50 protein-coding genes and 4 pseudogenes (2 of these 54 only partly in view) are annotated in these 56,527 nt (G+C 71.2%); 19 read left to right on the top strand and 35 right to left on the bottom strand.

What is annotated here, in order from left to right; genetic code table 11:
- Together CRP52_RS32080 and CRP52_RS32075 are read left to right on the top strand one after the other, a co-directional pair.
- Positions 1 to 2,379, top strand: the 3' portion of a protein-coding gene (locus CRP52_RS32080; protein WP_097239592.1) for a poly(A) polymerase. Its footprint begins 567 nt before the window's first position; only the last 2,379 of its 2,946 coding nucleotides appear in the window; the start codon falls outside the window, past its left edge; the stop codon is at positions 2,377 to 2,379.
- A 204-nt stretch (positions 2,380 to 2,583) separates the two neighbouring features.
- A complete protein-coding gene (locus CRP52_RS32075; protein ID WP_097239591.1) occupies positions 2,584 to 3,990 on the top strand; it encodes a pyridoxal phosphate-dependent decarboxylase family protein in 1,407 nt (468 codons plus the stop codon).
- Between the two features lie 90 nt (positions 3,991 to 4,080).
- Here the strand turns inward: CRP52_RS32075 and CRP52_RS32070 are convergent, their stop codons facing one another.
- Positions 4,081 to 4,584, bottom strand: coding sequence for a DinB family protein (locus tag CRP52_RS32070; RefSeq protein ID WP_097239590.1), 504 nt, complete (start codon positions 4,582 to 4,584; stop codon positions 4,081 to 4,083).
- Between the two features lie 123 nt (positions 4,585 to 4,707).
- Here CRP52_RS32070 and CRP52_RS32065 point away from each other — a divergent pair, with 123 nt between their 5' ends.
- Positions 4,708 to 5,136, top strand: coding sequence for a PPOX class F420-dependent oxidoreductase (locus CRP52_RS32065; protein ID WP_097239589.1), 429 nt, complete (start codon positions 4,708 to 4,710; stop codon positions 5,134 to 5,136).
- A gap of 92 nt (positions 5,137 to 5,228) precedes the next feature.
- Here the strand turns inward: CRP52_RS32065 and CRP52_RS32060 are convergent, their stop codons facing one another.
- The 3 genes from CRP52_RS32060 to CRP52_RS32050 form a co-directional block, all read right to left on the bottom strand.
- A complete protein-coding gene (locus CRP52_RS32060) occupies positions 5,229 to 6,065 on the bottom strand; it encodes a putative protein N(5)-glutamine methyltransferase (protein WP_097239588.1) in 837 nt (278 codons plus the stop codon).
- A gap of 268 nt (positions 6,066 to 6,333) precedes the next feature.
- Entirely contained in the window at positions 6,334 to 7,143 is an 810-nt protein-coding gene (locus CRP52_RS32055) for a ScbR family autoregulator-binding transcription factor (protein ID WP_257032963.1), read from the bottom strand.
- 164 nt (positions 7,144 to 7,307) lie between these two features.
- Entirely contained in the window at positions 7,308 to 8,738 is a 1,431-nt protein-coding gene (locus CRP52_RS32050; protein ID WP_097239586.1) for a Fic family protein, read from the bottom strand.
- Positions 8,739 to 8,919: 181 nt separating this feature from the next.
- Here CRP52_RS32050 and CRP52_RS32045 point away from each other — a divergent pair, with 181 nt between their 5' ends.
- Both CRP52_RS32045 and CRP52_RS32040 read left to right on the top strand, forming a co-directional pair.
- Positions 8,920 to 9,369: an ArsR/SmtB family transcription factor gene (locus tag CRP52_RS32045; protein WP_097239585.1), complete on the top strand. Its 450-nt coding sequence runs from the start codon at positions 8,920 to 8,922 to the stop codon at positions 9,367 to 9,369.
- Positions 9,366 to 9,854: an SRPBCC family protein gene (locus tag CRP52_RS32040; protein ID WP_097239584.1), complete on the top strand. Its 489-nt coding sequence runs from the start codon at positions 9,366 to 9,368 to the stop codon at positions 9,852 to 9,854. The genes CRP52_RS32045 and CRP52_RS32040 overlap by 4 nt, the downstream gene beginning before the upstream one ends.
- A gap of 85 nt (positions 9,855 to 9,939) precedes the next feature.
- Here CRP52_RS32040 and CRP52_RS32035 read toward each other — a convergent pair whose 3' ends face one another.
- Positions 9,940 to 10,344, bottom strand: coding sequence for a RidA family protein (locus CRP52_RS32035; protein ID WP_097239583.1), 405 nt, complete (start codon positions 10,342 to 10,344; stop codon positions 9,940 to 9,942).
- Positions 10,345 to 10,554: 210 nt separating this feature from the next.
- Here CRP52_RS32035 and CRP52_RS32030 point away from each other — a divergent pair, with 210 nt between their 5' ends.
- Complete coding sequence (locus CRP52_RS32030; protein ID WP_218893144.1) at positions 10,555 to 11,214, top strand: C40 family peptidase; 660 nt, start codon at positions 10,555 to 10,557, stop codon at positions 11,212 to 11,214.
- 43 nt (positions 11,215 to 11,257) lie between these two features.
- On the opposite strand, the gene CRP52_RS32025 is transcribed toward CRP52_RS32030, so the two are convergent.
- Positions 11,258 to 11,779 (bottom strand): MarR family winged helix-turn-helix transcriptional regulator, encoded by a 522-nt coding sequence (locus CRP52_RS32025; RefSeq protein ID WP_179852996.1) that lies wholly within the window; start codon positions 11,777 to 11,779, stop codon positions 11,258 to 11,260.
- 82 nt (positions 11,780 to 11,861) lie between these two features.
- Between CRP52_RS32025 and CRP52_RS32020 the strand changes: the two genes are divergently transcribed.
- Complete coding sequence (locus tag CRP52_RS32020; RefSeq protein WP_097239582.1) at positions 11,862 to 12,272, top strand: VOC family protein; 411 nt, start codon at positions 11,862 to 11,864, stop codon at positions 12,270 to 12,272.
- A 49-nt stretch (positions 12,273 to 12,321) separates the two neighbouring features.
- On the opposite strand, the gene thrS is transcribed toward CRP52_RS32020, so the two are convergent.
- The 3 genes from thrS to CRP52_RS32005 all read right to left on the bottom strand — a co-directional run bounded on the left by thrS (position 12,322) and on the right by CRP52_RS32005 (position 15,133).
- A complete protein-coding gene (thrS, locus tag CRP52_RS32015) occupies positions 12,322 to 13,656 on the bottom strand; it encodes a threonine--tRNA ligase (RefSeq protein WP_097239581.1) in 1,335 nt (444 codons plus the stop codon).
- A gap of 246 nt (positions 13,657 to 13,902) precedes the next feature.
- Entirely contained in the window at positions 13,903 to 14,637 is a 735-nt protein-coding gene (locus CRP52_RS32010) for a leucine-rich repeat domain-containing protein (RefSeq protein WP_257032962.1), read from the bottom strand.
- Positions 14,638 to 14,644: 7 nt separating this feature from the next.
- Positions 14,645 to 15,133: a carboxymuconolactone decarboxylase family protein gene (locus CRP52_RS32005; RefSeq protein WP_097239580.1), complete on the bottom strand. Its 489-nt coding sequence runs from the start codon at positions 15,131 to 15,133 to the stop codon at positions 14,645 to 14,647.
- Between the two features lie 75 nt (positions 15,134 to 15,208).
- Between CRP52_RS32005 and CRP52_RS32000 the strand changes: the two genes are divergently transcribed.
- Positions 15,209 to 16,189 carry a pirin family protein gene (locus CRP52_RS32000; RefSeq protein WP_097239579.1) on the top strand — a complete coding sequence of 327 codons (981 nt, stop codon included), beginning with the start codon at positions 15,209 to 15,211 and terminating at the stop codon, positions 16,187 to 16,189.
- A 211-nt stretch (positions 16,190 to 16,400) separates the two neighbouring features.
- Here CRP52_RS32000 and CRP52_RS37820 read toward each other — a convergent pair whose 3' ends face one another.
- Entirely contained in the window at positions 16,401 to 17,315 is a 915-nt protein-coding gene (locus tag CRP52_RS37820) for a hypothetical protein (protein ID WP_179852995.1), read from the bottom strand.
- A gap of 206 nt (positions 17,316 to 17,521) precedes the next feature.
- Here CRP52_RS37820 and CRP52_RS31990 point away from each other — a divergent pair, with 206 nt between their 5' ends.
- Entirely contained in the window at positions 17,522 to 17,956 is a 435-nt protein-coding gene (locus CRP52_RS31990; protein ID WP_257032960.1) for a MobC family plasmid mobilization relaxosome protein, read from the top strand.
- Entirely contained in the window at positions 17,953 to 18,426 is a 474-nt protein-coding gene (locus CRP52_RS40655) for a hypothetical protein (RefSeq protein ID WP_097239578.1), read from the top strand. Before CRP52_RS31990 ends, CRP52_RS40655 begins: the two co-directional genes overlap by 4 nt.
- 1,487 nt (positions 18,427 to 19,913) lie before the next feature.
- On the opposite strand, the gene CRP52_RS31975 is transcribed toward CRP52_RS40655, so the two are convergent.
- Positions 19,914 to 20,141 (bottom strand): hypothetical protein, encoded by a 228-nt coding sequence (locus tag CRP52_RS31975; protein ID WP_097239576.1) that lies wholly within the window; start codon positions 20,139 to 20,141, stop codon positions 19,914 to 19,916.
- A 24-nt stretch (positions 20,142 to 20,165) separates the two neighbouring features.
- Here CRP52_RS31975 and CRP52_RS37815 point away from each other — a divergent pair, with 24 nt between their 5' ends.
- On the top strand, positions 20,166 to 20,681 hold the full coding sequence (locus CRP52_RS37815) for an nSTAND1 domain-containing NTPase (RefSeq protein WP_373560540.1): 516 nt from the start codon (positions 20,166 to 20,168) through the stop codon (positions 20,679 to 20,681).
- On the opposite strand, the gene CRP52_RS31965 is transcribed toward CRP52_RS37815, so the two are convergent.
- The 19 genes and pseudogenes from CRP52_RS31965 to CRP52_RS31880 all read right to left on the bottom strand — a co-directional run bounded on the left by CRP52_RS31965 (position 20,642) and on the right by CRP52_RS31880 (position 38,467).
- A complete protein-coding gene (locus tag CRP52_RS31965; protein WP_097239574.1) occupies positions 20,642 to 21,634 on the bottom strand; it encodes an IS481 family transposase in 993 nt (330 codons plus the stop codon). The two genes, CRP52_RS37815 and CRP52_RS31965, sit on opposite strands and share 40 nt — an antisense overlap.
- A 68-nt stretch (positions 21,635 to 21,702) precedes the next feature.
- Positions 21,703 to 21,866, bottom strand: a pseudogene (locus CRP52_RS40020) (cation transporter); the annotation flags it as partial.
- A 20-nt stretch (positions 21,867 to 21,886) separates the two neighbouring features.
- Positions 21,887 to 22,114 (bottom strand): annotated as a pseudogene (locus CRP52_RS31955) (helix-turn-helix domain-containing protein); the annotation flags it as partial.
- A gap of 167 nt (positions 22,115 to 22,281) precedes the next feature.
- The gene (locus CRP52_RS31950; protein ID WP_097239572.1) at positions 22,282 to 22,491 is read right to left on the bottom strand and encodes a hypothetical protein; all 210 of its coding nucleotides are present in this window, start codon (positions 22,489 to 22,491) and stop codon (positions 22,282 to 22,284) included.
- Complete coding sequence (locus CRP52_RS38615; RefSeq protein WP_179852994.1) at positions 22,491 to 22,889, bottom strand: carboxymuconolactone decarboxylase family protein; 399 nt, start codon at positions 22,887 to 22,889, stop codon at positions 22,491 to 22,493. The genes CRP52_RS31950 and CRP52_RS38615 overlap by 1 nt, the downstream gene beginning before the upstream one ends.
- Before the next feature lie 639 nt (positions 22,890 to 23,528).
- Positions 23,529 to 23,843 (bottom strand): transcriptional repressor, encoded by a 315-nt coding sequence (locus CRP52_RS40015; protein WP_257032959.1) that lies wholly within the window; start codon positions 23,841 to 23,843, stop codon positions 23,529 to 23,531.
- 91 nt (positions 23,844 to 23,934) lie between these two features.
- Positions 23,935 to 24,531: pseudogene (locus CRP52_RS40010) on the bottom strand (metal ABC transporter permease); the annotation flags it as partial.
- 469 nt (positions 24,532 to 25,000) lie between these two features.
- Positions 25,001 to 25,144: pseudogene (locus CRP52_RS40005) on the bottom strand (ATP nucleotide 3'-pyrophosphokinase); the annotation flags it as partial.
- 31 nt (positions 25,145 to 25,175) lie between these two features.
- Positions 25,176 to 26,048, bottom strand: coding sequence for a phenylalanine 4-monooxygenase (locus tag CRP52_RS31930; RefSeq protein WP_097239569.1), 873 nt, complete (start codon positions 26,046 to 26,048; stop codon positions 25,176 to 25,178).
- A 98-nt stretch (positions 26,049 to 26,146) separates the two neighbouring features.
- Positions 26,147 to 26,338, bottom strand: a complete 192-nt coding sequence (locus CRP52_RS31925; protein ID WP_097239568.1) for a hypothetical protein — start codon at positions 26,336 to 26,338, stop codon at positions 26,147 to 26,149.
- 179 nt (positions 26,339 to 26,517) lie between these two features.
- A complete protein-coding gene (locus tag CRP52_RS31920; RefSeq protein ID WP_097239567.1) occupies positions 26,518 to 27,312 on the bottom strand; it encodes an SGNH/GDSL hydrolase family protein in 795 nt (264 codons plus the stop codon).
- Positions 27,309 to 27,710 carry a nuclear transport factor 2 family protein gene (locus CRP52_RS31915; RefSeq protein ID WP_097239566.1) on the bottom strand — a complete coding sequence of 134 codons (402 nt, stop codon included), beginning with the start codon at positions 27,708 to 27,710 and terminating at the stop codon, positions 27,309 to 27,311. The genes CRP52_RS31920 and CRP52_RS31915 overlap by 4 nt, the downstream gene beginning before the upstream one ends.
- Positions 27,711 to 27,892: 182 nt before the next feature.
- Positions 27,893 to 29,458: an alpha-L-arabinofuranosidase B gene (locus tag CRP52_RS31910; protein WP_097239565.1), complete on the bottom strand. Its 1,566-nt coding sequence runs from the start codon at positions 29,456 to 29,458 to the stop codon at positions 27,893 to 27,895.
- Between the two features lie 180 nt (positions 29,459 to 29,638).
- Positions 29,639 to 31,189 (bottom strand): alpha-L-arabinofuranosidase B, encoded by a 1,551-nt coding sequence (locus CRP52_RS31905; protein ID WP_179852993.1) that lies wholly within the window; start codon positions 31,187 to 31,189, stop codon positions 29,639 to 29,641.
- A gap of 310 nt (positions 31,190 to 31,499) precedes the next feature.
- A complete protein-coding gene (locus CRP52_RS31900) occupies positions 31,500 to 33,353 on the bottom strand; it encodes an RICIN domain-containing protein (RefSeq protein WP_097239564.1) in 1,854 nt (617 codons plus the stop codon).
- Positions 33,354 to 33,428: 75 nt separating this feature from the next.
- The gene (locus CRP52_RS31895; RefSeq protein ID WP_097239563.1) at positions 33,429 to 35,174 is read right to left on the bottom strand and encodes an amylo-alpha-1,6-glucosidase; all 1,746 of its coding nucleotides are present in this window, start codon (positions 35,172 to 35,174) and stop codon (positions 33,429 to 33,431) included.
- 147 nt (positions 35,175 to 35,321) lie between these two features.
- Positions 35,322 to 36,143 carry a carbohydrate ABC transporter permease gene (locus CRP52_RS31890; RefSeq protein WP_097239562.1) on the bottom strand — a complete coding sequence of 274 codons (822 nt, stop codon included), beginning with the start codon at positions 36,141 to 36,143 and terminating at the stop codon, positions 35,322 to 35,324.
- On the bottom strand, positions 36,140 to 37,177 hold the full coding sequence (locus CRP52_RS31885) for a carbohydrate ABC transporter permease (RefSeq protein WP_179852992.1): 1,038 nt from the start codon (positions 37,175 to 37,177) through the stop codon (positions 36,140 to 36,142). Before CRP52_RS31885 ends, CRP52_RS31890 begins: the two co-directional genes overlap by 4 nt.
- Before the next feature lie 33 nt (positions 37,178 to 37,210).
- Positions 37,211 to 38,467 carry a sugar ABC transporter substrate-binding protein gene (locus CRP52_RS31880; protein ID WP_097239561.1) on the bottom strand — a complete coding sequence of 419 codons (1,257 nt, stop codon included), beginning with the start codon at positions 38,465 to 38,467 and terminating at the stop codon, positions 37,211 to 37,213.
- Between the two features lie 341 nt (positions 38,468 to 38,808).
- Between CRP52_RS31880 and CRP52_RS31875 the strand changes: the two genes are divergently transcribed.
- The gene (locus tag CRP52_RS31875; protein WP_097239560.1) at positions 38,809 to 39,840 is read left to right on the top strand and encodes a LacI family DNA-binding transcriptional regulator; all 1,032 of its coding nucleotides are present in this window, start codon (positions 38,809 to 38,811) and stop codon (positions 39,838 to 39,840) included.
- A gap of 92 nt (positions 39,841 to 39,932) precedes the next feature.
- On the opposite strand, the gene CRP52_RS31870 is transcribed toward CRP52_RS31875, so the two are convergent.
- On the bottom strand, positions 39,933 to 41,357 hold the full coding sequence (locus CRP52_RS31870) for a non-reducing end alpha-L-arabinofuranosidase family hydrolase (RefSeq protein ID WP_097239559.1): 1,425 nt from the start codon (positions 41,355 to 41,357) through the stop codon (positions 39,933 to 39,935).
- Between the two features lie 394 nt (positions 41,358 to 41,751).
- Positions 41,752 to 43,983, bottom strand: coding sequence for an alpha-L-fucosidase (locus CRP52_RS31865; RefSeq protein ID WP_097239558.1), 2,232 nt, complete (start codon positions 43,981 to 43,983; stop codon positions 41,752 to 41,754).
- Between the two features lie 345 nt (positions 43,984 to 44,328).
- Here CRP52_RS31865 and CRP52_RS31860 point away from each other — a divergent pair, with 345 nt between their 5' ends.
- The 5 genes from CRP52_RS31860 to CRP52_RS31840 all read left to right on the top strand — a co-directional run bounded on the left by CRP52_RS31860 (position 44,329) and on the right by CRP52_RS31840 (position 50,253).
- Positions 44,329 to 45,393, top strand: a complete 1,065-nt coding sequence (locus tag CRP52_RS31860; RefSeq protein ID WP_097239557.1) for a sugar ABC transporter substrate-binding protein — start codon at positions 44,329 to 44,331, stop codon at positions 45,391 to 45,393.
- A 46-nt stretch (positions 45,394 to 45,439) separates the two neighbouring features.
- Complete coding sequence (locus CRP52_RS31855) at positions 45,440 to 47,005, top strand: sugar ABC transporter ATP-binding protein (RefSeq protein ID WP_097239556.1); 1,566 nt, start codon at positions 45,440 to 45,442, stop codon at positions 47,003 to 47,005.
- Positions 46,998 to 48,038 (top strand): ABC transporter permease, encoded by a 1,041-nt coding sequence (locus CRP52_RS31850; RefSeq protein WP_097239555.1) that lies wholly within the window; start codon positions 46,998 to 47,000, stop codon positions 48,036 to 48,038. Before CRP52_RS31855 ends, CRP52_RS31850 begins: the two co-directional genes overlap by 8 nt.
- Positions 48,039 to 48,133: 95 nt before the next feature.
- A complete protein-coding gene (locus tag CRP52_RS31845) occupies positions 48,134 to 49,447 on the top strand; it encodes an enolase C-terminal domain-like protein (protein WP_097239554.1) in 1,314 nt (437 codons plus the stop codon).
- An 80-nt stretch (positions 49,448 to 49,527) separates the two neighbouring features.
- Complete coding sequence (locus CRP52_RS31840; protein ID WP_097239553.1) at positions 49,528 to 50,253, top strand: FadR/GntR family transcriptional regulator; 726 nt, start codon at positions 49,528 to 49,530, stop codon at positions 50,251 to 50,253.
- Here the strand turns inward: CRP52_RS31840 and CRP52_RS31835 are convergent.
- On the bottom strand, positions 50,232 to 51,350 hold the full coding sequence (locus CRP52_RS31835) for a fatty acid desaturase family protein (RefSeq protein ID WP_097239552.1): 1,119 nt from the start codon (positions 51,348 to 51,350) through the stop codon (positions 50,232 to 50,234). The genes CRP52_RS31840 and CRP52_RS31835 overlap by 22 nt on opposite strands.
- A 7-nt stretch (positions 51,351 to 51,357) precedes the next feature.
- Positions 51,358 to 52,413 (bottom strand): ferredoxin reductase, encoded by a 1,056-nt coding sequence (locus CRP52_RS31830; protein WP_097239551.1) that lies wholly within the window; start codon positions 52,411 to 52,413, stop codon positions 51,358 to 51,360.
- Positions 52,414 to 52,500: 87 nt separating this feature from the next.
- Between CRP52_RS31830 and CRP52_RS31825 the strand changes: the two genes are divergently transcribed.
- Positions 52,501 to 53,640, top strand: a complete 1,140-nt coding sequence (locus CRP52_RS31825) for a PucR family transcriptional regulator (RefSeq protein ID WP_097239550.1) — start codon at positions 52,501 to 52,503, stop codon at positions 53,638 to 53,640.
- 272 nt (positions 53,641 to 53,912) lie between these two features.
- Positions 53,913 to 56,057 carry an alpha-galactosidase gene (locus CRP52_RS31820; protein WP_097239549.1) on the top strand — a complete coding sequence of 715 codons (2,145 nt, stop codon included), beginning with the start codon at positions 53,913 to 53,915 and terminating at the stop codon, positions 56,055 to 56,057.
- 102 nt (positions 56,058 to 56,159) lie between these two features.
- On the opposite strand, the gene CRP52_RS31815 is transcribed toward CRP52_RS31820, so the two are convergent.
- Positions 56,160 to 56,527 carry the 3' portion of a glycoside hydrolase family 31 protein gene (locus CRP52_RS31815; RefSeq protein ID WP_097239548.1) on the bottom strand. It continues 1,627 nt past the right edge of the window, so 368 of the gene's 1,995 nt are visible here — the last part of the coding sequence; its start codon lies off the right edge, out of view — the gene reads right to left on this strand; its stop codon occupies positions 56,160 to 56,162.

Below are 56,527 nucleotides of genomic sequence, written 5' to 3'. Positions count from 1 at the left end.
CCCTGGGTCCGCGCCGGGTACACGCTCGGCACCGATCCGCTCGGGCGGGACGTCGACGAGCACGGCCTGCTGCTGCTCAGCCGGCTGCCGGTGCTGGAGGCCGGGCGGCACGCGCTGGGCCCGCACAAAGCCGTCACCGCGATCACCGTCCAGGCCGCCGGGGCGCCGCTGACCGTTGCCGCCGTCCACCTCAGCAGCGACCACTCGACGGACGGCCCGGCCCGCCGTTCGGCCGAACTCGCCCGGCTGGCCGAGGGATTGGCCGGCGTCGAGGGCGAGCTCCTGCTGCTCGGCGACTTCAACGACGCCCGCTCCGGACCCGCCGGTCCGGCCGCCGCGCTCGGCCTGCGGGACACCTGGACGCAGGTGCACGGCCCGTCCGACGACACCCCCACCTTCGATCCGACGGCCAACCCGCTCGCCGCGGTCTCCTCGCTCACCGGCCGCCCGGGCCGCATCGACCGCGTCCTGTACCGCGCCGACGCCACCGGCAGCGACAGCGACGGCCTCGGGAGCGAAGGCCTCCGGGCCACCGCCGCCGTACTGCTCGGCGACCGGCCGACCGCCGACGGGCTGCACCCCTCCGACCACTACGGCGTGGCGGTGGACCTCGCCCTCGGCGGAGCGAGCGCGGCCTCGGCCTCGGCCTCCGGTGAAACGCCGGACCTCCTCGACGCCGCGCCCACCGCCCGCACCGCCGTCGCCTGGCTGCCGCCCGAGGAGCTGTGGCCGCCGATCCAGCGGCTGCGCGCCGCGCACGACCCGCAGCTGCACCGCTGGCCGCCGCACGTCAACCTGCTGTTCGGCTTCGTCCCGGAGGCCGAGTTCGACCGCGCGCTGCCGCTGCTGGGCGTGGCCGCCGCCGAGGTGTCCCCGTTCACCGCGCGGCTGGACGGCGTGCACACCTTCGGCCACCGCGAGGACGCCACCGTCTGGCTGGACCCGGCCGCCGCCTCCGCCGAGCCCTGGGCGGCGCTGCGGCACGCGCTGGAACCCCGCTTCCCCCGCTGCCGTGGCCGCGCGGAGGGCTTCACCCCGCACCTGACCCTGGGGCGCAGCACCGACCCGCAGCGGGTGGCCGCCGACTGTGCGGCCCGGCTCACCGGGCTCTCGGCCCGGGTGGGCGAGCTGGTGGTGCTCTCCCGCCGGGGCTCCGAGCCGATGCGGCCGCGCGCGGTGATCGCATTGGGGAGCGGCGAGGTGCGCCAGGTACCCGAGGAGTCCACCGTCTCGACTCGACCCGAGCCCGGTCAACGCACGGCTGCTGCTGCAGACTTGGCCGAGCGGATCGCCTCGGCGCTGCCGGACGGCTCGGTCCGGGTCGTCGGCTCGCGGCGGCTCGGCTGCCAACTGGAGGGCGCCGACCTGGACTTGGTCGCGGCTCTGCCCGGCCCGGGCGACCTGCCCGGCGTCCGCGCCCGGGTGGCAGCCGCCCTGCCGGACGCCCGGCAGTTGCGGGAGGTGCGCGGCGCCCGAGTACCGGGGCTGCGGTTGGAGGCGGACGGCCTCTCCGTCGACCTCGTGGTCGTCTTCACCGGCTCGCTCGACCCGGCCCAAGCCGTCGCCCACCGTGGCGAGTTGGGCGAAGCGCAGGCCATTGCGCTGAGCGCGGTCACGGACGCCGAGGCGATCCTGGCGGCACTCGGCGACCGGCACGACCGCTTCGTCCGGCTGGCCCGCCAGGTCAAATCCTGGGCCCGGGCGCGCGGCCTGGACTCCGCCCCGTTCGGCCAACTCCCCTCGCTCGCCTGGTCGGTGCTGGCCGCACGGACGGTCCTGGACGCCGAGGACACGGGCGGCGGTGACACCGGCGGCGACCTGTTCCGGCAGTTCACCGAGACCTGGGCGGACTGGGACTGGCGCCAACCGATCTCCCTCACAGGTGACCCGGTGCTCGATCATCCGGTGGTCGATCACCAGGATTCGCTCGCCGTCCTCACTCCCTCCTTCCCCGTCCGCAGCTGCACCACCCAGGTCGGCGCCGACACCCGCGACCTGCTCGCCGAGGAGCTCTACCGCGCCTGGGAGCTCGCCACGGAGAGCGCCGACCCCTGGCCCGCCCTGCTCGCCCCTCCCCCGCTCCACCGCCGCCACGCCTCCTGGGCCGTGGTCGCCGCCCAGGAGGAGTCCGTCGGCCTGGTCCGCGGCCGCCTCCGCGCCCTGCTGGCCGCCCTGGAGGAGGCCGGCGGCACCCACCTGCACGCCTGGCCCCACCCCTACCGGACGCCCGACGGCCGCACCCACTTCCCCATCGGCCTCGGCCCCGCACCACTCACCGCAGACCGACTCGCCCCGATCGCCACCGCCTGGTCGCGCCACCTACCCGGCGTCCACGTCCAACACCTCGACGGAGGCGCGGTCCCGACCCTCACCCGCTGAACTCCCGCTCCACCCCGGACTCCTGGACATCCGCGGGCAGATTTCGCCACGGCGACCGGCACCGACACCTCCCGGAAGCCCCCTTCCCGTTCGCCGACCACGCCTGATTCCACCTCGCCACCAGGCCAATCGCAGCAGATTGGCCCGGGACAGCGGGCCCGACGCAGGTTAGTCTCGGGCGAAGTCGATCAACGGAGAACCCGCATGCACCCCGAACTCGCCGCCGATCTCGCTCGGTTGCCCGAACTCCTGGAGGAGACCCGGCAGCAGGCCCTCGCCTTCCTCGACGGCCTCGACGAGCGCCGCGTCGTCCCGCAGGCGGCCCCGCCCCGTGGCAGAGCCCTCGGGCCAACGGCGTTCGAGGAGGCGGGCGGCGGCCTGCGGGCGGCGTTGGCGGAGTTCGGCGAGCGGTGGGAGCCCCGGCTGTCGGCGAGTGCCGGGCCGCGGTACTTCGGGTTCGTGACCGGCGGTGCGACTCCGGCGGCGCTGGCGGGTGACTGGCTGACCGCCACCTTCGACCAGAACTCCAACTCCTCGCTGGACCCGACCGGTCAGCACCTGGAGCGCGAGACGGTCGGCTGGCTGCGCGAGCTGTTCGGGCTGTCGGAGGCGCACCACGGGACCTTCGTGAGCGGCGCGACGATGTCGACCACGGTCGGGCTGGCGATCGCCCGCGAGTGGCTGGGCGAGCTGCTCGGCGTGGACGTCGCCGAAGACGGGGCGGCCGCGCTGGGCCGGGTCCGGGTGCTGTCGGGCAGCGCGCACTCCAGCGTCTCCAAGGCGCTGTCGGTACTGGGCCTGGGCCGAACGGCGCTGCGGGCGGTGCCCGTCCTGCCCGGCGGCCGGGAGGCGGTGGACGTGGCGGCCCTGGAGCGGGAGCTGGCCGCGGCGGACGGGCCGTGCATCGTGGTGGCCAACGCGGGCACCGTCAACACCGTGGACTTCGACGACCTGCGCGCCCTCGCCGGTCTGCGCGAGCGGTACGGGTTCTGGCTGCACGTGGACGCCGCGTTCGGGGCCTTCGCCGCGCTGACGCCGGAGCACGCGGAGCTGGTGGCCGGCCTGGACCTCGCCGACTCGGTCTGCATCGACCTGCACAAGTGGCTCAACGTGCCCTACGACAGCGCCGTGCAGTTCACCCGCCGCCCCGACCTGCAGGCCCGGGTCTTCCAGAACGCCGCCGCCTACCTAGGCCCGCTGAGCGAGCGCCCCGACCTGGTCCACCTCACCCCGGAGAACTCCCACCGGCTGCGCGCCCTCGCCGCCTGGTTCACGCTGCGCGCGTACGGCCGCTCCGGCCACCGGGAGATCGTGGAGCGCTGTGTGGCGGGCGCTCGGGCGTTCGGCGCGGCGGTCGAGCGGATCGACGGTCTGTGCCTGCTCGCCCCGGTCCGGCTGAACGTGGTCTGCTTCACCCTGGAGACGGACCCGACGCCGGAGCTCCTTGCCGCGCTCGCCGCCGAGCTCGCCGAGGAGGCCTTCGTCACTCCCACCCGCTACGCCGGTCGGCCCGCGCTGCGCGCGGCGTTCAGCAACTGGCGCACCACCGAGGCGGATGTCCGGCGGGCTTCGGAGGCGCTGGCACAGGCCGTCCGGAAGCTGACCGCCTGACTCTCTGACCGGTCCGAGCGGCCTGACCGCCGGTCAGGGCCACGCCCTCACCTGACGAGGCGACCCGGTCAGTTCCGAGAAAGCTCCGTGTCAGCTCCGGTCGTGGTCCCCCGTCGCGCCGTCGATCAACTCCCGCAGGATGTCCAGGTGTCCGGCGTGCCGGGCGGTCTCCGTGGTCATGTGGATCAGCACCCAGCGCAGCGAGACGGTGTTGCCCGACCAGGACGTCCCGAGGTCGTCCAGGGCGAGCTCCCGGATCACCTCGTCGGCCCCGGCCCGTGCCCGGGCGTAGAACGCGAGGACGTCGGCCGTCGACTCGTGCGGTTCCACCCGCATGTCGGACGAGTCGTCGGCCTCGATGTCGAACGGGAGCGGCCCCATCTCCCGCCCGAACGTCCCCCGGAACCATCCGAGTTCGGCACCGCCGAGGTGCTTCACCAGCCCCAGCAGGTTCGTCCCCGACGGCGTCATCGGCCGGCGCAGCTGCTCGTCGTCCAGGCCCTCCAGCTTCCACAGCACCGCATCGCGGTGCCGGTCCAGCGCCGCCTGGAGGCTTTCCTTCTCCTCACCCGTGAAGGGCACTCGTTTGCTCATGCGCGGACCGTACCAGCCACCACTGACATCGCCGCCCAGGACGGCCGGTCGTGGGCGGCCCTCCGCGCAACACACCTGCCGCGCCTTGACCTTCACACCGGTGTGAAGGCCGATGATGCTCCCATGACCGCCACATCTTTCGACCCGTACGCGCTGCTCGCGCAGAGCCGCCTGGGCATCCTCGCCACCATCAAGGCGAACGGCCGGCCCCAACTCTCCCCCGTCCTGCCGTTCTACGACCGCGAGACGAACAGCATCCTGGTCTCCACCAGGGACGGCCTGGCCAAGACGGCCAACCTGCGCCGCGACCCCCGGGTCAGCCTGGAGGTGACCTCGCCGGACGGACGGTCCTGGGTCACCGCCGAGGGCGTCGCCACCCTGACCGGACCGGGCAGCGACCCGGACGGCCCGGAGGTCGAGGCGCTGGTCGACTACTACCGCCGCGCGGCCGGGGAGCACCCCGACTGGGCGGAGTACCGCGAGGCGATGGTCTCCGACCGCCGGGTGCTCCTCACCATCCCGGTCGACCACGTGTACGGCACCCGCATCTGAGCTCCGATCACTTCGGGCCTCCCGAGAGGCGGCCGAGGCGGGAGCCCGAGCGGCGGGGCCCGAGCCGGCGGGGCCGGGGCGGCGGGCGCGGTTCAGCGCAGCGTTGCGGTGACCACCGTGGCGTCCAGGTCCTCATGCCGGCCCTCCACCGCCGCCAGCCCGGCCGCCCGGGTGACCGCCAGGGCCGTCGGCGCCTGCCGCTCGCTGGTCTCGAACAACAGTGACCCGCCCGGCGCGAGCCACTGCGGCGCCTCGGCGACCACCCGGCGCAGCACGTCCAGGCCGTCCGCACCGCCGTCCAGGGCGGGCCTGGCCTCGTGCAGCCGCGCCTCGGGCGGCAGCAGGGCGAGGTCGCCGGTCGGGACGTACGGGACGTTGGCGATCAGCACGTCCACCCGCCCGCGCAGTGCGGCGGGCAGGGCGGCGAACAGGTCGCCCTGGTACACCCGCGCCCCGGTCCCGGCCAGGTTGCGGCGGGCGCAGCGGACCGCGCCCGGGTCGATGTCGGCGGCGTGCAGTTCGATCGGGTGCGCGGCCCCGGCCGCCACGGCGGCGCCCAGGGCGCCGCTGCCGCAGCACAGGTCGAGCACCACCGTGCCGGGCCCGCCGGGCCCGTCCGGCAGGCCCCGCAGTCGCAGGGTCGGCGGGCCGGTCAGCGCGGTCGCGGCGGCGGCCAGGAACTCGCTGCGTCGGCGCGGGACGAAGACCCCGGGGTCGACGGCGATCCGCAGACCGGCGAACTCGGCCCAGCCGACGACGTGTTCGAGCGGATGGCCGGCGCCGCGGGCACGGACCATGGCGGCCAGTTCGGCGGGCGTGGAGGCGGCGGTGAGCAGGATCCGCGCCTCGTCCTCGGCGAACACGCAACCGGCGGCGCGCAGGCGGGAGATCACGGTGGAGCGGAGGGCGGCGGAGGAGAAGACCGGCAAGAGAACCCCTCAGGAAAGACGGGAGGAGACGGACGAAGGAGGAGGAACGACTCCGTCAGGGCTCCCGCAAGGGCCGACACCGCGTCGGCGCGCCACCCACGCTACGCGCGTGGGGCGCCCGCACGGCCGCGCTCCGGGAGCGCCCGCTCGGACATTCCGTTCACGGGTCTCACCTCCCTCAAGTCGCGGTCATCATCGGCTCCGGCCACCCTACCGCACCGCCGGGCGGGGATGATCAGACAATCCCATCAACGCCTTGGCGGCCCGATCAGCCCACGCCGACCCGCGCCCGCGACCGCCTCCCCGACCCCGGTTCCGCGTCCGACGTCGACTGCCCCTCGGCCTGCGGCTCCCCCGACTCCGCGACCGGCGCCTCACCGTGCTCCCCGCCGTCCTCCTCGCCGTCCTCCCGGCCGGACGGCTCCGCCGCCCGGGTCGCCGCGACCTCCGCGGCCACCTGGGCGCCACGCGTCGGACCCATCTGCAGCGAACCGAGCACGCCCGGCACCGCGATGCTCGGCATCAGGTGCTGGAACAGACCGGACACCCGCAGCTCCAGGTCCGCCCGGCCGCAGAGCTTCTGGGACTGGATCTGAACTCCCGTCCACGCCGCGATGATCAGCCACGCGGTGTCCGCCGGGACCACGTGCGGCAGCAGTTCCCCGCGTTCGCCGGCCGCGACGAGCAGCGTCTCCATCCGGCTGATCCATCCCGGGATCGCGCCGCCGCCGAGGTCACCGGAGACGTCCTGCCCGAGCGACAGCCGGGCGCCCGCGCTCAGCAGCGGGTCACGAGGCATCAGGTGCGCGACGACCATCCCGGTGTCCACGAACTCCTGGAGCTTGCAGTTCCGTTCGGGGACTCCGTCCTGGGCGAACTGCTCCTCCACCACGCCCTGCGCAAGCTCCCGCTTGGACGCGAAGTGGAAGTAGACCGCACCCCGCGTCACACCGGCCCGGGAGACCACCTCACCGATGGTCGCCCCCTCGTACCCGAACTCGTCGAAGACCGTGGCCGCCGCCTCCAGGATCAGCCGCCGTGTCCGGATCGCCCGCTCCTGCCGTACCACCGCAACCACCCCACCCTGAGCCCCGGGAAAACCAAACCAAACACCCCGTATCTTAGCTGCGCCGCGCCCGCAAGCGACAAGGCGAGATCGGCGAATCGCCTGGTCACTCCCTATCCGCTGCCCATCACGCCGGGAACTTTCCCCTCAAAGAAACCGAACGATCGGTTTCATATCTACTCCGAGCAGACCTGAGCCTTCGCCGTGGCGGCGTTGCGGCGGGTCTCCCGAAGGTGGGTGTCGACGTACCGGGCGAGGATCGCCGGGTCCTCCGCTTCGTCGGCCTGGAAGCTGACGCTGCGCAGGAGGCTGACGTCGCCGAGGGCGACGCCCTCGCGGGCGAGGACGAAGACCAGGGTCAGAAAGGCGGCACGGGCGTTGCCGTCGTCGAAGGGGTGGAAGAAGCAGACGTCGAGGTAGGCACGCGCGGCGCGGGCGATCAGCGGGAGCGGCCGTCCGCCTGCCTCGCCGAGAGCGCCGCCGGCATCCCCGGCCGCGCTCTCGGCGAGGCAGGCGTCGAGGCGGGCCCGGGTGTCGGGGGCGATGCCGTACCGCTCCCGGCCGCCCTTGGCGAAGGCGGGCAAGGTGCGGAACGGCGGCGGCTGCGGGGTGCCCAGGACGTGCTGCTGCCAGCCGCGGAGCAGTTCGACGTCGAGCACCGCTCCGCGCGCGGCGTCCGCGCGGAGCCGGGCGAGGGCCGCGAGCAGGCCGTCTGCGCGGGCGGCGTCGACGGCCCGGTCGAAGGCCTCGACGGACTCGGCGGCGCCGTCGCGCGTCGGGATCACCGGCCCGCCCCCGGCGTCGGCCGAAGGCTCCGGCCAGGCGACGGCCGCGCGCACGGCGAGCCAGCGCTCCAGGTGGTCCGGCAGGTCGGCGGCGGGCCGGTCGCCGTCAAGGTGGGACGGCTGCAGGGAGGCGGCAAGCCGCTCCGCGACGTCCTCGACCACGACGGTGTCGGGGCTGGTCCAGCTGCTGAACCGCCCGTCGGTCGCCTGCCCGGCCAACTCGTCAGCGACGTCGGAGGCGACGCCCCAGCGGTCGAGGAACCAGGTGAGCACCTGGCGACAGTGCCCGTACCAGCCGCTGCCGCCTCCCGTGCGGTCCGCGACGTGCCGGATCAGGTCCCGGGCGGCGTGCTGCCACAGGATCCGCTGATCCGCGAGGACAGCCGGGTCCAGGGGGTGCGCGTCGAAGAGTTCGGCCAGGCTCTCCAGCCACTGGCGCCACTCGCGGACCGCCGCGACGACCCGCTCCAGGGTCTCCTCGGGGGTCGAGACCGAGTGTGTCGGGCAGCACCAGCTCGCAACCGGCCCGCCGTCGAAGTCCCCTTCGCCAACCGCCCAGCGCCACCCGACGATCCAGCGGCCGTAGTGCTCCGCGAGCGCGTACGACATGGCGTCGGCCCAGGGCCGGGCGACGTTCCGGCTCCAGGCGAGCCGCGCGGAGATGTCCGCGGAGCTGTCCTCCGGCACGCCGGCCCCGCAGGGCACCCGCAGAGCCGGTCCGAGTCCGTGCACCACCTGCTCGACCGACCCGCCGTCGAACGGGTGACGGGCCGGGTCCACTTCGTCCCAGCTCAGCTTGTGGGGGGCCAGTTCCAGAATCACCGGCCAAGCCTGCCACACCGCCTTGGCGCCGGTTCACACCATTTCGCCAGGGGGCGGGGGCGGGGTCGAGGGGGGAGCAGCAGAGTCGCGCGACCGGACTTCCTCAACCGAACGGTTGAACATGCAGGCGGGGCGGCGTAGCGTTGTCCTCAACCAATCGGTTGAGGATGAACAGGGGTGCATGGTGGCTGTCGACCAGCTGTCCCGGGCTTTCGTGGCCCTGGCGGATCCGACCCGCCGGGACATCGTGGCCCGGCTGTCGGTCCGGGACGCGACCGTCGGTGAGCTGGCGGAGTCCTATGCGATGTCCATGCAGGCCGTGTCCAAGCACCTGAAGGTGCTGGAGGAGGCCGGGCTGGTGAGCCGCAGCCGGGACGGGCAGCGCCGGCCGTGCCACCTGGAACCGCAGGTGTTCGACTTGATGACGAACTGGATCGAGCGGTACCGGCGGCAGGCCGAGGAGCGGTTCAGCCGCCTGGACGCCCTCCTCGCGGACCTCGCCGAGGCCGAGGTCGAGTCCGAGACCGTATCCGAGGTCGAGTCCGAGGTCGAGTCCGGCAGCGACATGGACAGCGACCGAACCGAACGCACCGAAGGCGAACACGAGCACAACGAAGGAGTCCCGTCATGACGTCCACCACCGGCCGTGAGACCCGGATCGAGGCGGACCCGCAGCTGCCCACCATCCGGATCGTCCGCGAGTTCGACGCCCCGCAGGAGCGGGTGTTCCGGGCCTGGATCGAGCCCGAGCTGGTCGCCCAGTGGCTCGGGCCGCAGGACCTCGACATGAAGATCGACACCTGGGAGGCCCGCACCGGCGGGCGCTACCGCTACTCGATGCACCGCGAGGGGCAGGAGGTCGCCGCCTTCTACGGTTCCTTCCACGAAGTCCGGCCGACCACCCGGCTCGTCCAGACCTTCACCTTCGAGGGCGTGCCGGACGGCGTCTCGCTGGACACCGCGATCTTCGAGCCGGCCGGAGAAGGACGTACCCGCGTCACCGTGCTGTCGGTGGTCGACAGCCTGGCGGCCCGGGACGCCATCCTGGCCAGCGGGATGGAGCACGGGGTGGTCGAGGGCTACCGCAAGCTGGACGCCCTGCTCGCGGGCTCCTGACGCACCCGGTCACCCACCGCCCCCGGCAGGCCCGGGGGTCAGCGCGGGCCCGGCGGTTCAGCACGGGCCGGGGCGCCGAGACGGCTCAGGGCAGCACGGCCACCGCCTCCACCTCCACCAGCTGGTCCGAGTACCCGAGGACGGAGACCCCGAGCAGGGTGCTGGGCGCGTCGTGCTCCGCCATGTACGCGCGGTAGACGTCCCACACCTTCACCAGGTCCGCCTGGTCGCTGGAGGCCACGTACACCGTGGTGCGGGCGATGTCGGTGAGCCCGGCGCCCGCCTCCTCCAGCACCGTTATCAGGTTGCGCATGACCTGATGGGCCTGCCCCTCGTAGTCGCCGACGGCGACCGTCCCGCCGTCCTCGTCGAGCGGGCAGGCCCCGGCCAGCCAGAGCGAGCGGGCCGGGGCGTCGACCACCGCCCCGTAGGCGTAGTCGACGGCCGGGGTCAGCCGTGTGCTGCGGATCAGCTTGACGGCGCTGCTCATGAGGTCCTCCGATGGCCAGACCGAACGTTCGCGCCCATCGTTGGCCCCGCCTGAACAACCGTCAAACGATTTACCCGCGAACTTCCCGCCGTTCCAGGGCCCGTGCGCCCACGATTCACCGTTGCGGGTGATGGCGCACCGCCCGGCCGGGACGGAACCCTGGTGCCCGTCCGCATGCCTCCGTCTCGACCGCCGCCCGGGAGCCGCCTCATGGAAGCACGACCGACCGCCCGTGACCACGACCATGGCCATGGCCAGGAGCAGGACCGCTGTCAGGACCTCGGCGTCGGACGGCGCCGCATGCTCGGCCTCGCGCTCGGGGCCGGGCTGGTCCCGGCACTCGCCCCGGCGGCACACGCGACACCCGCCGCGACGCCCGCCAGGACCGCGTCACCGACCGACGCCCTCGGCCTGCGGGTCGCCGCCGTCGCGGAGGCCCAGCTCGGCGTGCCCTACGCCTGGGGCGGCGGTGACCGCCTCGGCGCGAGCCTCGGGTTCTGCGACGAGGAGAACGGCTACCTCAACGGCGTGTGCCTGGGCGAGAAGACGGTCGGCTTCGACTGCAGCGGCCTGTCGCTCTACTGCTGGTACCGGGCCAGCCAAGGCACCGTCGAGCTGGGTCACTACACCGTCGCCCAGTTCAACCGCAGCGCCCCGGTGGCGCGCGATGCGCTCGCCCCGGGCGACCTGCTGTTCTTCTCCCGCCCCGACGCGCCGCTGCACCACGTCGGGATCCACGTCGGCGACGGCGCGATGATCCACGCCGAGCGCACCGGGACACTGGTGGCCCGCGTCGAGAACGTGCTCGAAATCCCGCGCTGGGCAGGTGAGTTCGCGGGCGCCCGGCGTCCCGGGCAACCCATCTCCTGAGTGCCCGGGCCGCTGGGCAGCCGAGGAGCTGAGCCCCCGGGGCTCACAGCCCGCTGCGCCGCTCCCCCAGCCCCTGGTGGAGCCGCAGCAGCAGTGACTGCAGCACCCGCCGCTCCCCCTCGTCGAGCGGCGCCAGCACCTGGTCCTGCACCTCCCGTGCCTGCGCGTCGAGTTCGGCGAGCAGCGCCCGACCGGCGTCGGTGATCGAGACCGAGACCCGCCGCCGGTCGGCCCGGTCCCTGGCTCGGTCCACGTGGCCGGCGGCGGCGAGCTGGTCGACGACCTTGGCCAGGTCGCTCGGGTCGATGCCCAGCCGACGCACCAGGTCCCGCTGGGCCTGCGGGCCGAAGTCGACGAGCGAGGCCAACACCGCCATGTCCCGGAGCCGCAGGCCGCGTTCGCCCAGCCGCTCGGCGAACCGGCCGCGCGCCGCCTTGCCGACCCGGGAGAGCAGATAGGTGCTCAGGTCCAGCAGGGTCGGTGGGAGATCGGCGACCGGGGCCGGGGCATCGGGGGCCGGGGTCTCGGCGGGCGGGGTCTCGGCGGGCGGGGTCTCGGAGCTCATGGCGGAATTCTAGGGACTCTCCCTATAGTGGGTCTCGACCCACTAATTCCGGGCCAAGCCGACCGACCCCAGGAGTTCGACCGTGGACGCCCCGTACCCCCGCCTGCTCGTCACCCGCTTCGCCGAGTGCTTCGCCTTCTACTGCGCAGTCCTCCCGCCGCTCACCGGCGCCACCCTGGTCAAGGGCGCGCCCGAGGGCCCGTACGCCAACTGGGACGTCGCCGACCGGGCCGCCCTGGTGCTCTACGACCGCGCCGCGATGGCCGCCACCCTCGGCACCACGGACCGGCCGGCCCTCCCCGCCGCACCCGCGCAGGACGCCGCGATGCTGGTCTTCCGCGTGGACGAGGTGGACGCCGCCCTCGACCTCTGCCTGCGCCACGGCGGCACCCTGGCCGTCGCGGCGACCGACCGCCCGGAGTGGGGGCCGAACCTGCGCAGCGCCCATCTGCGCGACCCCGACGGCCACCTGATCGAGCTGCAGTCCTACTGACCGCCGGGCACCAGGCCCGACGGTCAGCGGCGGACTGCAGCGGGCCGGATCAGGCCTCGGCGCCGTCCTCCCACAGCTCGGCGCTGCACGCCGCCACCAGCGAGCCGATCCGCGCCCACGCCTCCTCGGCCGCCAGCGGCTCCAGCCGCCGGCCGTCCCGCAGCCGCAGCGCGACCCGGTCGTCCACGGCCTCCTTGGCACCGATCACCGCCTGGTAGGGCACCAGCCGGGCCTCCCGGATCCGGGCGCCGAGGGTGCCGTGCTCGGGCCCGGCGATCTCGGCACGCAGCCCCAGGTCGAGGCAGCGCTGCCGGAGCCGTTCGGCCTGTGGCACCTCGGCCTCAGAGATCGGCACCAGGGCGACCTGGACCGGCGCGAGCCAGGCCGGGAACGCGCCGCCGTGCAGCTCGATGAGGTGGGCGACCACCCGCTCGACGCTGCCGATCACGCTGCGGTGCACCATCACCGGGCGGTGCTTGGCTCCGTCCGGGCCGATGTAGTGCAGGTTGAACCGCTCGGGCTGGTGGAGGTCGATCTGCACGGTGGAGAGGGTGAACTCCCGCCCGGCGCCGTCGGCGATCTGCACGTCGATCTTGGGCCCGTAGAACGCGGCCTCGCCCTCCGCGGCCTCGAACGGCACCCCGGAGCGCTCCAGCACGTCGGTCAGCAGCGCGGTGGCACGCTCCCAAAGGGCCGGGTCCGCCACGTACTTGCCGCCCCCGCCGGGCAGCGAGAGCCGGTAGCGGACGGGTACGACGCCGAGCGCCCGGTGCGCCTCGCGGATCAACTCCAGTGCGGCGACAGCCTCGTCGGCGGCCTGCTCCGGGGTGCAGAACACGTGCGCGTCGTTCAGCTGGATCGCCCGGACCCTGGTCAGCCCGCCCAGCACACCGGACAGTTCGGAGCGGTACATGCCGCCCAACTCTGCCATCCGCAGTGGCAGTTCACGGTAGCTGTGGGAGCGGGAGCGGAAGATCAGCGCGTGGTGCGGACAGAGGCTGGGCCGCAGCACCATCTCCTCCGAGCCCAGTTGCATGGGCGGGTACATGTCGTCGCGGTAGTGCGCCCAGTGGCCGGAGATCTCGTACAGCTCTCGCTTGCCGAGCACCGGGGAGTAGACGTGACGGTAGCCGGCCCGGCGCTCGGCGCCGCGGATGAACTCCTCCAGGGTGTGCCGGATCGCGGCGCCGCCGGGCAGCCAGTACGGCAGGCCGGAGCCCATCAGCGGATCGGTGTCGAAGAGGTCGAGTTCGCGGCCGAGCCTGCGGTGGTCATGGGCGGGGAGCTCGTGCGCGCGGCCGTCGGCCGGAGCGTCGTCGTTCAGCGGGCCGTCGGCCGGCGCACCGTCGTTCAACGGGCCGTCGATCAGGAGGTGTTCGTTCATCGGTGTGGTCTCCACTCGGATTCGCGGGCGAGTGGGTCCGGGAACGGCGAAGCCCCGGGGCACTCGCCCCGGGGCTTCGAACTGGCTCAACGGTCAGCGCGCCGGGACTCTCTCCGGCGTCGTCGTGACGAGTGCAGCGCGCTTCATGTGTGCCACGGTAGCAGGTCCACGGCAGCCCTGTTGATCTTTTTTCGGCGACTTCCGGCGACTTTCGGCGACCTCTGCCGGTGATCCCCGCCCGCCGGCTCAGTGCAGCACCACGCACCCGCGCGCACCGAGCGCGTCCAGCAGCCGCACGGAGGGCCGCACCTCGTTCCACCGCAGGTCGAGCTTCTCCAGCGCGGGCAGTGCGGTCGGTTCGGCCAGCCAGTGCGGCAGTTCGGTGATCCGGTTGCCGCGCAGGTCGAGGCGGCGCAGCTGCGGCAGCCCGGCGAGTACCGCCGGGACCTCGGCGAGGGCGTTCTCCCTCAGCTCCAGCTCACGCAGCTCGGCGAGCCGCGCCACGGAGTCCGGCAGACCTGTCAACTCGTTGCCCCGGAGCCAGAGTTCGCGCAATGCGCCGAGCTCGCCGATCGTTCCGGGCAGCGCGCCGAGCCGGTTGTGCTGCGCGCGGAGTTCGACCAGTGAGGCCATCCCGCCGATGGCGGCGGGCAGTTCGGTGAGCCGGTTCTCGCCCGCGTTGAGGTAGCGCAGCGCGGTGAGCCGCCCGAGGGAGTCGGGCAGGGCGGTGAGCTCGTTGTCATGGAGGTAGAGGAAGTCGCCGAGCCCGGTGAGGTCTCCCAGCTCGGCGGGCAGCGCGGCGATCCGGTTGTGCCCGAGGTCGAGGGTCCGCAGCCCGGTCAACCGACCGATGGCCGAGGAGAGTTCGGAAATTCCGGTCTCGGCGAGGATGAGCACGGTGAGGTCGGTGCGGTCCCACACTTCGGCCGGCACCTCCCCGAGCGGCTGCCGCCAGAGGTTCAGCACCACGTCGTCCGTCACCGTACGGCTACTGACCGGGCGTCGGACGGACCGGGTGCTTGCTCATGATCGAGACCCGGTTGAAGGAGTTGATGGTGATCGCCACCCAGATCACCGCCGAGATCTCCGCGTCGTTCAGCGCCTCGCGCGCGGCGCCGTACGCGGTCTCCTGCGCGGCCGCGTCGGCCGGGTGGGTGGTCGCCTCGGCGAGCGCGAGTGCGGCGCGCTCCCGGGCGGTGAACAGCTCGGTGTCGCGCCAGGCCGGGAGGACGCCCAGCCGCTGGGTGGTCTCGCCCTCGCGCAGCGCGGCCCTGGTGTGCACGTTCAGGCAGTAGGCGCAGCCGTTGATCTGCGACACCCGGAGGTTGACGAGCTCCACCAGCCGACGGTCCAGCCCGGCTTCTGCCGCGGCCTCGCGCGCCGCCTCGGCGGCTGCCGTCAGCGCCTTGAACGCCTGGGGGCTCTGCTTGTCGATGAACACCCGCCGGTCCGCCGGGACCACTGTCACGTCACTCACCTGGACTCCTTAGGCTGATCACTGTCGCCTGCCACTCTGCCATGGCATAGTAGTTGAATATCGAACTACTTGTCCATGGGAGGACCGACCGTGAGCACCGCCGAGACCGACCTCACCGAGCCGAACGCCGCCGCTGCCCCACGGGTGGAGGTCCTGCCCGCCCGGGACGTCCCGCTCGGCGGCCCCCGCGCGATGACCGTCCGACGGACGCTTCCGCAACGCTCCCGCACCCTCATCGGCGCCTGGTGCTTCGTGGACCACTACGGGCCCGACGACGTCGCGGGCACCGGCGGCATGGACGTCGCCCCGCACCCGCACACCGGGCTGCAGACCGTCAGCTGGCTGTTCACCGGCGAGATCGAGCACCGGGACAGCCACGGCGTGCACGCGTACGTCCGCCCGGGCGAGGTGAACCTGATGACCTCCGGCCACGGCATCGCCCACTCCGAGGTCTCCACCCCGGACACCACCGTCCTGCACGGCGTCCAGCTCTGGATCGCCCTGCCCGCGGAACACCTGCACACCGCCCGCGACTTCCACCACCACGCGCCCGCCCCGGTCGCCCTGGACGGCGGCGGCGAGGCCCGGGTCTTCCTCGGCACCCTCGCCGGGGACACCTCCCCCGTTCCCACCTTCACCCCGCTGCTCGGCGCCGAGATCCACCTGCGCCCGCACGCCACCGTCACCCTCGACGTCGACCCCGCCTTCGAACACGGCCTCCTCGTCGACCACGGCGACATCCGCCTCGCCGGCACCCCGCTGCGGCGCGCCGAACTCGGCTACCTCGCTCCCGGCCCCACCACCATCACCCTCACCAACACCACCGACGGCGACGCCCGCGCCGTGCTGCTGGGCGGCACGCCCTTCGAGGAGCCGATCATCATGTGGTGGAACTTCGTCGGGCGGTCTCACGAAGACATTACCCGAGCCCGCGAGGAATGGATGAGCTCCGCGAACCCCGACCGCTTCGGCGCCGTCGAGGGCTACCCGGGCGACCGCCTGCCGGCTCCGGAGCTTCCGTCGATTCCGCTGAAGGCACGCGGCCGGGCGCGCTGACCTGCGGTAACGCTCCTTCCGAACATTCCGGGGCCCGCTTCCGCCGACTCGGAGGGCCGGACCCCGGCCGGTCGCACACGGGGTGAACGGGGGACCGCGCCGAGCACCGGAACGATGCCGGCGGAAGGCTCGTCGAGTCTCAGGTCTGAGCGCCCCTGACGGCGTCTGGTCGGATCAATGCTGACCTTTTGCTGACTTTCCTAACGGGTCATCAGATATGTGGTCCAGCGGTAACCGACAGGTCTGGCGCCCAAGGCTGTTCGGATGTGCCGCCCAAGCGGATCTCCTCCGGGCGCGCTGGGTCGAACGGGGATCCGTTGAGCACCTCCTGGGCTTGTCCCAGTGCCCCCTCCAGCCGGTTGCGCAGGACGTCGGGCAGGGCGGCGGAGCCCAGTGCGCAGGCGGCGAGAGCCCGTTCGAGTGCCGCGCCCTGGATCGGGTCGATACGGCGTCGGACGCCCTCGTGGGTGAGGAGGTCGCGCAGCGCATAGCCGTCGCCGGATGCACCCGTTCGGCTGGTCAGGTGGGCGAGGAGGTTTCGGGCGGCGGGTGTGTCGAGGTCGGCGGCGTCGAGGGCGGTCAGCGCCAGGCGGGTGGTGAAGACGGCCAGGCCCTCGTCCGGTTCAAAGGTGAGGCAATGGTCGATCGCCCGTTTGACTGCCCGCTGATCGCCGGGCCGGCACAGCGCGGTGAGCACCGCGGTGACCGCGCGCTCCCACGGGTCGCCCGGCTCGGTGTCCTGCAGCAGCGCGAGGGCGCCGGGCAAGTCGCCGGCGGTGGCGCACGCGAGGACGGCGACCTGGCGGCCGTCGAGGATGCGCCGGCCGATGCCGCGGTGTTCCTCGATGTGGCGCAGGGCCTCGGTCCAGCGGCCGGCGGCGGTGAGGGCGCGGGCGCCGTCGGCGATCACGACCCGCCACAGCCACGCCCGCACCTCGGCGCGCTGCTCGTCCGTCTCCGCCAGCGCGGCGGGGACGTCCTCACCCAGCGCGGCCAGCTGCACCGCGTCGAAACCGGCCCGGACGGCGCCCGCAGCGTCCAGCGCGGCCGGCACTCCCGCCCCTGGACCCTCCACCACCCCGTCCTCGCCCTCGGCTTCGTCGAGGACCTCCTCCTCGACATCCACCAGCGCGACACCGAGGCCAGCCGATGAGCACGTCCCACCCAGGCGCCACCACAGCTCGACCAGTCAGTGACCGCGATCAGGCTCCTGGCGGAGCAAGTTGTGGGGTAAGGAGTCCTTACCCCGCCCCCGCCCCGAAGGGGGCGGAGGCTCCCCGGTCGTTGGCAGACCCAGAGGGGCCTGCCGCCGACCGGGGAGTCGGCCCAGGGGTGCCGACGAAGGAGGAGAAGCAGCAGACCCAGCCGACCGCCGAAGCCCCCAGTGCTGCCACCCGCCGACGCCTGCGCCAGAGCGTGCCGCGCACCAACCGCATCTGCCCGCGATTCAGCGACCCCGAGTGGTCCCTCCTGCAGCGCGCCGCCGCCCGAGCCCAACTCACCCCCGGCGGCTACACCGCAGCCGCCGCCGTGGCCGCCGCCGCGAGCAGCGACCCCAGCGCGGCCATCGCCGACTACCGGCGCGGCATCCAGGAACTGATGGAGTCCAACCGCCAGCTCGGCGCGGTGGGCAACAACCTCAACCAGGTAGCGCACTTCCTCAACGCCGGCGGCCAGGCGGGCGCCGACCTGCGCCTCCTCCTGGCCCGCGTCGAAGCCTCCATCGACGCGGTCGACGACGCGGTCAACTGGCTGGTCCGCCGGTGATCCCCAAGCTCCGCACCGGCACCGACCGCTCCTTCCCCCTCACCTACTACCTCTTCGGCCCAGGCAAACACGAGGAACACACCGACCAGCACCTCGTCGCCTCCTGGAACGGCTTCGCACCCGACCCCGGCCCCAACCCGGAACGGCGCCAAGTCGCCAAGCTCGCCAACCAACTCGACCAGCCCGTCAAGGCCCTCGGCAAGCAGGCCCCGGTCACCAGGATCTGGCACTGCTCCGTCCGTACCGCCCCCGGTGACCGCCACCTCGACGACGCCGAGTGGGCCACCATCGCCCGCCGCATCGTCCACGCCACCGGCATCGCCCCCGAAGGCGACACCGCCGCCTGTCGCTGGGTCGCCGTCCGCCACGCACCCGACCACATCCACTCCGCCACGGTGCCCGCACCCTGGACCAGGCCACCCTGCATCTCCTGCCGCCATCCGAGGACCTGCGCCGTCAAGCCGCGCTGAGCCAATCTGCCGCCGCCCGCCTGTTGCGGTGCGATTGAACAACCCTGCGCCGACACCACCTTTGCCTGCCGCTCATGGCCCGCGGAGCCTGCGATGACGCTCGCATTCCCGGCTGCAGGCCGCGGCCCACTGATCGGGAGTCTGTGCAGCGGGTACGGCGGTCTCGACCTGGGGTGCTGGCCTCGTTCGGCGGCTCCGTCCTCTGGCACGCCGAGAGCGAACCCGGCCCGTCCGCGATCCTGTCCCGCCACTGGCCCGGTGTGCCGAACCTGGGCGACATCACCACCATCGACTGGGCTGACGTTCCGCGGGTGTGCGTCCTCACGGCAGGCCTCCCCTGTCAAAGACGTCTCGGTCGCCGGCCGCCGCGCCGGGCTCAACCCTGAAACCCGATCCGGTCTTTGGCTGCACGTGGCCCGCGCCGTCGAGGCCCTGCGCCCGCACCTCCTGGTGGTCGAGAAATGTACGAGGCCTGCTCACCTCCCCGGCCGTCGCCGCCTCCGCTGGCGACGTGGAACGCTGCCCCTGGTGTCTGGGAGACGACCCAACCCAGAAACCGACCAGTTCGCTGAATCCCGGAGGGCTGAGACAACGAACCCGCTGGCCCTGGAGGCAGCAACTGCCAGTTACCAGCGGGTTCGCACGGTACTCGAGGATCCGGCGCCTGCAGCAGACATCCGTCGGGGAGGTTGCCAACCATTCCAATTCGGCGTGTAGCCAGGCGGGGGCCAGTGCTCTGAATGGCCTGGGTAGGTCCACTGACGGCCCACCCATTCGCATTCCGGGATCGCGCCTTCCCAGTCGTCGGTGCACCGGTCGGCCCAGGCCCGACCTACCATGACTGGCCGGGTCACCACGTCGCCGCCAGCGACCTCCTGGACCCGCACGACCAGACCGAGCCCGTTGGCTCCGGGGTTCCCTCGCGGACCGTAGGACACATTGATCACCCCGCAGTCATGAGCGTGCGCAAGGAACCGTTCCAGGTCGGCTGGGACGCAGGCGGTCAACTCCCTTCCCCATAGCGTCACCTGGGGTCCGTGGACCGCGTCGACCGCGACGCAGAAGAGCTGGCCGCCGACGAAGTAGGCGTACACGGCAGGCTCCGCGGGCCCCGTGCCGAACTCCACGCCCAGGGTCTCCGGAAACGATGGGTCAGCCTGGAACCGACGCACCTCGGTCATGCCCAGCAGTACTGCTGCGACCTCCGTGACACGCATGCCGAAGCACAACGGCCCGACGCCTTCCAGGGGCATCAGTTCCCAGTCCACCGGCGCCGGCTCCGTTACAGCACTCCGAGGCTCTGCTTCCGCCATCTGCTCACCCGCCCCCGCTCGCACCGGGCCACCTCGATCCCCGGCGCTCGACATCACCGTGGCATTACACCAGGCGCAAGATCGTTTGGGGAACTGCGGGCAGAGCCAAATTCAGTCCGCGGCGAAGACAGGGCCCGAAGCCACCACAGCCTTGGCTCAGCCCGGATGTACAGCTCACGGCGCGATGGGGTCGGGACGGAACTGGGCGGGGTGAGCTGCGCGAAGGTAGTGCATCGCGGTATTCGGCGCAATGCCGAAGACTCTGATGAGGTGGATCGGGTCGGCGGTGTGCTTGGCCTCGTCGAGGATCCGGTCGGCCCGCAGCGCGGATGCTCGTACGCCAATTGGCATGAAAGGCTTCTTGGTTGACAGGTCCGACAGCGCAGCGTTGCTGTCGTTCACAGCGGTCTGGCGACTGAGCAAAAGGTGGGGGTTGGTCGTGGAGGGCCATCAGGCGGATCGCTCGGCGAGCCACGTTCTCAGCAGGCAGGGAAGTCGTCGCTTATCAACGCGGGTGTCCTGCCCGCGTTGGCTGAGGGAGCGATCCCGGGCAGCGACCGTTGGCTGCCCCTGTGCGCCCGCCCGGGCCAGGACCTTCTCACAGAGCTGGAGAGCGCAGGGCTGCCAGGTGCCGCCGCCGACGGCCTGGTTGCAGCAGCCGAGTCCCGCCTGGCTGCCGAGCCCGATTACGACCATCTTCTGCTGGTGATCGACCAGTTCGAGGAACTCCTCACACAGCCTGTCCTCGACTCGCACCAGCGTGCCGACGACAGGCGTCTACGGGCGGTAGACCAGCTCGTGGAGCTGGGCGGCTCTTCCGCCGCTGTCACTGTGCTCTTGGTCATGCGCAATGACTTCTATGCGCCGCTCGATGCCCTAGCTGTGCATCTGCTGGAGCTTGGTTACACGTGGGTCTCGGTCTTCTGCTTGAGACGTTCGTAGGGTGTCTGGCCGCCGAGAGCGCCGTGGGGGCGGTGGAAGTTGTAGTAGTCCTCCCATTCTCGGAGTTTGTCGTTGAGCACGCCGGTGTCGTCGTCGACGACACCGGCGAGCATGCGGTAGAACTCCTCGGCGTCGATGCGGTGTGAGCGTTCGACCTTGCCGTTGAGGTGCGGGGATGCCGGCTTGATGTAGGTGTGGGCGATGCCTTTGTCGAGCACGTGCCAGTGGAAGGCGGACTGGAACTCCGCGCCGTTGTCCGTTTGGATGACTTCGACGCGGAACGGCAGCCGCTCCAGGACGTAGTCCAGGAACTGGACGGCGGTCTTTTGGTCGCACCGCGGATAGATCCGCAGGACGCGCAGTCTGGTGCAGTCGTCGATCGCGGTGAACTGGTAGTACTTCGCCCGGCGGCGGGGCTTGGGAGCCGTTCCGGTGACCGGGACAGGCTCCGGGGACGCCGTCTGTGCCGGGACGCCGATCGGTTCGATGAACTTCACGTCGATCTGGACCCGGTTGCCGGGCAGCTGCTTCTCGTAGCGGGTGTGGCGCTGGTCGTGGCGTTTGTAGCGCTGGGAGGAGGGGAGCCGGTTCAGACCCAGCCGCTTGAGGATGCGGTAGACGGCGGAGCAGGCGATGTCGATGTCGTGGTACCGCTTGAGGTACATCTGGATCTTCATCGGGCCGAAGTGGTAGTTCTGCCGCAGATAGACAATCTTGTTCACGACGTCGGCGTCGGTGGCGTTGGGGCTGTGGTGCGGCGTGCTGGAGCGGTCGCGCAGGCCCTCGATGCCTTCCTCCTGGTAGCGCCGTTGCCACCGGTAGAAACAGTTGCGGCTGATTCCGTAGTACCGGCAGGTCAGCGAGACGTTCCCGGTGACCTCCTCGGCGTGTCGCAGGACCGCCAGGCGTCGGTGGGCCTGGCGGTCCTGCTGCTGTTGCTGCGAAGGGGGCATGGCAGGACTCCGTCGTAGTCGGAGATCCATGTGTCACCAACGTCCGGCAGTTTTATAGCTAGGGCGTTCGAGTCGAGGCCGAAGCCGACCAGGGCGGATGAGGAGGCGAGGGCGCCTGCGGCGAGGGCGACAACGGCCTCGATCGCCCTGTGTAGGTAATGGTCGCGGCGACCAGCGGCCGTATTCGGCGGGCGAGTGCGTCGCGGCGGGCCGGCGAGGGGCCGAGGGACATGGAGAGCTGGGTGGCCATGGTCAGCAGCAGTCCTTCGCCTCGGCGTGCGGGCAGGTGCGGTCGGTCTCCACGGCGACCACGGCGGTGCGCAGGTCGTCCAGGGCGTGGCCGAGGCGAGGGTCGGCGAGTTCGTCACGGGTGCGGCGCCCGTCGGACACGGTGATCACGAGGCCGCAGTCACGCAGGCAGGCCAGGTGGACCGACAGCCGGGTGCGCGAAACGCCGAGTAGGTCGGCAAGGGCTGCCAGCCCCTCTGGGGTACTGGCGACCGGGATCACGTCACCCCCGGAACGCCCCTCATCGATCTCGTGCGTGTCGGGGTGGCGACGCGCAGTCCACCCCACCCGATTGGTCGGTGGTCGCTCCCGCGAGCGCCGGGACGACCACCGACGGGGTTGGCGGTGGTGCGCAACGGTCACGCGCCTCCTTGTGGCGCGGGATTCTGCAGGTTCCGGACCTGGTCGTCGTACGCGGCGAGCAGTTGTTCCAACTGCTGGAGCGACTCGGCGGGTATGTCGGGGGGTGCGGCCTCGACCACGTAACGGGCGGCGGCGGTCAGGGCGGCCAGCTCGTACGCGTGGAAGGTGGCGCGCAGCACCGTGGGCCGCACCCGTTCCAGCTGCATTACGCCGCCTTGGACCGGACGTAGTCGGTAACCTGGGCCAGCTCGGCGGCGAACTGGTCGTAGTCCTCCTGCATGCCGTTGATGTAGGCGCTCCAGCCGAGGCTGGCCTTGGCGTAGTGGACGGCCTCCTGGATCTCCTCGTCCGTTGCTCCGAAGAGCTTCGCGGCCTCGGTGTGGAACAGGCTGCAGTACTTGCACTTCGTCTCGGCATGCAGCCCGACGCCTATCAGTTCCTTGTACTTGTTCGGGATCAGCGTCTCCCCGAGCTCGATCCGCTTGAAGATCTCCCACTCCGGGCCGAGCAGCTCGGTGGGGATCTTGCTGAAGAAGTGTGGGACGAGGCCCAGCGTCTCCTTGATGTCGGCCTCGATCTCGCCGCGGTTGATCGCGGTGGCCATGGCGATCTCCTCCATCCCGGGCTTCGCATGCCCAGTCCAGCCCAGCCGACGCGGACCGCAGGCTGCCGGAGGCCGGACCCTGCCGCCCGCATGCCGCGTATTCACCAGGAAGATGCGCCCTCTTCCCGTCGTTCCCGACAGTCGCGGACGACGGCGTGCCCTCCTTCCCAGGATGTCAGCCGCGATGGTCGTTGACCACCGCTCGAAAGGAGCGCCAGGTCGCCGAGCGCGATGCTCCCGACTCCCGAGGATGCCCTTGGCACCCGCGTCCGGGGACGCATCTGTCGAGGCCGGCACCGCTCGGTCGCCATGCACCAGGGACCGTGGCGAAGGAGTCCGTGTCGTGGTCCGGCTGCGGTGACAGCAGCCGGCCGGGGGCGGTCGACCACGTTCCGCCCGGAAGACGCAGGACAGATCGGTTCGGGCCGCAGGCGAACCGACCGTGCGGAAGCCTCCGCCGTACCGGCTCCAGCCTGCCACCGTACGTGAGGTCTCACGACGCCCGACGGTCGCCGCCGACACCGGCCTGGTCATCCCGCAGGGGGCAACCACGCTCGCGTACCTTCCGGATCCGTGCCATTGGCCGACGCATCTGCGCAACACGACACGGGTTGGACTGGGTGACGCCGTGGTCACCCGTCACGTTTCACCGTCGTTCGGCTCGCCGGTACAAGCGGCGCAGATGCCGACGAGTTCGACTGTGCGGTGGACGTCGGTGAAGCCGGACTGGGCGACGATCCTCTCTGCCCAGTGCTCGACTGGGTCGAACTCCCTCACGAGGCTGTGGCCGCAGCGGCGGCAGATGAGGTAGTGCCGGTGGTCGGTGCCGGGACGGTGGCGGTACAGGCGCTCGCCGGAGTCGTCGCGGATGACGTCCGCGAGCCCGGCGGCGGCGAGGACGGCGAGGGTCCGATAGACGGTGGACAGGCCGACCGCGGCCCCCGCCGAGACCATCCTGATGTGCAGGAGCTGGGCGCTGTCGGGGTACGGCCGCGCTGAGTGTCAGTCCGGCCCACATCTCCAGGACGGCGAGCGCCGCGGAGAGGGCCAGGGCCCGGTACGGACGGTCGGTCAGGCGCAGGGCGGTACCGGCGGGTGCGGCGAGCAGGCCCAGGAGCAGCAGGGAGCCGACTGCCTGGGTGGCCTCGGCGGCGCAGGCTCCGACCAGGGCGAGGAAACCGAGGCCGAGCGCGCCCGTCCGCACCCCGCGCGCGGTGGCGACGGCCTCGTCGAGGGTGGCGAAGAGCAGTGGGCGGGCGATCAACAGGGCGGCTGCGCTGACCGCGACGGCGACCAGGACGGCGGTGGTGGTCTGAGTGCCGTTCAGGCCGTAGATGGAGCCGAAGAGAACGCTGATGCCCGCGTTGCCCTGGGTGGTGGAGCGGTGGGTGGTGTAGAGGGTGAGGAAGAAGGTGCCGAGGCCGAGGATCCAGGAGAACAGGGTGCCGATGACGACGTCGTCGGGCCGTCCCCGCCGGCCGAGCAGGCCGAGCAGCAGGGCGACGCCGACGGTCGCGGCGAACAGCCCGAGCCGCAGGTCGTAGCCGCCGGCGAGAGCGGCCATCGCGCCGGTGAAGGCGACGTGGCTGAGGGTGTCGCCGGTGAAGGTCTGGGCACGCAGGACGAGGAAGTAGCCGACCAGTCCGGAGGCGAGGGCGATCGCGGTGCCGGCCAGCAGGGTTCGCCATCGTCGCGACGATCGGCGCGGTGCTGCCCAACGGGCCCGGACGCCGCACCTTCGAAGTGACGGTCTCCGTCCTCGCGGCGACCCAGTTCGCCCTGCACCTTGCTCTGGAGTGACTGTCCGGCCCTGCCCAGGCCATCGCCGTGACGATCGGCGCGGTGCTGCCCAACGGGCCCGGACGCCGCACCTTCGAAGTGACGGTCTCCGCCCTCGCGGCGACCCAGTTCGCCCTGCACCTCGCTCTGGAGTGACTGTCCGGCCCTGCCCAGGCCATCGCCGTGACGAGCGTGGCCCCGCCCGGCCAGGGCCCGGGGATCGAGGCGTATCTGTGCACCGGCGAGAACGTGACCCACGACCATGCGGCGATGTAGATGCCCGCCGCCATGCCCACGGACATGGACATGGGGCCCCACGGCCCGCTCGGTGTTCAGCCCGCCGGCACGGGCCGGACCGCGGGCGGGGACAGCTCCGGAGCCCCGGGAGGGACGGGGACGGCTGCGAAGATCGCGTCCTGCTGCGCCTGGAGTTCCTTCTTCCGCTCGGGGCTGGTGGAGGGCAGACGCTGCTCCTCGCGGGGTGCGCACCCGGGCTCGGCTGAGGTGTCAGGATCGATTCGTGCGCCGGAGGGGTGCGCTGTCGTCGTCGAGCCGGTCCAGGAAGCCGGCCAGGACGTCGGTGACCTCCTCCAGGCTGCGGGCGCTGAAGAGCACCGGCTGATAGCCGGTGATGGTGTACTCGGTGGCGAGCACGGCGTCGATGTCGAGCGGGCGGATGCGGCAGCGGTGGAGCTGACGCATCTCGCCGTAGGAGGAGAGCAGGGCCGCGCCGTAGGCCCTGGGCCTGCCGTGCTCCTCAAGTACCCCGTACTCCAGGGTGAACCAGTACACGTCGCTGATCATCTGCAGCACGTCCGGATTGTCGATCCGCATCGCCGCCCGCCCGACAAGCCGGTACAGGTCGGCGAACCGCGGGTCCGCGAGATGGATGCCGTGGCCGAGGACGTCGTGGATGACATCGGGCTCCGGCGTGAACAACGGCACCGCCGGGTGGCGGACGAACTGCACCGCGTGGAAGTACCCGTGGGCCATGGAACCGAGGAACCGCCTGTTGGCGACCACACCCCCCGCCAGGGTGAAGTCGAAGCCGGTCAGGGCCCGCAGGCGCGCACCGACCTCCGTGTGCTGCGGGATCCGGTCGGCCGGGAGCGGGGCCCGCTCCCTGGCCTCCAGAGCCGCCCGGCAAGCGTGCTCGGCCTGCGCCGCCCACACCGCCCGGTGAACCCTGCGCCACGTCTGGTGCTCGGCCGGACTGTAGGCGACCGGCGGCGACGGGTTGCCCACCCTGTGGTCGCGAGCCGGCGCGGCGATCGCCTGCCGGCGCCGTAGGTAGGCCGGATCGGCGAACCCCGGATGCACGGAGGCCGCGCCGAGCCGACCGTCGGCCGCGATCGGGGTACGGAACTGATTGTCGGTCACGAACCGATGCTGCCACCGACGAGCACCGGTGAAGCGGGCACACGGCGGTGGGCCTTCGCGTCGGATCCAACCGCTGCGGGCCCGGGTGTGTCCTCGATTCAGCCGCCGTCGGTGGTGAGGGGGATGCGCAGGCTGACCCGGTAGCCGCCTTCGGCGGTCGGGCCGGACTCAAGGGTGCCGTGCAGGATCTCGGCGCGCCGTTGGTCGAGCTGGCAGCCACCAACTGCTGACCCCGGCCGCCCGCTGACCCGACAAGCCGTACGCAGGGCCGCGTGGTGCTGTTCCGGCACCGTGCGGCCCTGCGTCGCTTGCGGGATCAGTCGACCAGGCCGTCGCTGCCACGGCCATCGTCATCACCAAGGAAACACCAGGGAGTTCCTCATGACCTGCTTCGTCGACCCCTCGCACGGCGCCGGCACCACGGGGGGCCGGCTCAGGGGCCGGTCTGACGGCCTTTGGGGGCGGCCGCTCAGGGCGCCGGGCGGGGCGCCCCGACGGTCCGCAGTTCCGGGCGCTTCGCGACTCTTCCGTCGCCGGAGGAGCGCCCGCGCAGGCGGCGCATCAGCCACGGTCCGAGGAAGGTGCCGATCCAGGCGGCCTCCTGGGCGGCTCGCCGAGGGCGCCCCGCTGCCGGGAGCGGTGGCAGCGGCTCGGCCCACCCGCGGTCGCTGCCGGGCAGCGCGAGCGTGTCGGCCGCCGCGGCGGCGATCCCGGCGTGGCCGAGCGGGCTGGCGTGCAGCCGGTCCGCACTCCACATGCGCGGATCGGTCGTCACCTCGTGCGGGAAGAAGTCGACGACCGCGACGCCGCGGTGGTCGGCCGTGGCCCGGATGCGCGCGTTGAGGTCCAGGAGCCGGGGTCGCAGCCCGCGGGCCAGTGGCGCGATCCGGCCGATGTCGGGGAAGGTGAAGGTGAGCACCCGCGCCCCGGTGAGCGTGAAGGCGGCGAACATCGCGTCCAGCTCCGCCACCACCTCGCCCGCGTCGAAGCCCGGCCGCATCAGGTCGTTCATCCCGGCGACCACGGTGACCAGGTCCGGTCGCAGCGCGAGGGCAGGGGCGAGCTGTTCGGCCCGCACCTGGCCGGCGAGTCGGCCGCGCACGGCGAGGTTGGCGTAGAGCAGGCCGGGTTCGTGCCCGGCGATCGTCTCGGCCAATCGGTCCGCCCAGCCGCGCCATCCGGCCGCCTCGTCACCGTCGCCCAGGCCCTCGGTCTGGCTGTCCCCGACCGCGACGTAGCGGCGGAATCCCGTGGTCGCGATCATGCCACGGACCCACCCAGCGCCTCGGCGGTGATCCGCTCGAACTGCGCCCCCATCGCCGCGGCGAGCGCCTGCGCGCCGGAGAGGGGGCGGACCATCACCGTCAACTCGTCGATCAGGCCGTCCTCGTCGACGTGGAGGAAGTCGCAGCCGTGCACCTCGCGACCGTCGACGGTGGCCTTGAAGACGAACGCGTGGTCGCGGCCGCCGTCGTCGTTGATCTCGCGGACGTAGTGGAAGTCCTCGAAGACCCGTCCGGCACCGCGCAGGATCGCGGCGGTCATGGCCTTGCCCGGGTAGGGCTTGAAGACGACGGGGCTGGTGAAGACGACGTCCTCGGCCAGGAGGGCCTCGATGGCGTCATGGTCGCCGGCCTCGACGGCTACGCGGAAGGGGTGCACGTGGGCTCCATAGTCAACAAATTGAATAGCTCCTGCGTGAGCCTAGTCGCGCGCTCCGGGCGATGTCGAGGATGCACCGAGGCGCCGACCTCTGCTCGCCGCGCCGGCCCGCCACCCGAGCGCGCCCACCCCGGCCGGCCCATGGGGGGCGCGCTGCCCACGACCGCGGGTGTCCCGGTGGCTCACCCCCAGGGCTGGGCGACCAGCCAGCTGGTGTCGGCGGCCCAACTGGTGCCGCTGTCCCAGCTGTTGGAGCCGCCGTTGCTCGCGATGTAGGCCGTGTAGTTGTAGTGCCGGAGGTACTTCGTCGGGAAGTTGACGGACTGGAAGGAGGTGCCGGTCCCGCTGTTGCCCGCGGTGGGGCAGAACGTGGCGTCCTTCGCGAACGAGCTGTTGCCGGTGTCCGCGTTCAGGTAGAGCTGGTAGTTGGAGTGGTGCAGGAACTGCCCGGGGTTGTTGGCGGATTCGAAGGACAGGCAGGAGGTGTCGGCCAGGCCGGCGCGGACGATCCAGGTGGCGTCGGCCTTGTCGGTGGCGGAGCTGGAGGAGTTCGTGCCGGAGATGACGACCTTGTTGTCGGCGTCGTCGTGACGGAGGTAGTGCGAGGTGCAGCAGGGCGCGGTGGTGGCCTGCAGGGAGATCCGGGAGCCGGGCGTCAGCGTGCCGGTGCCGGTCGAGCCGCTGCGGTAACCGGCGGCGGTGATGTCGGCCTGGACGGCGTTCTCGGTGGCGTCCGAGGGGTAACCGGAGGTCATGACGCCCTCGTAGAAGGTGCCGGCGCCGGTGTTGCTGTTGTCACCGCCGATGCCGAGGATGATCGCGCCCTGCTTCTTCATCGGGTTGTAGCCGCCGGCGGTGGGGCGTGTGCCGTTGTAGAACGTGGACAGGCCGCCCGACTGGGCGTCGCCCCCGCGCAGGGCCCACTGGTTCGGGCCGCCCTTGAGCATGGCGGTCAGGAACCGGTTGGTGACGGTGGGGTCGTTGGCGTTGAAGCCGCGGTTGACCCCGGAGAACAGGCCGTTCTCCAGGTCGGCCATGACCCAGGGACCGTTGCCGCTGCCCCAGCCCCAGCCCTTGCTGGTGCCGAAGTAGAGGGCCTCCATGGTGCCGTTGCCGTCATCGTTGCCGGTCGTCTCGGCGTTGCCGTAGTCGAAGCAGCAGCCGCCGTTGACGTGTGTGCCGTCGAAGATGGCGTACATGCCCTCGGGCTGGTCGCCGGTCGCGACGCCGTTGGTGTGGTTGTTCCGGTAGCCCGTCCCGGGGGCGACGTGGACGCCGTACGCCTTGTGCCCGCCGACGGTGACCGGCGCCTCGACGGCGTTGGCCAGGTTGTCGTTCCCGCCGTCGGCCGGCCCGGGCCAGTGGCCCCTGAGCGCCTGGGTGAGGTGGTTGCCCTTGCCGGACTGGTCGTAGAGGACGGTGATGACGCAACTGGTGCCGGCACAGAAGGAGTCCTGCGCGGCGGCGTCGGCGTAGCCGCCGGTGCTCAGCAGGCCGATGTCCCTGGTCGCGTTGTCGGAGGCGCGCCTGACCTGGTACAGCGGGCCGTTGTACGCCCCGTACAGGGCCCGGGTGGTGCTGTGCGCGGCCACGCACGGCGTGCCACCGGCGCGGTAGAGGTCGCACGGCCCCTGGGCGGCCGCCTGCGACGTCCCGGCCGCGGCGGTGAGCAGGCCGGCGGCGAGCACGGTGGTGGTGCCGGCCGCCAGGAACGCCCGTCGCAGGCGCCGCATCCACGGTTTGATCATGAGGAGCTCCTTCACGGGGTGGGTGAGGTGAGCGCGGACGAACGTCCCGGTGTCCGGCCGTGCGGGCGGCGCGGGTAGCCCGGACGTCACCGGGACGGTGCGGCTTCGGCCTTGTTCGGCACGGGCCCGGCAGGAGACCCGGCACCAGGCCCGGCAGGGGACCCGGCGCGGGGCTGCCGGTCAGCTCCAGGGGGCGGCCGCGAGCCAGGTGGTGTCCTGGGCCCAGGACGACGGGTTGTCCCAGGCGTCGGCACCGCCGTCGCTCGCGAGGTAGCCGGCGAGGCGGTAGTGGCGGACGTACTTGGCCGGGTAGTTGAAGGACTGGAGCGAGTAGCCCGTGCCGCCGTTTCCTGGCTGGGCGCAGAAGGTGGCGTCGGCGGCGAACTGGCTGGTGCCGGCGTCGGGCTGGAGGTGGAGCTGGAACGCGTAGTGCCTGAGGTAGCTGCCGGGCGTGTCGGCCGACTCGAAGGAGACGCAGTTGCTGTTCGCCAGGCCGGCCCGGACGATCCAGGTCGCGCTGCCCTTGTCGGTGGCGGAACTGGCGGAGGTCACCGGCGCGATCACCACCTTGTCGTCGCTCGTGTCGTGCCGCAGGTAGTCGCCGGTGCAGCAGGTGGTGGTGGCCCGGAGCGACACCTTCGCGCCGGGGGTGAAGGGGATGGCGGTGCGGTAGCCGGCCGCGGCGATGTTGGCCTGGACCGCGGTGTCGGTGGCGTCCGAGGGGTAGCCCTTGACCATGGCGCCCTCGTAGAACGTGCCCGCGCTCGCGTTGCGGTTGGTCTGGCAGCAGTCGCCGCCGCTGCCGAGGATGACGGCGCCCTGCTTGTGCATCGGGCTCCATCCGCTGGGCAGCGAGCCGCTGTAGAGCTGGGTCAGGCCCCCGGACTGGGCGTCGGCGCCCTTGAGTGCCAGCCGGGTGGTGCCGTCGTTCTTGAGCATCGCGGTGACGAAGCGACTGGTCTGCGAAACCTGGCCGGGGTTCCACGCCTTGCTGCCACCGGAGAACAGGCCGTTCTCCAGGTCCGCCTGCACCCACGGTCCGGTGCCGGTGCAGCCGCCGAACCAGCACTCCGTACCGAAGTTGATCGCGTCCATGGCGCCGTTGCCGTCGGCCTTGTGGTCGATCTCCGTGTTGCCGTAGTCGAAGCAACAGCCGTTGTTGACGTGGGTGCCGCTGGTGACCATGTACTCGCCCTCGGGCGCGCTGCCGGTCGGCACTCCCCCGGCGGAGCTGTAGGCGAAGTAGCTGTTGCCGGGGTTGATGTAGAGCGCGTACGCCTTGTGGCCGCCGACGCTCAGCGCTTCCGTGTTCGCGACGGCCGCCGTGTCGGCGCCGCCGGTCCCGCCGGTCCCCTGGTAGACCAGGGTGTTGCCGTCACCGGTCTGGTCGTAGACGCGGGTGATGGTGCAGGTGGTGCCCGCGCAGAAGGAGTCCTGCGCCGCGGCGTCGGCAACGCCTCCGGCGGACAGCACCCGGACGTCCTGCAGCGTGCCGTCCGAGGCCCGCCGTACCTGGTACAGCGGGCCGTTGTACGCGCCGTACAGGGCCCGGGTGGTGCTGTGCGCCGCAACGCACGGCGTTCCGCCGGCGGCGTAGAGGTCGCACGGGCCCTGGGTGGCGGCCCCGGAGGCGGTGACCGCGCCGGTGAGCAGGCCGGCGACGAGCAGAGCGGTCGTTCCGGCTGCCAGCAGCGCCCGCCGGGCGCGGCACAGCCACGATGGTGTGGTCATGAACGAACTCCTTCGCGGGTGGGGGGAAGGAAGAACGCGTCCAATATTGTTAGCGCTAACAATCTATGGCCGGAAAGGCGGCATGCAGGGCGACGATGACACCCCTGCCGTGCTGCGCCGACCATCACTATGGCCAGGAGCCGAGACACCGTCAAGGCTTCGTACTGTTAACGCTCACATGAAGACCCGCCCGTCGGGTAGCCGGCCCGTCGGGCAGCCGACCCGCCGAGCGCCGCAGCCGAACGCGTGTGAGCCCGGCCGGGCCCCTCCCCCGGCCGGGCTCACACGGGCACGGGTCAGGCCAGGGCGGTCAGGCCTTACCGGTCAGACGCCAGATCTGGTTCTTCTTGGTGCTCAGCACGCTCGCGGGGTCGCAGGTCCACTGGTGGACGAGGGCTCCCGCCACGGTCGAGACCCCGCTGACGTCGACGCACTTGCCGCTGTGCACCGCGACGAGCTGGTAGTCCTGGCTGCTGCCCAGCGCGGTGACCGGCTGCAGCGTGAACATCTGGTTCGTCCCGCCGCTGCAGGTCCACTGGATGACGGCAGCTCCGTCGGTCGTGGAAGCTCCCGAGACGTCCAGGCACTTGCCGCTGTACTCGTCGGCCACGGTGTAGGTGTTCGCCCTGCCGGCGACCGGCTTGAGGTCCAGCATCTGCTGGTAGCCGCCCTCGCAGAGGTACTGCTGGTACTGCGTGGCGTCGGTGGTGCTGAGGTTGGTGTCGTCCAGGCATTGACCACTGTGCTGTGCCACCGCGACGGTGGAGACGGTCGTGTTGGACGGTGGCAGCAGCGTGACGGTGTAGCCGTCCGCGGCGTCCGTCCACGGCACGCTCACCGAGGCCGAGTTGTCGGCCACGGTCAGCGTCTGGTCGGAGACCGTCACCGGCCCCGTCACCGCGCCGCCGCCGTTGTTCGGTATGCGCTGGACGACCGCGCGCACCCGGCCGTTCTCCACCACCGAGGTGGTGTCGAGGCGGTTGAGGTTGACGGTGACGTTGCCGGTGTTGCCGTTGTCGCCCAGCAGGATCTTCGCGTTGCGCGCGGTGTTGTCCTTGGTCGCCAGCCCGTCGGTGTTGGTACCGGGCGTGAGGTTCACGATGTTTCCGGTCTGGGAGCCGTAGTACCGGTAGAGGAACCACTCGCCCTTCGGCAGGTACTGACCGGAGCTGTTCTTGGTGAGCAGGTTGGCCGCGTAGTCGTGCAGGCCGGGGCCCCCTCCCCAGTTGGAGCGCAGGCCGTCGGCGCCGGCCCGCTCCAGGCGGCTGATGAACCAGCCGCCGCCACCGGGGTTCTGCTGCTCCAGCCCGGCGTACTCGTTGATCTGGTACGGGCGGGAGTTGGTCAGGCCCGCGGCGGCGAGGGTCGCGTTGGCGTTGCCGACGGCCGGAACGGGGTCGTGCGGGATGGCGTGCCAACTGTAGATGTCAGGGGCGGAGTTGGTGGCCTTCACGTGGTTCAGGTAGGCGGTCCACCAGGTGTTGGACGCACCGGGCGGATTCGCCGTGCTGGGGCCGACGATGAGCTGCCCGGGGAGGTTGGCCCGCACGGCGGCGTGGAACCGCGACCACATCTGCAGGTACTGGCTCTGGGACCGGCCCCAGAAGCCGCTGAGGTCCGGCTCGTTCCACAGGTCCCACTCCACCGTCATGTTGTTGGCCTTGACGTCGGAGATCAGCTGGTTGACGAAGTTGTCGAACTGCGTCCAGTTGCCGTTGTCGCCGGGGAAGCCCTGGCTGGTGGTGCCGTCGGCGCCCCACAGGTCGTGCGGCAGGATGACGAACGTGCCGCCGAGGGCGACGGTGCGCCTGTACTGGGCGAGGGTGGCGTTCCAGCGGGTCTGGTAGTCGGCGAGGCTGGTGGCGTAGCCGCCACCGTTGAGCTGCGCGCCGCCGGCCCGCTCGAAGTGCCACTTGATGTCCTTGAAGAAGTGGTCCGGCGGCTGCGAGCCGTCGGGGGTCAGCCCGTAGATCATGCCCGAGGCACGGTAGTTGGGGGCGCCCCCGGCGGCGGAGAAGTCGACGGCGACGGCGGTGTCGGCGGCCGGTGACGGCGCGGCGGACACCAGGTTCGCGGCCAGTGCGGCCAGCAGGACGGCGACGGCCGAAGCGGCTCGTCGTCCGGTGCGGGTCGTCGGCCTCGGAGGTGTGGTGGGTGACCTCATGGTGCGGCTCCTCTGGATGGGAGTGCGGTGAAGGTGCCGGGACCGGAGCGGTCCCGGAGCTGCGGAGGCGGCCGGTCAGCGGCTGTCGCGGTATGCGTGTGCCTCGGCGAGGAGGAGGTAGCTGCTGGCGGTCCAGGTGTAGGCGCGGTCACGCAGGCCTTCGCCGGTGAGGGCGTCGAAGTTCTCGGCGAAGCCGGAGTTCTCGCACAGGGCGCGGAAGCGGGCACTGATCTCGTCGGCCAGGTCCACGTGCCCGGCGCGGCGCAGGCCGTCCTCGATCAGGACGGTGGCGGGTGCCCAGATCGGTCCGCGCCAGTAGCCGTCGGACTGGTAGTGGGGTGAGTCGGGCCGCTCGGTGGCCGGCCCGTGGGCGGTCAGGTGGGTCTCGATGTGGGCGGCCAGCCGGGTGCTGATCCCGGTGGGCAGGTGCTCGCCGAGGACGACGGGCATCAGGTCCAACAGGCTCAGGCTGGTGGTGCCCGCGCCGGTGTGCGGGGACCGGGCCTGGAAGCGTTCGCCCGTCCACAGTTCCCGGATCACGGCGGCCTGGAGGGCTTCTGCCGAGTGCGCCCAGGCGGCGGCTTCGTCGGCACGGTCGAGCTCGGTGGCCAGATCGGCGAGTTCACGCAGCTGCAGGATCAGGAAGGCGGAGAGGTCGGCGGTGATCCGCAGGCGTCCGGGGTCGAAGGTGGTGGCGTTGTCCCAGCCGCTGTCGTTGCCGTGCTGGTAGTGCGGCAGCGTCTGGCCGGGAGCGCGCCTGGAATCGAGCCAGAACCTGGTCCACCGTTCGAGGCGGTGGTACACCTCGCTGAGTTCGGTGCGGCTCGGCGGGCGCGGCAGGCGTCCTCGCAGGTGGCGCAGGGCCCAGCCGTGGATGGGGGGTTTGACGAAGTTGTGGAGGATCTCGGAGTGGGTCACGGAGTCGGGCAGTGCGCCGCTCTCGTCCTGGTGGTCGAACATGATCCGGAACTGGTCCCACGCCAGCTCCGGCGCTCCGGGGGCCAGGGCGAGGGCGTTGAAGCAGTGGTCCCAGCTCCAGACCTTGTCCATCCAGTGTTTGGACATCAGGACGGCGGGGCGTTGGAGGAACCCGGCCGGTGCCACCGTCGCGGACCACAGCACGTAGGCGGCGAGTTCGGCGGCCGGCGTGTCCGGGGTGCGCCAGGGAGTGACGGCATCGGCGAACTCGGTGAACACCCGGGCGGCCCGCTCGACCGCCCGCTCGTGCGTGTCCGACGGGACGTAGGGCGGTCGCGCGGTGTCGAGTTCCTCGACGGCCGCCTCCCACGGGAGGTCACCGTCGCCGGTCACCGTCAGCCCGCGGTCGGCCTCGCCGAGGGATTCGACACCGCGGACGTCCGTCGCCTTCCCGGCGAGCACGGTGATGCGGTAGCGACGGCCGGACTCGTAGGACGTGAAGACGTGGGAGCCGTCGAGCGGGTCCTGGTAGAAGTACGTGCCGCTGAACGGCGTGAGCCGGTCGGCCGAGGCGCAGATCCGCAGGCCCAGGCCGGTGCCGCGCAGCCGCAGGGTGTCGGCCGACTGGTAGGTCATCTCGATGTGCCCGTCCGGCCCGTCCGGACCGGTCCAGGTCAGCTGCCCTGAGGTGGCGGTCCAGCGCGTCTCGACCCGCTCGCCGTGCGTGCCTGCGACGGGAACGAAGCGCAGGACGGGGTGCATGCCGTTCTGGTGGGAGACCAGGTGCAGGTCCCGGGAGCGGACGTGCTCGGAGGTCACGGGTGAGACGCCGAACCAGGAGCCGTGGCTGCTGAAGGGGATGTGGTGGATGTTGAAGGCCGGACCGGTCGGGGCGTCGGTCATCGCAAGGTGCTCGTTTCTGGTGAGGGGCGCGTTCTGCCGGCCGTGCGGCGGCCGTGCGGCGGGCCGGGTTCGCGGATCTGCCGACGGGCCGGGTTCGCGGATCTGCCGACGGGCCGGGCTTCCGGGGACGGGAGGTACCGGCCGGCATCAGTCCTTGACGGCTCCGGCGGTGACGCCGGCGGCGACGTGGCGCTGGGCCAGGACGAGGATCACTGCGGTGGGGATCGAGGCGACCACGGCGGTGGCCATGATGGCGTTCCACTGCTGGTTGTTGTTGCCGATGTAGTGGTAGATGCCCAGCGTGATCGGCTGGTGGGCACCCCCGCCGTCCAGGGTGCCGGCGAAGACGAAGTCGGACCAGGACCAGAGGAACGCGAACAAGGAGACGGTGACGACCGCGTTGCGGCTCATCGGCAGGACGATCGACCAGAAGGTCCGCACGGCTCCCGCGCCGTCGGTCCGGGCGGCCTGCAGCAGTTCACCCGGGATGCCGTCCATGAACGCCGTGAAGATCAGCACGGCGAACGGGACGGCGATCGTGGAGTCGGCGACGATCAGGCCCGGCACCGATTGCAGCAGCCCGAACGTGAGGTAGATGGCGTAGAAGCCCATCGCCATGATGATGCCGGGGACCATCTGCGCGGCCAGCAGGACGAAGCCGAGGACGCCGCCGCCTCGCGGGCGCAGCTTGGCCAGCGCGTAGCCGGCCGGTGCGGCGAGGGCCACGGTGAGCCCGACGGTACCGAGGGCGATGACCAGACTGGTGCCCAGATAGGGCAGTTGCTGGTCCAGGACCGCCCGGTAGCCCGCCAGCGTGCCGTGGAGCGGGAACCAGTCCGGCGGGGACTTGCGCATGTCCTGGTCGCGGGTGAAGGAGACGTTCAGCATCCAGTAGACCGGGAACAGCATCAGTGCGGTGAGCAGGACGCCGATCGCGGTCTTCCACCAGGAGGTGTGTCGTCTGCTCATGACTCCTGCTGCTTTCGCTGGACGCGGATGTAGACCATGCCGAAGAACAGGGCGATCAGGACCAGCAGGTTTCCGACGGCGGCACCGTGGCCGAAGGCCGGCAGCGCGTTCCCGAAGCCGAGGCGGTAGGACCAGGTCGCCAGCGTGGTGGAGGAGTCGACCGGGCCGCCCCTAGTCATGATCCAGATGATGTCGAAGACCTTGAGGGTGTAGATCAGACCCAGGAGCAGGGTGATCGCCGATACCGGGCGCAGCAGCGGGAAGGTGACGTACCGGAAGCGCTGCCAGGCGTTCGCCCCGTCCAGGGCGGCGGCCTCGTAGAGGGCGGCCGGAATGCTCTGCAGACCGCTGTACAGGACCACCAGGTTGAACGGGATCCCGATCCAGATGTTCGCGATCACCACCGACGCCAGGGACCAGCTCGGGGAGGTGAGCCAGTTGACCGGACCGATGCCCACCGCGTGCAGGGCGGCGTTGACGACGCCGGAGCCGCTGTTGAGCATCCACGACCAGGTGGAGGCGGACACGATCAGCGGCAGTAGCCAGGGCACCAGGAACAGGGCGCGCAGCGTGGCCGCCAGGCGGAACTGCTGGGTGAAGAAGACCGCGAGGGCCAGACCGATCCCGTACTGCAGCAGCAGACTGGCGGCGGTGAACACCACCGTGTGCGTCAGCGCGGGCAGGAACGTGGGGTCGTCCAGGACCGCGCGGTAGTTCGCCAGTCCGGTGAAGGGGGCATCGCCGTTCACGAACGAGCGCACCGTGTAGTTGCGCAGGCTCAGGTCGATGTTGCGGTAGAGGGGGTAGGCGTAGAACACGCCGAGGTAGATCACCACCGGGGTCAGGAATCCCCAGGCGGCCCACTGCTGGGACCGGGAGCGGGACCTGGTGCGTTCGGTACCGGGGCGTTCGGTACCGGGGCGTCCGGTGCCGGTGCGTTCGTTGCCGGTGCGCCCGCGGGGTGGCACCGCGGTGGCCGGCCCGGCCCCGTCGCGCACGGAGCGGGCCACCGGTGTCTGCGCTGTGTCGTTCATGGGCGGGTCCTGTCGTCCTCGCGGCCGGCGGTCCTACTTGGCAGCGGCCGACTGCGCCGCGGACAGCGCGGCCTGCGGCGACGTGGACCCGGTCAGGGCGGCCTGGACCGATGTCCACAACTGCTCGGAGATCTTCGGGTACTTGGTGCCCAGGTCGTCGCCGGTACGGCCCTTGGCGCCCTTGACCGCGTCGATCCACGGCTTCAGGTCCTGGTCCCCGGCGGCCTGCTTGTCCTGCACCGCGGGGGTGGGGGCGATGTAGGACAGCGTGGTGTCGGTGGCGTAGGAGTTGTCCGCGCTGGTCAGGCAGGACACCACCGTGTTCGAGACGCCGTAGCGGTCCGTCTTCTTCTGGACCGGGACGGTGACGAACTCGCCGCCGGTCGGGGCCGGGGCGGTGCCCCCGGTCATGCCGGGGACCGGGATGACCCCGTACTCGAAGCCGGCCTTCTTGGCGTTGGCCAGCTGCCAGGTGCCGTTCTCCGCGAAGGCGAACTCACCGGTGGCGAACTCCTGCCAGCTGGTGGTCTGGGTGTTGTTGATGACCGAGTTGGGGGCCAGGCCTTGCTTGACCCAGTCGGTCCACAGCGACAGCGCGGAAGCGGCCTGGGCGGAGTCCAGGTGCGTCAGCTGCGCACCGGATCCCCAGAACCACGGGAGGAACTGGAAGCTCCCCTCCTCGGTGCCGATCCCGGCGAAGGTGATGCCCTTCTTGCCCGCGGCCTTGACCTTGGTGAGGGCTGCGGTCAGCGACGCCCAGTCCCTGATCGAGGCGGCGTCCACGCCGGCGGCCGTCAGGACCGCCTTGTTGTAGTACAGCGCCAGGGTGTTCGCGCCGATGGGGGTGCCGAAGGTCTCGCCGCCGCTCTGGCCGGCGGCGAGCAGGTTGGGTGACACCGCCGAGGTGTCGATCCTGTTCTCCTTGGTCGAGCTCAGCACGCCGGCCTCGGCAAGTGTGGAGACCGCCGGGTTGTCGACGATCAGCACGTCCGGGGAGTTGCCCTGCTGGGCCGCGAGGAGTTCCTTGGTGGTCAGGTCGCTGGTGTCGAAGGCGGTCCGCTTGATCTGCACACCGGCCTGGGCGCCGCAGGTGTCCAGCAGCTTGGCCCAGGCGGAACCGGCGTCGAACTGCGGGTACGGATCCCAGACGGTGTAGCTCCCGCCGGCGGAGTCGCCTCCCCCGCCGGCGGCGCCCGTCCCGGACGAGGACGAGCACGCGGTGGCGGCGGTGGCGAGGACGACGGCGGCGAGCGCGGCGACGGTGAGCCGCCGACCTGTGGATCTGTTCATGACACCGAACCCTTCGGTCTTGCGGAGGCACTGAGGGGGGTGGAGGCAGGGCGACGGGGAGGCCGTCTCCGTGTTACGGCCTGATGTCGAATCGATTGCGCGAATCGGTTCGACAGGAACATAGGACCGCCCCCTGGGGCCGTCAATAGCCCGGGTGAACATCCGTCACCTCGGTTCGGCCGACCGGAACACGAGCCGACTCCCCGCAACCCTGGCGTGCGGGTTGCGACAAGAGGAGGAAGCGCACTACCGTCTACCGAATCGGTTCGACAACGGCGACACGTGTGGACGCCGCCACCGACATCACCAGGCCACGGCCACCCATCTCCATGAGGACAACGATGAACATCGGGGAGATCGCCAGCCGGGCGGGCGTCTCGCGGAGCACCGTCTCCTACGCACTCAGTGGCAAGCGCCCGGTCTCGGACGCCACCCGCAGGCGCATCCAGGACGTCATCGACGAGCTCGGCTACCGGCCCAACGCCGCCGCCCGCGCGCTGAAGGAGGGCCGGACCCGGACCATCGGCCTGGTGATCCCTCCGGCCAGCCGACACCTGACCCACATGCAGCTGGGTTTCGTGGCCAGCGTGGTCGAAGCTGCCGCCCGTGCCGACCTTGACGTCCTGCTCTCCCCCTCCGGGGGCGACCACGACCGGTCGTTCGAGCGCCTCCTGTCCGGAGGGCGCGTCGACGGGGTGATCCTCATGGAGATCCGCCTGGAGGACTCCCGGGTCCGCAGACTTCAGCAGGCGGGGCTGCCGTTCGTCGGCATCGGACACACCGCCCGCGCCCACGAGATGTGCTGGATCGACGTCGACTACACCACCGTGATCAACCGGTGCGTCCACCACCTCGCGGACCTGGGCCACACCCGGATCGCGCTGATCAACCGTTCCGTCGAACTCATGGCAGCCGGCTACGGGCCGGGCCACCGGGCTCGCGACGGCTTCACCGAGGCCGTCACGCTGCGCGGCATCCAGGGCATCGACCTGGAGTGCGGGGACGACGCGGCCGCCGGACTGGAATGCGCCACCCGGCTCCTGCGCGACCACCCCGACATCACCGCGGTCGCGACGATCAACGAAGCCGCGCTGCCCGGCTTCCAGCGGGGCCTGGAGGAGGCCGGCCGCACGGTGCCGAGGGACTTCTCCATCACCGGCGTCGTCGGCCGGACCTGGGCCGAGGAGTTCCGCCCGCCGCTCACCGCCGCGGACGTACCGGCCCAGGACATCGGCACCAAGGCCATGGACCTCCTGCTCGAACGCATGGCCGATCCCACCGCCCCCCTCCGCAACATCCTGCTGACCCCGCCGGTCTCCCTGCGCGGCAGTACCGGCCCCGCCCCGTCCGCGCAGCCCGGTGGCGGCTTCTGACCCGGACGCGCAACAGGACGAGGGACCCCGGCCGGCGCGCGGACGGGGTCCCTCAAGGCGTTGAGCATCGGCTCCCGGCTGGAGCGGGCGGGTCAGCGCTGCAGGGTGAGCACGCCCGGCCGGTACGGCAGTTGGATGTAGGGAGCGCCGTCCGAGGAGGGGTTCCTGCCCTGGTAGAGGAGCTGCAGGTTGCAGGGGTCGACGGTCATGGTCTGGTCGGGGTTGTTGCGGACCAGGTCACCGTGGCTGATGTCGTTGGTCCAGGTGGCACCGCTGTTGGCCAGGCCGGCGAAGGGGTTGTTCGCGGTGGCGGCCTGCGCCGTCCAGGAGCCGTTCAGGCTGGTGGCGGTGAACGAGCGGAAGTAGCGGTGCTCGTTCGCGTCCCGGGCCTCGACGATCATGAGGTACTGGTTCTGGCCCTGGACCTTGTAGACCTGGGGCGCCTCGAACAGGTTCTGCACCGTGTCGCTCATGACCGTGGTGTACGAGGAGCCGAAGTTGCCGGGGAAGTTCCCGATCGGCATGCTCGCGCGGTAGATGCTGCCGTTGTCACCGGCGAAGAACAGGTACATGTTCTGGTCGTCGGCGATCAGGGTCGGGTCGATCGGGGCACCGGTGGGGAGGCTGCCGGTGAACAGCGCCTGCGGCGCGGACCAGCCGTTGGGGTTGGTCGGGTCGCTGGACGTGCGGTAGGTGAAGGGCCAGGCGGTACCCCACCCCAGCGAGGCCAGCACCCAGGTGTTCTTGGGCGCGAAGTAGAACAGCTGGGGCGCCACCGCGGACGAGGACATCACGGTCTGGCCGGCCGAGGCCATGTCCGACCAGTTCGTGAAGGGAGCGAATCCCATCGACTTCCACGACGCCCCGTCGGAGTAGGTCGCGTAGACCAGGTGCTTGCCGTTGTAGACCACGTCGGTGAAGTCCTTCAGCGCGGCACCCCCGTTCACCGGCTGCGCCAGCGGACCGGTCGAGGTCCACCGGTACGTCGACGGGAGAGCACAGGTGGTGCCGCCCGTCCCGGACAGGCCGGTCCACTGCTGGTTGCTGCCTCCGGTGCAGTTCCAGAGCTGCACCGCCGTGCCGTTGGCCGTACCGGCGCCCGACACGTCCAGGCACAGCCCGGACTCCACGCCCACCACCGAGCCGTCGGCGTTCACCCGCCACTGCTGGTTCGCAGCGCCGGTGCAGGACCAGATCTCCACCCGCGTGCCGGCCGCGGTGGCGTGGCCCGGAACGTCCAGGCACTTGTTGCCGTACACCGTCAGCTGGTTGGCGGACGTCACCGTCCACTGCTGGTTGGTCCCGCCCGAGCAGTCCCAGATCTGCAGGAGGGTTCCGTCGTTCTGACTGGCGTTCGGCACGTCGAGACACCGGCCGGAACCCGCACCGCGCAGGGCGCCGCTGGTGGCCGCCTGAGCCGGGGCTGCGACGAGCATCGCCGCCAGTGCCGCCACGGTGACAACCACGGCCGTCAACACCACAGACGCAGGTCTGCGGTTGGAACCTTGTCGGTGCATCGAGATCTCCCTTGTGAACAGGTGGAGCTGCCGGCCGGCGTTTCTGTCGGCTTTGGCGCGCGTGGCAATCCGGCGGCGCGCGCCGGGGGTCGTGATCGGCCGACGTGGAAGCCGCCCGGCAGGGGCGCCCCTACTGCGGAGGCCCGAATGTTAGCGCTAACAATTCAGGCCTCGGAGCGACTGCTGCGCGATGGCCATCATCGTTGGGCCACTGCGGCGTTGCGTCAAGTTTTCTGTCATGTAAAACGTGAGCGATCACAAGAACTTCACGCGGCGCGCGCCGGTCGGCGCCACGGGAGGACCAGCGGGGTGGGCATCGGCGTGGACGGCAACCCGGACGCCGCCCACGCCGTTGCCTCCGGCGGCCGACCTCCGGCCCCGGTCGGGGCGGCACTCAGAGCGCCGTGAAGGTCCACAGCAGGTTGGAGCTGCTGTTGTAGGTCCACTGCTTGGTGACGGAGCCGGACGCGACGCTGCCGCCGCCGTCGAGGACCAGACCGGTGGTGCGGTTGGCGATCGAGTACCCGTACCCGCCCCGGGGGGTGATCTTCCACTGTTGGTTGGTGCCGCCGTTCCACGGGGCCTGCCGGGCGGCGGAGCCGTCGGCGGTGGCGCCCCAGCCGTCGGCGACCATGCCGTTGGTGCGGTTGACCAGCTTGTAGTAGCCGCCGCCCACGTCGACGGCCTGCCACTGGAGGTTGCTGCTGCCGTCCCAGGTCCACTGCTTGAGGTCGGAACCGGAGTCGACCTTGCCGCCGCCGTCCAGGGCGAGGCCGTCGGTGACGTTGGTGAGCCGGAAGTACGTCGACGGGTTGAACTGGACCTTCAGCGAGGTGATCTGGTCGTTGTTGCCGGTGGCCCTGAGGTCGGGGTTGTCGGCGGTGAAGGTCCAGGCGGTTCCGGTGAAGTTGTCCGCCGAGTAGCCGATGACCTGGAAGCCGGGGGACGTACGGAGGGAGGAGATGGCGGCCGCGCCCACACCGGCCGCGGTCAGGTCGGCCGCGGTGTACTCGCCCACGTTCAACGCCGCGGAGGCGCCGGTGTAGTTGACGTCCTTGAAGGCGACGGCGCCGGCCGGCGGCAGCACGACCGGGATGGTGCCCGAGAAGGAGAGCTTCAGGACGTACGCGTACGCGCCGTACGGCGCGGAGGACGGCAGGGTGACCGTGAGGCCGGAGGGGCTCTGCACCGGTGCGGGCAGGTCGATGGTGGTTCCGCCGGTGGAGCCGAGCAGCTTCACCGAGGTCAGCGACGACAGGTTGATCCGGTCCGAGCCGAGGGTCTTGATCGTGAGTGAACTGCCGGGCCAGCCGAGGACGGTGGCGTACAGGACGGTGCCGGCCTTGTTGCGGGTGAAGCGGATGTCCTGGGGAGTGCCGGCCGTCGGGTTGGTGAAGGAGCCACCGCCCATCTTCGTCGGGCCCTCGCCGTAGACCGTCCAGGCGCGGGTCGAGTAGATCGACTCGCCGAAGCGCTTCAGGTGGTCTCCGATGCCGAGCAGGACGTCCTTCTGCGCCTGGGGGATGGTGCCGTCGGCCATCGGCGCGATGTTCAGCAGGACGTTGCCGTTCTTGCTGACCCGGTCGATGAACGAGTGCAGCATCTGCTGGATGCTGTAGTAGCCGATGCCCTGCGTGTAGCACCAGCTGCTGCTGGAGATGCTGTCGTCGGTCAGCCAGTACGGGGTGGTGAGGTCCGCCGGGCCGCCGCGCTCGTAGTCGAAGATCTCGCCCTTGTTGTCGAAGCCGTCCTTGTAGGTGGCGACGACCTCACGGCCCCAGGAGTTGGCCTGGTTGTAGTAGTACGAAAGGAAGTCGAGGCGCTGCGCCTCGTCGACTGCGTTCAGGTCGAAGTCCTGCCAGAGGACGTCCGGCTGGGCGCGGTCGACGACCTCCTTCAGCTTGTCGTACCAGAGCTGGTTCTCCTGCGACCTGTCCAGCTGCCCGTAGAGCTTCTTGAGGCTCGGGTCCGACTGCGCCGGGACGCTCTCGTAGTAGCCGTTGAAGTTGAAGGCGTGGTGCATGGCCACCAGCAGCTTGAGGTTCTTGGCGCGGATCGCCGTGGCGAACAGCTGCAGCAGGTTCAGCTTCGGGCCCTTGGCGAACGAGTTCCACTCGTTGACCTGGCTGTCCCACATGGAGAAGCCGTCGTGGTGCTCGGCGACCGGTCCGGCGAACTTGGCGCCGGCGTCGACGAACAGTTGCGCCCACTCGTCGGGGTCGAAGTTCCCGCCCGCGGACTTCAGCTTCGGCGCGAACTGCACGGTGTTGCCCGCGAGGTCCTTCGCCCCGTTGATGAAGTTGTGGTAGGGCCAGTCCGCCGGCTGGCCGTAGGTCGCGATGTGGTGCTGGTTGGCCGGGCTGCCGGCCTTGTACATGTTCCGCGGGTACCACTCGCTCTGGTACGCGGGAACGCTGAAGACCCCCCAGTGGAAGTAGATCCCGAACTTCGCGTCCTGGAACCACTCCGGAGCCGCCGGGTGCTGGTCGACCGAGTTCCAGTCGGGAGTGTAGGTGCTCGGTGCCGCCTGTGCGACGCCGGCCGCGAGGCCGCCGCCGGCCATGGCAGCCGCAGCCACACCTGCGGCTGCGGAGAGGAACTGACGTCGGTTCAGTGAACTCGCCATGAGGACATCCCTGGGCTGGGGGGACGGAGAGAACGGGCCGGACCGGGGGCACGTACGACGCGCACACGCGCACACCCCTGGGGCGCCGGGAGGTTACGCACGAAGGTCGTCCATGTAACGCCCTGAAGTCAACGGGCGTGCAGCGATTGATGGGATTTTTCTTTCCGGCCGGTCACACCGAACCCGTCGAACTGGCCCATTGTCCTTGCGATTTGGCTCGGCACCTGGACATCGTCCCCGCTGCCGCCTATACATACATCCCATCTCTCCGATGCGGCGGTCCACCGCAGCTGCCGCCCGGCACAACTCTCTCCCGCTCAAAGGGACCAGCGCGAGGAAGTACCGATGAGACTCAGAACCGCACTCTGCTCCGCCGTCTCGGCCCTGTCCGCCCTGGCTCTGCTCAGCGCCTGCAGCAGTACCTCGGGCACCTCAGCCGGGTCGGGCGACGCGCCGCTGGTCGGCGTCGACTACCCGCGTTCGGACACCGACTTCTGGAACTCGTACATCAGGTACACGCCCGGGTACGCCGGCCAGGTGGGCCTGTCGCTGAAGACGACGAACTCGCAGAACGACGTGGCCAAGCTGACCGCCAACGCGCAGACCTTCATCAGCCAGGGGGTGAAGGGGCTCGCGATGGCGCCGCAGGACACCGCCGCCGTCGCGCCGACGCTGGCGCAGCTGGAGGCGAAGAAGATCCCCGTCGTCACCATCGACACCCGCCCCGACAGCGGCAAGGTGTTCATGGTGGTGCGGGCCGACAACCGCGCCTACGGCGAGAAGGCCTGTCAGTTCCTCGGCACGAAGCTGAAGGGCCAGGGCAAGGTCGTCATGCTGGAGGGTGGCCTGGACTCCATCAACGGCCGGGACCGCACCGAGGCGTTCAACGAGTGCATGAAGAAGAACTACCCCGGCATCAAGGTGTTCGGCGAGGCCACCAACTGGGACGGCGCGGTCGCCGCACAGAAGCTCCAGACGGACCTGACCGCCAACCCGGACATCAAGGGCGTCTACATGGAGTCCAGCTTCGCCCTGGCCGGCACGCTCCAGGTCCTCAAGCAGAAGGGCCTGCTGGTCGACCCGTCGGACGAGAAGCACGTCTTCGTCGTGTCCAACGACGGCATCCCCGAGGAGCTCAAGTCGATCGCGGCGGGCAGGATCGACGCCACCGTCTCCCAGCCGGCCGACCTGTACGCCAAGTACGCGCTGCAGTACCTGAAGGCCGCCATCGACGGGAAGACCTTCCAGCCCGGCAAGACCGACCACGACAGCACCATCATCCAGGTCCGGCCGGGTCTGCTTGAGGACCAGCTCTCCGCTCCCCTGGTCACCCTCGACGGCGCCACCTTCGGCGGTGTTCCCAGCGTCAGGAGCGACGACCCCTCCCTGTGGGGCAACAACCACGGCTGACCTGCCCGGTCAGGACCCAACAACTAACGATGGCAAGGAGGTTGTGATGAGCGACGGGCAGCGAGCAGTCAGCCCCGCGCCCGCCCCTGCGGGCGGTGGACGGTCCCGGACGGGCCCACCCGTCGTCGAGGCGACGGGCATAGTCAAGCGATTCGGTCCGACGGTGGCCCTCGACGGCGCCCGGATCACCATCAGGGCCGGCGAGACCCACGCGCTCGTCGGCCGCAACGGGGCCGGCAAGTCGACGCTCGTGTCGGTCCTCACCGGCCTGCAGGCCCCCGACGAGGGAACGGTCGCCTTCGGCGGCAGCCCCGCGCCGCGGTTGGCCGACCGAGACGCCTGGCGACAGCGGGTGGCCTGCGTGTACCAGAAGTCCACGATCATCCCCACCCTGACCGTCGCCGAGAACCTCTTCCTCAACCGCCACGACCACGGGCGTGGCCGGCTCATCAGCTGGCAGGGAGTGCGCCGGCGAGCGAAGGAACTGCTGTCGACCTGGTCGGTGGACGTCGACCCGCAGACTCCGGCCGGCGATCTGACCGTGGAACAGCGGCAGTTCGTGGAGATCGCCCGGGCACTGTCGTTCGGCGCCCGGTTCATCATCCTGGACGAGCCGACTGCCCAGCTGGACGGCGCGGCCATCACCCGCCTCTTCGACCGGATCCGCGACTTGCAGCGCCAGGGCGTGACCTTCCTGTTCATCAGTCACCATCTCCAGGAGGTCTACGACATCTGCGACATGGTGACGGTGTTCCGCGACGCCCGGCACGTCGTGACCGCGCCGGTCACGGGACTCCCCCGCACCGAACTGGTCGCGGCGATGACCGGCGAGGCGGCGGGCGACCGGCCGGAGGTGCGGTCGAGCAGCCTCGACCGCACCTCCGTGCCGGCCCTGTCCGTACGGGCGCTGGGCAGCGGCGCTGCCTACGGTGATGTCACCTTCGAGGTGGGCGCCGGGGAGATCGTCGGACTCGCGGGTGCCGCCGGCAGCGGTCGTACCGAGGTCGCCGAGACCGTCGTGGGACTGCGGGCGGCCCGGGCGGGAGAGGTGGCGATCGCCGGGCGGCGGCCCCGGCCCGGCAGCGTTCCCGCCGCGCTCGCCGCGGGTGCCGGGTTCGTCCCGCAGGACCGGCACCACCAGGGATTCGTGCCCGACATGTCGATCGCCGACAACGCCACGCTGTCCGTGCCGCACAGGCTCGGCCGGAACGGATTCCTCAGCCGTGCACGGCGGGACCGGCTCGCCGGCGACATGATCGAGAAGCTCGCGATCAAGACGCCCGGCCCCGGGCTGCCCGTCTCCGCGCTCTCGGGCGGCAACCAGCAGAAGGTCGTCATGGCCCGGGCACTGGCGGACGACCCCCGCCTGCTGGTGCTGATCAATCCGACCGCGGGGGTGGACGTGCGCTCCAAGGAGTTCCTCCTCGGCAAGGTCGAGGAGACGGCGCGGACCGGCACGGGCGTGCTCATCGCCTCCGACGAACTCGACGACCTGCGTATGTGCGACCGGGTCCTGGTGATGTTCCAGGGCCGGGTGACCTCGGAGATGGCCCGCGGCTGGCACGACCACGAGCTCGTGGCCGCGATGGAAGGAGTGGACCTCGATGCCTGAAACCGTCCTCGCGGACGCGGCCGCCGGGGCCGTGGGGCCCAAGCCCGCGCGCACGGCGCTGCTCGGCGGCCGGATACCCCTGGCCCGACTGCGCGACCTCGCCCTCGTCCCCGCGATCGTCGTCATCGCGATCGTCGGGCAGATCGTCAACCCCGTGTTCCTGCAGGCCGACAACCTCGTCAACGTCCTGCAGACCATGTCCGAGATGGCCCTGCTGGTCCTCGCCCAGACGATGATCCTGATCGTCAAGAAGATGGACCTGTCCCTGGAGTCCACGATGGGCCTCGCGCCCGGCATCGCGGCCTGGCTGGTCGTCCCGGCCGGTGCGGGACACGGGCTCGGCCTGCTTCCCGGCGCCTGGGCGGTTCCCGTCACCCTGGCCGTCGGCGTACTCGTCGGCGTGATCAACTCGCTGCTGATCATCCGCTTCGGCCTCAACGGCTTCATCGTCACCCTCGGCATGCTCATCGTCCTGCGCGGCATCCTCACCGGCGTCTCCGGCGGCCAGACCTTCTTCCAGCTGCCGGAGTCGATGCTCTACCTCGGCACCGCCGAGTGGTTCGGGATGCCCGCCTCCATCTGGACCTGCCTGGCCCTGTTCGCGATCGCGATCGTGGTGCTCGGCTGGACCGGCTTCGGTCGCTCCCTCTACGCCATCGGCGGCAACATCGACGCTTCGAAGGCAGCCGGCATCCGTACCGACCGGGTGCTGTGGATCGTGATCGTCAGCGGCAGCGCACTCGCAGCCCTGGCCGGGCTGATGCTGTCCGGACGCCTGGCGTCGGTCGCCTCCGCCCAGGGCAACGGCTACATCTTCACCGTCTTCGCCGCCGCCGTCATCGGCGGGATCAGCCTCAACGGCGGCAAGGGCACCATGTTCGGCGCGTTCTGCGGCATCCTGCTGCTCTTCATGATCCAGAACGTGCTCACGCTGGCGGGCGTCCCCGCCCAGTGGATCGGCGCCCTCAACGGCCTGATCATCCTGATCGCCCTCGCCATCTCCCGCATCACCGGCGGCAAGGTCCAGGAGTGACCCGGGCGGCCGTCGCCGGCCGCCCGCCCGCCCGCCGTCGCGCTCACGCCCCGCCCGTAGGGCCGAAACCCTTGCCCCTCCCAGGAGTTGCCGCCATGCCCTCGTCCGCCCGCATCACCTCGCTGGACGTCCTGGACGTCCGCTTCCCCACCTCCGAGCACCTGGACGGCTCGGACGCGATGAACCCCGAGCCCGACTACTCCGCGGCCTACGTGATGCTGCGCACCGACGCCGGCGACGGACTGGAAGGCCACGCCCTCGCCTTCACCACCGGACGCGGCAACGACGTCCAGGCCGCCGCCATCGCGGCCCTCGCCCCGTACGTGGTCGGCCTGTCCGTGGAGGAGGTCTGCGCCGACCTCGGAAGGTTCGCCCGCACTCTCGTCCATGACCCCCAACTGCGGTGGCTCGGACCGGAGAAGGGCGCCATCCACATGGCCACCGGAGCCGTCGTCAACGCAGCCTGGGACCTCGCCGCCAAGCGTGCCGGCCGGCCCGTCTGGCGCTTCCTCGCCGCGATGTCCCCCGAGGACCTGGTCGCCCAGGTCGACTTCCGCTGGCTCAGCGACGCCCTCACCCCCGAGGAGGCGCTCGGGATCCTCCGTCGCGCCGAGCCCGGCCGTCAGGAGCGCATCGCCCGCCTGCTGGAGAGCGGCTACCCCGCCTACACCACCACCCCCGGCTGGCTCGGCTACTCCGACGAGAAACTGACCCGCCTCGCCCACGAGGCCGTCGCCGACGGCTTCACCCAGATCAAGCTGAAGGTCGGCGCGGACCTGGCGGACGACGTACGGCGCATGCGTGCCGCCCGAGCGGCGGTCGGCCCGGACGTCCGCATCGCCGTCGATGCCAACCAGAGATGGGACGTGGCACCCGCGATCGACTGGATGCGCGCCCTCGCCCCCTACGGCCCGTACTGGATCGAGGAGCCCACCTCCCCCGACGACATCCTCGGCCACGCCGCCGTCCGCGAGGCTCTGGGCCCCATCAAGGTCGCCACCGGCGAGCACGTCGCCAACCGGGTCGTGTTCAAGCAGCTGCTGCAGGCCGGCGCCGTGGACATCGTGCAGATCGACGCCGCCCGGGTCGGCGGCGTCAACGAGAACCTCGCGATCCTCCTGCTGGCCGCGAAGTTCGGGGTGCCGGTCTGCCCGCACGCCGGGGGCGTGGGGCTGTGCGAGATGGTCCAGCACCTGTCGATGTTCGACTACGTGGCCGTCTCCGGCACCACCGAGGACCGGGTCATCGAGTACGTCGACCACCTGCACGAACACTTCGTCGACCCGGTCCGCGTCTCCGGTGGCCGCTATCTCGCGCCGACCCTGCCCGGGCTGAGCGCACAGATGCACCCGGGCTCGCTCAAGGAGTACGCCTACCCCGACGGCCCGGTCTGGACGGCCCGGCTCTGACGCCCAGGTCCTCGCCTTCCCGTACAGCCGTCCCAGTATCATCAACGTCACTTCGAGAACGGGCCCGGAAGGAGTGCGCGGTGTCTCTGACGGACAAGGCCATCGCGCAGATCCGCGAGCTGATCCGCAGCGGAGCGCTGCCACCGGGTTCGAAGCTCCCGCCGGAGGCCGAGCTGGCCGCCCAGCTCGGCCTCTCCCGCAACCTGGCCCGGGAGGCCGTGAAGGCATTGGCCGTCGCCCGGGTCCTGGAAGTCCGGCGGGGCGACGGCACGTACGTGACCAGCCTGCAGCCGAGCCTGCTCCTGGAAGGACTCGGCGGCGCGGTGGAGCTGCTGCAGGGCGATTCCGCCGCGGTGCAGGACCTCATCGAGGTACGGCGGCTCCTGGAGCCGGTCGCCACCGCGCTGGCCGCCACCCGGATCTCCGACGAGCAGCTGGCCGAGGTGGAACGGCACCTGGACGCCATGCGCGACGCCCGTGACGACGTGGAACGACTCAACGCCCATGATGCCGCGTTCCACCGCGCCGTCATCTCGGCCACGGGCAACGAGACCCTGGTCACGGTCCTGGAGGGCATCTCCGGGCGTACGCTGCGCGCCCGCACCTGGCGCGGTGTGGTCGACGCCCAGGCCTCGGACCGGACCATCGCCGAGCACGAGGCGATCTTCCGGGCACTGTCGATCCGCGACGCCTCCCTCAGCCAGGCCGCCGCGTTGATGCACGTCAGCAACACCGCGCTGTGGCTGAGCGAGCACCTGCGGACGGGAGAAGCCCTCCCCGTGGATCAGGCCACGACGAGCACCTGATCGCGGTCCGGCGTTGCGGCCCTCGGTTTCCCGTTCGGCAGCGAGAGCCGGAAGACCTTGCGCCACGCGGAGAACACCTGCTTCGGCAGCGGCCCGGTGACGTACTCCAGCTCGTACTTCTCGAACAGCGCGCGCACCTTCACCGCGACCTCGGCGTACCGGTTGCTCGGCAGGTCGGGGAACAGGTGGTGCTCGATCTGGTGCGACAGGTTGCCGGTCATGAAGTGCATGGCCCTGCTGCCGCTGATGTTCGCCGACCCCATCATCTGGCGCAGGTACCACTGGCCGCGCGTCTCGCCCTTGATCGACTGACGCTCGAAGACCTGCACCCCCTCGGGGAAGTGCCCGCACATGATCACCGAGTGGGTCCAGATGTTGCGGACCAGGTTCGCGGTGAAGGTGGCGGCGAGCGTGGTGAGGAAGGACGGGCCCGACAGCAGCGGGTGGATCACGTAGTCCTTGAGCACCTGCTTGCGGATCTTGCGGCCCACGGCCCGGGCCCGCGCGCGGAACTCCGGGTCCTTGCGGCGGCGCTTGCTCAGGTTCTTGCCGAGCTCCAGGTCGTACGCGGCGATGCCGTACTCGAAGAAGCAGGCGTTGATGAAGTTCCACAGCGGCTGGCCGAGGTGGAACGGGTGCCACTTCTGGTCCTCGTCGACGCGCATGATGCCGTAGCCGAGGTCGTTGTCCTTGCCGATCACGTTGGTGTACGTGTGGTGCAGCTCGTTGTGCGAGTGCTTCCACTGATCGGACGGCGAGACGTGGTCCCACTCCCAGCTGGTGGAGTGGATCTTCGGGTCCCGCATCCAGTCCCACTGGCCGTGCAGGACGTTGTGGCCGATCTCCATGTTGTCCATGATCTTCGCCACGGACAGGCCGGCGGTGCCGAGCAGCCACGCGGGCGGGAAGAGCGAGAACAGCAGCACGCCCCTGCTGGCCAGCTCCAGCTTGCGCTGGGCCGATATGACCTTGCGGATGTAGGCGGCGTCCTTCTCGCCGCGGTCGGCGATGACCTCGTCGCGGATCGCGTCCAGCTCGCGGCCGAGCTCCTCGATCTGCTCCTCGGTCAGGTGGACGGTGGGGTCGATGGCGGTCAAGGTGCTCCTACCGTTCGATCTCGCAGGGGCCCGCCGCGGCGGACACGCAGGTCTGGATGAGGACGCCCGGCTCGGCCTCGGTGATCTCGCCGCTGCGCAGGTCACGGACGGCGCCCGCCTTGAGCGGCGAGACGCAGCCGAAGCAGATGCCCATGCGGCACCCGGAGGGCATGAGCACGCCGGCCTCCTCGCCGATGTCCAGCAACGACGTGGCGCCGTCCGCAACGACGGTCCTGCCGGTGGCACCGAACGTGACCTCCCCGCCGTCCCCGGCGACGACGACGCTCGGGCGGAAGCGCTCGGTGTGCAGGCGCTCGTGGACGCCGTTCTCGTTCCAGTGCTTCTCTGCGGCGTCGAGCAGGCCCGCGGGACCGCAGGCCCAGGTCTCGCGCTCGGCCCAGTCGGGCACGAGTTCGTCGAGACGGGCGATGTCGAGCCTGCCGTCCGTGGCGGTGTGCACCTCGACGAGGCGCAGTTTCCCGTCCGCGACCAGGCCGTGCAGCTCGGTGCGGAAGAGCACGTCCTGCGGCTGTGGGGCGAGGTGGACCATGACGACGTCGTCGAACTCGGTGTCGCGCAGCATGCCCATCACCGGCGTGATGCCGCTGCCGGCCGTCAGGTAGAGCACCTTGGCGGGCTTGGCCCGCGGCAGGACGAAGTCACCGGACGCCTGGTCGAGCTGGATCAGCGTGCCCGGTGTCGCCCGGCGGACCAGGTGGTTGCTGACCTTGCCGTCCGGGACGGCCTTCACGGTGATCGTGACGCGGCCGTCCCGGCGGTCTGTCGGCGAGGTGATCGAGTAGGCACGCCACAGGCGCCGCCCGTCGACGTCGACCCCGATCCGCAGGTACTGCCCGGCCGTGTGGCCGCGCCAGCCCCGTCCCGGCCTGATCACGAGGGTCGCGGCGTCGCCCGTCTCGGGGTGCACGGCCTCGATGCGCCCCCGCAGGTCGGCGCCCGCGCGCAGCGGGCTGACCAGGTCGAGGTAGTCCGAGGGCAGCAGCGGCGTTGTGGCCATCTCCAGCAGTTTCCACGCCCTGCTGCGGAGTCTTGCACGCGTCATGACTCCAGCTTGCGGCGCTCCGGGGCGTAAAGTCCTGACCGTAGGACGTGAAACTGCTCGGCTGAATTGTTCGCAGGAAACAAAAACGTGAGCCATGCAATCCGGAGGGCCAGCAGACTGGCCCTGGATGAGACGACGGTCACAGCACTCAGGGCCGCGCTGACGACCACCGCCGACGAGGTCGTCCAGGCGATCATCGACGAGGTCCCTCCCTACGCCAATGCCCTTTCGGGTCCCATGGGCGGCACCATCCGCCGGGCCGTCCGCACTGCACTGGGGCACTACCTGGACCTGGCGAGCGGGAACGCCACAGGCGGCGACGCCGGTGACGCGGCCTACGAGCTGGGTCGCGGCGAGGTGCGCGACGGCCGTTCGATGGACGCCCTGCTCAGCGCCTACCGCGTCGGCGCCCGCGTGGCCTGGCGATGCCTGGCGGCGGGAGCCGTACCCGCGGGTCTGCCCGCCGCCGAGGTCGCCAAGTTCGCCGAGCTGACCTTCGCCTACATCGACGAGCTCTCCGCCGCGAGCGCCGCGGGCCACGCCGACGAACTGGCCGCCCGGGGCAGGGCCCACGAGCGCCATCTGGAACACCTGGCCCGCGACCTCCTCGCCGGCGCCAACCCGGACGTACTGATGGCCTCTGCCCAACGGGCCGGATGGCAGCCGCCGGTTTCGCTGACCGTGGTCCTGCTGCCCGCGGTCCAGGCCCGGCCTGCCTACCGCGCGCTCGACCCGAGCACCCTGATCCTCGACGATCTGCCGGACGCCACCGGTGTGCTGCTCGTTCCCGATGCCGACCGATCGCGCCTCCTGCGGCAGCTGACCGACCGCACCGCCGTGGTCGGGCCGACCCGGCCGTGGACCCGTGCGTCCGCCTCGTACGCACGAGCCGTACGCGCGCGCTCCCTCTCCGCTGACATCCGCGACACCGAGGACCACCTGCCCGAGCTGGTGCTGAGCGCCGACGCGGACGCGTTCGCGGACCTGCGTGCCCGAGCCCTCGCACCGTTGCGGACCTTGCCCGACGCGACCGCGCAGCGGTTGGAGGAGACGCTACGGGCGTGGCTGCTGCACCAGGGCAGGCGGGAGGAGGTGGCGGCGGCGTTGTTCGTCCATCCCCAGACAGTCCGCTACCGGATGTCGCAGCTGCGGGAGCTGTTTCCGGATCTGGCGTCGCCACACCGGGTCCTTGAGCTGACCTTGGCCGTCGGTCTTCGGGTCAGCTGACGCGGTACTTTCGACCAACCACCGGGCCCCCCGGGAACCTGACGCGCCGTCATCAACCCTTCTGCGTCTGTTCCTGGCCATGGGATGTTCAGTGCGAGGGCGAACGTGCTATCTCTTGGAGTGCACTCCGTCGGGCGGGGGTACGGAACCGACCCGCCGACGAAGGTAGCCCGAACCGGCGGACGGGCCGGACAAGGGCATGTGTGAGCGCTGACCGAACTCCCTGACGGAACGAACAGGCGCGTGCATCCCATCCCCCGAACGAGGACGAATTGACTGAGGCGAATCTCGTCGTGCTGTCGGCCGGTGGTACGGCCCTCGCGCTCGACGCCACCGGACTTGAGCTGCCCCGGGTGCTGCACTGGGGCGTCGATCCCGGCTTCCGCGCCGACGACGCCGCGCAGGTGCTCGACGCCATGGGCCGAACCTCGCGCCACCAGACCGGCAGCCTGATGCCCTCTCAGGGGCGGGGCTGGGGCTGGTTCGGACGTCCGGCCCTCGCCGGGCACCGAGACGGCCGGGTCCGCCCGACACGCTTCGAGCTCGCCGAACCGCTCGCCGTACGCGCCCAGGACGGCCGGGGCGGCACCATCCACGTGCGGGCCCTGGACTCCGGCGCGGGGCTCGCGCTGGACACCGAGCTGCAGATGACGGAACAGGGCGTGGTGCGGCTGCGCCACACCCTGACCAACACGGCGACGGACACCTACACCCTGGACGTGCTGGCGTGCGTGGTGCCGATCCCCGCCCACGCCGCGGAACTGCTGGACTTCGCCGGCCGCTGGGCCCGTGAGCGCTCCCCGCAGCGCTCCCCGCTGCGGCAGGGCATCTGGTCGAGGGAGAACCGGCGCGGCCGCACGGGCTTCGACGCCGGGCTGCTGCTCGCCGGCAGCGAGGGCTTCGGCTTCCGGCACGGCGAGGTCTGGGGCGTGCACCCCGCGTGGAGCGGCAACCACGTCCAGTACGCGGAGCGGCTGCCCGACGGGACGACGGTCCTCGGCGGCGGCGAACTGCTGGACGCCGGTGAGATCCGGCTGGCGCAGGGCGAGTCCTACCGGACCCCGTGGGTGTACTTCGCGACCTCCGGCACGGGTCTGGACGGAATCAGCCGAGGGTTCCACGACATGCTCCGGGCCCGGCCACAGCACCCGGCCACCGCCCGGCCGGTCACCATGAACACCTGGGAGGCGGTCTACTTCGACCACGACCCCGCACGGGTACGCGCCCTCGCGACCACCGCGGCGGCGGTCGGCGTGGAACGCTTCGTCGTGGACGACGGCTGGTTCCGGCACCGCCGCCACGACCGGGCCGGCCTCGGCGACTGGTACGTCGACGAGAAGGTGTGGCCCGACGGACTCCGCCCGCTCGCCGACCACGTCCACGGGCTCGGCATGCAGTTCGGCCTCTGGTTCGAGCCCGAGATGGTCAACCCCGACTCCGACCTGGCCCGCGCCCACCCCGACTGGCTCCTCGCCGACCCCGACCGCCTCCCCTTCGAGCAGCGCAGCCAGCACGTCCTGGACGTCGCGCACCCCGACGCCCACGCCTACCTGCTGGAGCGGATCAGCACCCTCGTCGGGGACGTGGGCATCGACTACATCAAGTGGGACCACAACCGCGACCTCGCCGACGCCGTCCACGACGGCCGACCCGGCGTGCACGCGCAGACCACGGCCGTCTACCGGCTCCTGGACGAACTGCGCGGCCGCCACCCCCGGCTGGAGATCGAGTCCTGCTCCTCCGGCGGGGCCCGCGCCGACCTCGGCATCCTCGAACGCACCGACCGGATCTGGGGATCGGACAACATCGACCCGATCGAACGCCAGGCCATCCAGCGCTGGACCGGGCTGCTCCTGCCCCACGAGCTGATCGGCTCCCACATCGGTTCCGCCCCCGCCCACATCAGCCACCGCGACACCACGCTCGCCTTCCGCTGCGCCACCGCCCTGTTCGGACACGCCGGCATCGAATCCGACCTCTCGAACTGGTCGCAGGACGACCTGACCGCGCTCACCGCGTGGGTCGACGCCTACAAGCAGCTGCGCCCGCTGCTCCACGGCGGCGACGTCGTCCGCACCGACCACCCCGACCCTGCCGCCTGGGTGCACGGCGTCGTCTCGCGGGACCGGACCCACGCCGTCTTCGCGTACGTCCAGCTGGAGACCTCCGTCGCCGAGAACGGCGCGCCCGTACGCCTCCCGGGCCTGGACCCCGAGAGCCACTACGTCCTGCGGGTGCGCCCCGAACTCTCCTCCCCCGAGCACACCTGGCCCGCCTGGGCACGACGGGCGAGCCCACTCACCGTCACCGGCCGGTACCTCGCCCGAGTCGGCCTCGCGGCCCCGGGCCTGGCCAACCAGCCCGGGCAGGCCATGGTGGTCGAGGCGCAGGCGCAGCCCTCGGCCTCGCAGAAGTAGTCCTCCGCCCACCGCCGGGCTCCCCGCCCCGACCGCAGGAGCAGGACCCTGCCGTCGGGGCGGACCGATGTGCCGTGGTCCGCCGGGTTCCGGCCTCCTCCGTCAGGCCTCGGGAGATGTCAGCCGGGTAGCGACCTCGGCGCCTTCCCGGGCGAAGACCGGGAGGCGCTCCAGCGGGGCCTCGGCGTCGAGCGTCGTTCCGCCGTCCAACACGAGGCCGGTGGCCGGGTCGCACCAGCGGGTGCCGGAGGGCAGGTACACCCGGCGGGCCCGGACACCGGCCTCGTACACGGGTGCCACCAGCAGGTCGGGGCCGAGCAGGAACTGGTCGTCCACCTCCCACGCGTGTTCGTCCTCGGGGAAGTCGAAGAACAGCGGGCGCATGGGCGGCGCGCCGGTGCGGTGGGCGTCCTCGGACAGGCCGTGCAGGTACGGGCGCAGGCGTTCGCGCAGCGACAGGTGGTCGCGGA

Origin of the sequence: Streptomyces sp. 1331.2 (assembly GCF_900199205.1) — a bacterium.
Classification (GTDB): domain Bacteria; phylum Actinomycetota; class Actinomycetes; order Streptomycetales; family Streptomycetaceae; genus Kitasatospora.
Note: the sequence above shows the minus strand (reverse complement) of the source record. Positions and strands in the feature narration are given on the sequence as shown.

Bases quoted from the DNA above. Each gene is read 5' to 3' on its own strand.
- CRP52_RS31860 (WP_097239557.1), top strand. From the start codon at position 44,329: ATGAGACTCAGAACCGCACTCTGCTCCGCCGTCTCGGCCCTGTCCGCC.
- CRP52_RS31900 (WP_097239564.1), bottom strand. From the start codon at position 33,353: ATGAGGTCACCCACCACACCTCCGAGGCCGACGACCCGCACCGGACGA.
- CRP52_RS31865 (WP_097239558.1), bottom strand. From the start codon at position 43,983: ATGGCGAGTTCACTGAACCGACGTCAGTTCCTCTCCGCAGCCGCAGGT.
- CRP52_RS32045 (WP_097239585.1), top strand. From the start codon at position 8,920: ATGGTGGCTGTCGACCAGCTGTCCCGGGCTTTCGTGGCCCTGGCGGAT.
- CRP52_RS32040 (WP_097239584.1), top strand. From the start codon at position 9,366: ATGACGTCCACCACCGGCCGTGAGACCCGGATCGAGGCGGACCCGCAG.
- thrS (WP_097239581.1), bottom strand. From the start codon at position 13,656: ATGAACGAACACCTCCTGATCGACGGCCCGTTGAACGACGGTGCGCCG.
- CRP52_RS32030 (WP_218893144.1), top strand. From the start codon at position 10,555: ATGGAAGCACGACCGACCGCCCGTGACCACGACCATGGCCATGGCCAG.
- CRP52_RS31895 (WP_097239563.1), bottom strand. From the start codon at position 35,174: ATGACCGACGCCCCGACCGGTCCGGCCTTCAACATCCACCACATCCCC.
- CRP52_RS31875 (WP_097239560.1), top strand. From the start codon at position 38,809: ATGAACATCGGGGAGATCGCCAGCCGGGCGGGCGTCTCGCGGAGCACC.
- CRP52_RS40015 (WP_257032959.1), bottom strand. From the start codon at position 23,843: ATGGTCTCGGCGGGGGCCGCGGTCGGCCTGTCCACCGTCTATCGGACC.
- CRP52_RS31905 (WP_179852993.1), bottom strand. From the start codon at position 31,189: ATGACCACACCATCGTGGCTGTGCCGCGCCCGGCGGGCGCTGCTGGCA.
- CRP52_RS31890 (WP_097239562.1), bottom strand. From the start codon at position 36,143: ATGAGCAGACGACACACCTCCTGGTGGAAGACCGCGATCGGCGTCCTG.
- CRP52_RS31885 (WP_179852992.1), bottom strand. From the start codon at position 37,177: ATGAACGACACAGCGCAGACACCGGTGGCCCGCTCCGTGCGCGACGGG.
- CRP52_RS32025 (WP_179852996.1), bottom strand. From the start codon at position 11,779: ATGAGCTCCGAGACCCCGCCCGCCGAGACCCCGCCCGCCGAGACCCCG.
- CRP52_RS32000 (WP_097239579.1), top strand. From the start codon at position 15,209: ATGGGAGGACCGACCGTGAGCACCGCCGAGACCGACCTCACCGAGCCG.
- CRP52_RS32070 (WP_097239590.1), bottom strand. From the start codon at position 4,584: ATGAGCAAACGAGTGCCCTTCACGGGTGAGGAGAAGGAAAGCCTCCAG.
- CRP52_RS31950 (WP_097239572.1), bottom strand. From the start codon at position 22,491: ATGCAGCTGGAACGGGTGCGGCCCACGGTGCTGCGCGCCACCTTCCAC.
- CRP52_RS31920 (WP_097239567.1), bottom strand. From the start codon at position 27,312: ATGATCGCGACCACGGGATTCCGCCGCTACGTCGCGGTCGGGGACAGC.
- CRP52_RS31965 (WP_097239574.1), bottom strand. From the start codon at position 21,634: ATGCCCCCTTCGCAGCAACAGCAGCAGGACCGCCAGGCCCACCGACGC.
- CRP52_RS31870 (WP_097239559.1), bottom strand. From the start codon at position 41,357: ATGCACCGACAAGGTTCCAACCGCAGACCTGCGTCTGTGGTGTTGACG.
- CRP52_RS31830 (WP_097239551.1), bottom strand. From the start codon at position 52,413: ATGACGCGTGCAAGACTCCGCAGCAGGGCGTGGAAACTGCTGGAGATG.
- CRP52_RS31855 (WP_097239556.1), top strand. From the start codon at position 45,440: ATGAGCGACGGGCAGCGAGCAGTCAGCCCCGCGCCCGCCCCTGCGGGC.
- CRP52_RS31880 (WP_097239561.1), bottom strand. From the start codon at position 38,467: ATGAACAGATCCACAGGTCGGCGGCTCACCGTCGCCGCGCTCGCCGCC.
- CRP52_RS38615 (WP_179852994.1), bottom strand. From the start codon at position 22,889: ATGGCCACCGCGATCAACCGCGGCGAGATCGAGGCCGACATCAAGGAG.
- CRP52_RS32065 (WP_097239589.1), top strand. From the start codon at position 4,708: ATGACCGCCACATCTTTCGACCCGTACGCGCTGCTCGCGCAGAGCCGC.
- CRP52_RS32035 (WP_097239583.1), bottom strand. From the start codon at position 10,344: ATGAGCAGCGCCGTCAAGCTGATCCGCAGCACACGGCTGACCCCGGCC.
- CRP52_RS31850 (WP_097239555.1), top strand. From the start codon at position 46,998: ATGCCTGAAACCGTCCTCGCGGACGCGGCCGCCGGGGCCGTGGGGCCC.
- CRP52_RS32075 (WP_097239591.1), top strand. From the start codon at position 2,584: ATGCACCCCGAACTCGCCGCCGATCTCGCTCGGTTGCCCGAACTCCTG.
- CRP52_RS31910 (WP_097239565.1), bottom strand. From the start codon at position 29,458: ATGATCAAACCGTGGATGCGGCGCCTGCGACGGGCGTTCCTGGCGGCC.
- CRP52_RS31845 (WP_097239554.1), top strand. From the start codon at position 48,134: ATGCCCTCGTCCGCCCGCATCACCTCGCTGGACGTCCTGGACGTCCGC.